The following is a 57,671-nucleotide window of genomic DNA, read 5'->3' as shown; positions in this document are numbered from 1 at the left end:
ACGCAGTTTGCCTTTCTTGATTTTAAAATCGCCTGGTAATACTGCACCGATGGTAGCTACTGGTGCTTTCATACCGGCACGTACGTTCGGTGCACCACACACGATTTGCAAAGGCTCACCTGAACCAATGTTCACAGTCGTTACACGTAAGCGATCTGCATCAGGATGCTGTTCGACAGTCAGGACTTCACCCACAACCACACCTGTGAAGGGTTTTGCGGCTGGAGACAAATCATCTACTTCCAAGCCCAGCATAGTCAGTTGGTCAGACAGTTTTTCGCTATCGATGGCTGGGTTAACCCATGTGCGCAGCCAATTTTCGCTAATTTTCATACATTCATTTCCTTAATCTCCCCTAGCCCCTCTTTTTCAAAGAGGGGAAATCCCACACCCTATCTTGTTTCGTGTAAGTCCCCCTTTTACAAAGGGGGATTTAGGGGGATTTTTAAATCTAAAAATTAATATGTTTTAGCCACTCAACTTTATAAGAAGAGGCTATCAAATCTCTTAAGCAAACTGGCGTAAGAAACGCACATCGTTTTGATAGAACATACGCAGGTCATTAATGCCATAACGCAACATTGCAAAACGTTCTACACCTAAACCAAATGCAAAGCCTTTGTATTTGTCTGGATCAATGCCCGCAGCGCAAAGTACATTTGGATGTACCATACCGCAACCCAAAACTTCTAACCATTTGCCACGCTCATCCATAATGTCCACTTCAGCACTTGGCTCAGTGAACGGGAAATAAGACGGACGGAAACGCACTTTCAAATCTTTTTCGAAGAATTCGTTTAGCAGGTTTACCAATAAACCTTTTAATTCAGCAAAGCTGGTATTTTCAGCAACGTATAGGCCTTCGATCTGATGGAACATTGGGGAATGCGTCTGGTCAGAGTCACAACGGTATACACGGCCTGGGCACACGATACGAATTGGTGGCTGCTGGGTTTCCATGGTACGAATCTGCACACCTGAAGTATGCGTACGCAATAGATGGTTTACATCAAAGTAGAAAGTGTCATGCATGGCACGTGCAGGGTGATGGCCCGGAATATTCAATGCTTCGAAGTTGTGATAGTCATCTTCAACTTCTGGACCAGTCGCTACTGTAAAACCTGCTTTGGTAAAGAATTGACAGATACGTTCTTGTACTTGGGTCACTGGGTGGATGCTGCCCACCTGTTGGCCACGACCGGGCAAGGTAATATCAATTGTTTCACTAGCAAGCTTCTGCTCTAGTGCAGCTTTTTGCAGTTCAGCCTGACGTTGTGTCAAAGCACTTGTGATGGCTTCACGAACTGCGTGAATTTGTGCCCCGAACGCTTTACGTTGTTCAGGATCCATTTTCCCCAGCGACTTAGATTGTTCCGCGAGCTGGCTTTTTTTCCCCGTAAATTGCACTCGTACTTGATCAAGTGCAGCAAGGTCTTGAGCTGCTGCAATCGCAGCGAGCGCTTCAGTGGTCAGGGCTTCCAGTGACATAGTAACTCTCAAAGCAACAGGTTAGAAATATTTTTAAAAACCCCATATTCTAACAGTTTTTAGGCGAGTTGATGAAGTGCGCTTTTAATGAAAATTAGAATAGCATCATGAATTATAAAAAGTATAAGATAAACATAATATCAATCAGATCAAATCACTATGGCACTCGATCAAATTTGGAAACAGCAACTGACCCTCGTCACTTATGGCAATGAGTTTTTAACTCAGGATCTCAGTTTCAGCCGCTGGCTGAATCACTCCATTTTTAATCAGCACCATTTAACTTTTCGTGATCTGATTTCTCAACATTTACTGGCACAGCACTTTCAAATCTGGCTAGAAGGTCTGAAAAAACAAGGTGTTCGTCGTATTAGTCTGCATTCTTCACATTTGCTGGAAGATGAAAATAATCCTAATGCCAATGTCGAGCTGGTTCCTTTGGCTCATGTGATTATCAGTCATCATGCTCAAGGTAAAACCGCCTGGATGATCGGTAAGGAGCTGGCTGAATGGTATACCGCTGATAATGATTATGAAGCACCAGAAGCCCAGCAGTCGCCTTTACGTCATGAAGTATTCTGGCGTTATAAACTGAATAATAAACTGGCCAAAAGAATTGATGCTGATCTAGTGCAGCCAAATTGGGATGATATTCATACCTATACTGAACAGGAATTATTTGAACACCATTTAGCTCAAGGATTCACTGAGCCTGCTTATACTGGTTTGCCTTATTACGGTACTACCCCAACGATTCAGTCTCATGCAGAAAATCCGAGTCACCTAGCTTTGATTCCAACGGATTATTCATCTGATTATGCTCATCAGACCTTGTACCGTCTGGATGCATTAAGTGATTTTATTCAGACGAAGATTCAACACCCTTATAACGATGATGGTCAGGTACTGAATCCAGAGCAGCAATTAAATCTGCGCCACTTTGCACAAAAAATCGATGAAATCAGTGCCAAGTTCATTGTGAAAGTGGCCAATCATTATAAAACCGCACAACTCACTCCTAAAGTGACGCCTGATCCTTTTGTAGGGATGAATACTGAGGATCGCGCGGTCAAAGTTTCTAAAGCACATAAGCCCCATGACGCAGCTAAATCCAATTCAGGCAATGTGATTACCCTGATTATTATTACGGTGATTATCTGTTTGATTGGATATTATTTTGGGCTTTAAAGACTGATTTGAACGTCAAAAAATAAAAAAGACAGAGATAAAAAAAGACCGCTAAAAGCGGTCTTTTTTCTAAGTCATAAAGACTTATGCAGCCAACGCATCTTTAGCTTTAGAAGCTAGAGCTGCAAACGCAACTGCGTCATGCATAGCGATGTCAGCAAGTACGCGACGGTCGATAATCACTTGAGCTTTTTTCAAGCCAGCGATCATACGGCTGTACGATAAACCGTTTTGACGTGCACCAGCGTTGATACGCGCAATCCATAGAGCACGGAATTGACGTTTCTTCTGACGACGGTCACGGTAAGCGTATTGACCAGCTTTGATTACCGCTTGGAACGCTACGCGGTAAACGCGTGAACGAGCACCATAGTAACCTTTAGCGCGAGCAAGAATTTTTTTGTGACGGCGATGAGCCTGTACACCACGTTTTACACGAGCCATTTATAATCTCCTTAGATGTACGGGCACATACGACGAACTGAAGCAACGTCACTTACGTGAACCATTACACAGCCGCGCAATTGACGAATACGCTTAGCAGATTTTTTGGTCAAAATGTGGCGTTTGAACGCTTGTTTACGCTTAAAACCGTTAGCAGTCGCTTTGAAGCGTTTAGCTGCACCACGGCGAGTTTTCATCTTAGGCATAACAACCTCTTTTGAACACCTGTTCGGCACGTCTGCACCATTGCAAGAACGCCCTGCAGGTAAGGGAGCCGATATTCTAATGCATCTTTGCTTAAAACAAAAGCACTAGTCTTTTTTTCTTGATGAATCTGCAAACTTAGCATTTTTTACGATAAGAATTGAATGATGAATTTATATACTGCTTGCGATATCACTTTATAATTTGTCAATTTTTTCAGTTACAGCTCTTTATGCACATTCAGCCCGATGCATTTGCCGCACTCCGTTATCGAGACTTTTCTATTGTTACCTTAAATCAGTTTTGCCTGACTTTAGCCATTCTGATTCAGGAAATTATTGTTGCCTATTCACTGTATCAGATTACCAAAGACCCGCTGACCTTAGGACTGATTGGTCTGGCAGAAGCGATTCCATTTATTTCCCTTTCCTTATGGGGTGGATATGTCGCGGATCGTTTTAATAAACAGACTATTATGAAAATCTGTTTATTTTTTGCCATTCCGATGCCTCTCATTCTCTGGTCACTGTTTCATTATCACGGCTTGGGAAACCTCAGCACCAGTCAATTATCTTGGGGAATTTATGCCGTCATTTTCTGTCTGGGTACCATTCGTGGCTTTTATAATCCTTCAGCAACTTCACTGAAACCCTTTCTGATTCCACGTGCACTCTATGCCAATGGTGCAACTTGGACCACAATTGGCTGGCAAAGTGGTGTAATTATCGGGCCGATGCTCGGTGGTTTTATGCTGGCGTTTTTAGGTCGGGAAACCAGTCTTCTAACTGTCGCAGTACTGGTCAGCATCTGTTTTGTTCTGATTAACTTATTGCAAAAGCGCGATTTTCCTAAAATTGAAACTGAAAATGTCCTGCATAGTCTGGGCGATGGTTTCCGTTTTATCTGGAACAGCAAAATTGTACTGTGGTCGATTTCCCTAGATCTGGTTTCGGTACTGTTTGGTGGGGTGATTGCCCTCTTACCGATTTTTGCAGAGGATATTTTAAAGGTTGGCCCGGAAGGTTTGGGGTATTTACGGGCTGCCCCTTCCATTGGCGCACTGATAACCATGATTGCCCTAACCCGCTTTCCGCCTACGCAACATGCTTGGCGTAATATGTTGCTTGCAGTCGCAGGTTTCGGTGTCTTTACCTTGCTATTCGCTTTTTCCAACTCGATGTGGCTATCTCTGTTTGCTCTTGCCATGACCGGGGCTTGTGACAGTATTTCAGTGGTGATTCGCCAGACCATTTTACAGATTTATCCACCCGATAATATGCGTGGCCGGGTTGCTGCAGTAAACGGCATGTTTGTATCGTCTAGTAATGAACTGGGTGCTTTTGAGTCTGGTCTGGCTGCGAGATATATGGGTACGATTATGGCTACAGTGTTTGGTGGCAGCATGACCCTACTGGTGGTTGCCATCAGCTGGGCGAGAACCAAAGATCTGTTTGGAGTTGATATTACCAAAGGGACTGAAAAATAATTTTTAGTTCTAATATGCAAAGGATTTTCACTCAAGAAAATCCTGCGCGCTAATGATGAATACAAATAAAAAGAGGCTTTATGCCTCTTTTTTAAAACATCGCATACGCCCAATAGACAAACAGATAACGTCCAATTTTGGCAATACTGACTATCAAGATAAAACGGGTAAAATTTTCCTTAAGCAAGCCGGCAATTAACGTAATAGGATCACCAATAATCGGCACCCAACTCAGCAATAATGACCAATAGCCGTATTTCTGATAGGTACTTTGAGTTTTAAGCATCTGCTGCTCAGAGACTGGAAACCATTTTTTATGCTTATATTGCTCAATCTTGAATCCCAGATACCAGTTCACACAGGAACCCAGAATATTTCCAGCACTTGCGATCATGATGAGTAAGGCCGCCGAATAGCTCCCTTGCCATATTAAACCCAGCAAAACCGCTTCTGACTGCAGCGGTAATAAAGTCGCTGCACCAAAAGCGGCAAGAAAGAGCAGAAACAGGGACATCCCGAGACTAGCGGCTTAAACCCAGTTTTTTCTTGGCTTTAAGATATTCCCAATTAGACCAGACTATAGCCATAACCATGACCAAAATACGTGACCATTGATATTTTTGGGTGATCGGTTCAAGCGCTGCATTTAAAATCTGGCGATCTTTGGTATTCAAGGCGCTGATCACCTGATCCACATGCACAATTTCAGCAATAAACAGCAGCAGACAAGCTGCGATACCGAAAATAATACTCCAGTAAATTCGAGGACTCGTTTCCACGATTTTAGTAAAGTTCAGGAAAAAATCTTTCATATACTCACCCAATAAAAAACCACCCAAAGGTGGTTTAATCTACTTTTATCTAGTTTAGCACAAAGGCCAGACTTATCTGACCTGTATTGCTAACGCTCTTTGCACCGCTGGACGCGCAGTCAGGCGTGTCACATATTCCTGTACTTCCGGATAATCAGCCAGATCAATCTGCTGCCATTCATGACGTAGCACCCATGGCAAAATAGCCATATCCGCAATCGAATACTCACCAGCTACATATTTCTGACCAATCAGCTGTTTGTTCAGAACCCCGTATAGACGCTTGGTTTCATTGACATAGCGATCAGTGGCATACGGGATACGCTCAGGAGCAAAACGGCTAAAGTGATGATTCTGCCCCAGCATTGGACCCAAGCCACCCATTTGCCACATTAGCCATTGCTCAACTTCAACACGTTGCTGCTCATCATCCGGATAAAACAGGCCGGTTTTACGACCCAAATATTGCAGAATCGCGCCAGATTCAAAGACTGCAATCGGTTCACCACGCGGGCCATCCTGATCCACAATCGCAGGAATTTTGTTATTTGGAGAGATACGTAAAAAATCAGGTTGAAACTGGTCATTTTCCAGAATATTGATCGGGAAAATTTTATACTCCAAGCCCATTTCTTCTAATGCGATGGTAATTTTATGGCCATTGGGCGTTCCCCAATAATAGAGATCAATCATGTTATTACCTGTTACCTTTTCGTTTTTACATGACATTATTGAAATTTGATCTAGTTATAGCATGATTTAAAGCCTTACTTCCGCATATTTTGTTATAGATTCAGCAGTAAAATCGCTAAATTCAAAGCATTATTTTTAGCTCAAGATGGGTTCAAATATTTTTAATATCTTGAGGCTTGAAAAACTTCGCCTCAATCCTATATTAGAAATAGAGCAATGATCTATTCAGGAGATTGTTTCTAATCACTGAGTTCATATTGAAGAATTGCATGTTGTTTAAAAAACTTTTCTGAGATCAGGAGGTAAGATCAATGAGCAATTTCAGTCTTAGCCCACTATTCCGTCGTAGTATCGGTTTTGACCGCTTTAATGACCTTTTTGATTATGCAATGCAAAGTGAGGCACCGAACTATCCACATTACAACATTGAAAAAACCGGCGACAACAATTACCGCATTGTGGTTTCTGCTGCCGGATTCAATGAAGACCAGCTAGAGATCAATCTGGAAAATCAGGTTCTGACCATTAGCGGTAAAGCGGTGGAAGAAAATTCAGATACGACTGTGGAATTCCTGCATAAAGGCATCGCCCACCGTTCATTCAAATTGTCTTTAAGACTGGATGAACATGTAGAGGTACAACAAGCTGAATTTGAAAATGGTTTATTGAAAATCGAATTGCAGCGCAATGTGCCAGAAGAAAAATTGCCTCGTCAGATTCCGATTGGCAAAAAACTGTTAGCTGAAAAAAATGAATCTAACGAGCAGCAAAGCTAATCACCTGCCAAAAGAAAGACCCGAATGGGTCTTTCTTTTTTAGGACAGAATCCTTAAGCTTGAAAGTGTTCAATTTTCACTCATTATAAAAATAATAATATGAGCACATCAGATATTATTCTGTTTCATCAAAGTGCCCAGACGATGAAACATATGGGACTTCTCCTTCTTTGCTATCCCATTGGGATTTTGATGACCTTATACCTTCATACTCCAGATCCTCCTTCCAGTTTTATTCGAGGATTGGTATTTTTATGGCAGGAGTCTCCAAGCTTTTATGGCTATATGCTGGGTTTCCTGATGCTATCGCTCTTGGTATATAGCATTAAACTAAAAATCACCTCGCGGACAATTTATTACACTTTGGCAGGTTACCGGATCAGCCTGTGTTTATATCGTGAAGCCGTCCATTATAGCTTTATCAATCCTCAATATGATTCAATTAAAGCCCGTACCAAACGTTGGCTAACCAGACTTCCCGCTCATCAAATTAATCAGCGGGATGGCACTCTCGATTTTATTCTTTGTCAGCCCAGTTGGCGCGACCGACTCTGTTTAAGATTATTCCGGATTCATTTATCGATGTTTTCCCGCCAGCAAGCCAAGGAAATTATTCAAGCCATGTACAGTGCTTGGAATTTAAGATCATAAAGGCTGATTCAAAAGCAATTTTAATCATGAAGTTTAAGCTGAAAGAAATTTATCTCATCAGATTTCAAAGGACAAAAAGCAGTTATTAAAAAATGGTGTTCTGGTTGGGACTTTCCCCTATCACCACATATAGTTGATTTACATAAAATTTCGGCTATGCTTTTCTGAAACAGAATAAAACATTCAATAAATACCATAGATAAAAAAATCTGCCGTAGGTGCACTATGAATTATGTCCGTCGCAACGCCCTAAGTCCATTCATGCTATTGGGCTTGCTCTTCTTTTTATTGATTGTCATTTTACTGCTATTGTTTGGCTGGCCACATTATAAAGTTTGGAAACAAGGGATGGATGGTCAGGCAGCATTGGCTGAAGCAGAACAATCTAAAATGATTCAAGTGCAAGTTGCAAAAGCGGAACTGGAAAGTGCCAAACTGCGTGCAGAAGCTATTAAACTCGTTGGTCAGGCAGCTAAAGATTATCCTGAATATCGCAAGCAGGAATTTATTGGTGCATTTGGTGAAGCCCTACGTGAAGGTCGTATTCAACAAATAATTTATGTACCCACTGAGGCCAATATTCCGATTGTAGAAGCAGGAAAATCCTACCCTACTCAATAAAAAATTAAGTTACCTCATAAAAAAGCCCTGCAAATGCAGGGCTTTTTTCATCAAGAGATGCTTACTTTTTCTTTTTAGGACCAAGCAGCATACCCATTTGACGACCTTCCATTTTTGGTGCTTGTTCAACAACACCATATTCAACGACGTCTGCTTCAACTTTTTGCAGTTGAGCCAGACCCAGTTGCTGGTGAGCCATTTCACGACCACGGAAACGCAGGGTAATTTTAACCTTGTTTCCTTCTTCAAGGAATTTGATGATTGCACGTAATTTTACGTTGTAATCACCTACATCTGTCGCAGGACGTAGCTTGATTTCTTTCACCTGGACTTGATGTTGTTTTTTCTTCGCTTCTTTCTGCTTTTGTTTCAGATCAAACAAATGCTTATTGAAGTCCATGATTTTGCAAACAGGTGGCTCAGCATTGGCTACGATCTCAACAAGATCAAGCTCAACATTTTCTGCTGCGCGCAATGCTTCCGCAAGGCTTACAATACCTTTTTGCTCACCATTTTCGTCTACAAGACGAACTTCTTTAGCACGAATTTCATCATTCAAGGCAGGACGGTTTGATTTATTACCGCCCTGTTGATTACGGTCAGGCTGTTTAATCGCTGTTACTCCACAATGTACCGGCCGCGTTCGGCAACGGCTGCTTTTACTAAGTCAACGAAAGCATCGATTGACATAGTACCCAAATTTTTTCCTGAGCGGGTACGGACATTTACAGTACCTTCCTCTACCTCACGGTCCCCAAGTACCAATAAGTAAGGAATACGCTCTAAAGTACGTTCACGAATCTTAAAGCCGATTTTCTCATTTCTCAAGTCAGAAATTGCACGAATTCCGTTTTCTTTAAGTTTCGCGACGACTGACTCACAAGCCTCGGCTTGAGCATCAGTAATATTCATGACACACGCTTGCACTGGTGATAACCAAGGTGGCATAAAGCCCGCGTAGTGTTCAATCAGTATACCAATAAAACGTTCGAAACTGCCAAGAATTGCACGGTGCAACATCACAGGCTGATCACGATCGTTGTCTTCAGTAACATAAGAGGCATCCAGACGTTCTGGAAGGTTGAAGTCACATTGAATGGTACCACACTGCCAGATTCGGCCTAAGCAGTCTTTCAATGAGAATTCGATCTTCGGACCGTAGAATGCACCTTCACCTGGTTGTAAATCCCAATCTAGGCCAGCAGCATCTAAAGCATCTGCCAAAGATTTTTCTGCCATATCCCAAAGTGCATCATCACCCACACGTTTTTCAGGACGTGTAGATAACTTCATTTGTACTTCTTCAAAGCCAAAATCTTTGTATACGTCTAGTGTCAATTTGATAAAGTCTGCAACTTCAGTACCGATTTGTTCTTTAGTACAGAAAATATGCGCATCATCTTGGGTAAAACCACGTACACGCATGATGCCGTGTAAAGAACCCGATGGCTCGTTACGGTGACATGAACCAAACTCCGCTAAACGGATTGGAAGATCACGATATGATTTTAAGCCCTGGTTGAACACTTGCACGTGACAAGGACAGTTCATCGGTTTTACAGCGTAGTTACGGTTCTCTGAATGAGTCGTAAACATGTTTTCAGCATAGTTCGCTGCGTGACCTGATTTTTCCCAAAGCGTGAAATCCACCACTTGTGGTGTACGGATTTCAAGGTAACCATTTTCTTGCTGAACTTTACGCATGTATTGTTCAAGCACTTGGTAAATGGTCCAGCCGTTTGGATGCCAGAACACCATACCTGGTGCTTCTTCCTGCATATGGAACAAGTCTAAGGCTTTACCAATTTTACGGTGATCGCGTTTTTCAGCTTCTTCAATACGCTTGATATAAGCTGCGAGCTGTTTCTTATCCGCCCAAGCTGTACCATAGATCCGTTGTAGCTGTTCATTCTTCGCATCACCGCGCCAGTAAGCACCAGAGATTTTAGTCAGCTTGAATGATTTTAAGAATTTGGTATTTGGTACGTGCGGACCACGGCACATATCCAGATAGTCCTGATGGTAGTACAGGCCCATTTGAGTTTCTTCAGGCATGTCTGCGATCAGGCGCAATTTGTATTCTTCACCACGTGCTGTGAATTCTGCAATCACTTCATCACGCGGGGTCATTTTTTTCACGACATCATAGTCCTGATCGATGAGCTTTTTCATACGCTCTTCAATCGCAGCCATGTCATCTAAAGTAAATGGACGTGGCATCCAGATGTCATAGTAGAAACCTTCTTCAATGACTGGACCAATGACCATCTTTGCTTCTGGGAACAATTGCTTAACGGCATGACCCACCAAGTGTGCGCAAGAGTGACGAATAATTTCGACACCTTCTTCATCTTTAGGCGTGATGATTTGTAAGGTTGCGTCTTCAGTAATCAGATCGCACGCGTCCACTAGACGATCGTTTACACGACCTGCAACAGTATTTTTTGCAAGACCAGGACCGATGCTTTGAGCAACTTCCATCACAGATACGGCGTGATCAAACTGTTTTTGATCGCCATTTGGCAAAGTGATAATTGGCATATGAAATCCTTAAGGAGTGATGCCCCGTACCATGGAGCATGTCACCGCGAGATTATGATCGAGGGAGAACCTCAAAAGATAAAAACGGTGGATAAATAAAAAATCGCCTAGAATTTTACACGGCTTGAGCCAATGATTAAACCTTTTCCCTAATAAAAATAGGATTTATCATCAAAAAGTTCTTTTGAGCTGCAATGAGTTAAGATCATTATTAGTTCAAAAATTATTTATTCTCTAAAGGTTTGCCACGCTTTAAATTGCCTTTCAGCATAGACATACAAGTGAGAAAACTGGGGAATGATGGCTTCACTTTGGGTCGGCCTTAAAAACACATAATCATCAACTTTCAGTTCGCAAGATTTCGGTACCAGAACCATTTCCTGATTGCTACTGCGTCCATATAAAACATGCAGCTGGCTTTTTTCTGGAAAATAATAGTCAGCCTGCCAGTAGCCACCATAAACAAAAAGCGCTTTATGTTGATGCGGTAGATGATTCAGCATTTCCAGTCCGGGAATCTGGCTATAAGGCAGCACTTTTAAAATTGGTGTGGCGATCCACAAGGCACATTTTAAAGCTGAGAGATTGTCTAGATCAAAATCGCTGGGTTTAAGTAGCATGGAACCAAAAGCCAGATCATTACAAATACTCTGCTGGCAATGCTGCATAAAGGTCGGACTGCCGCCACCGTTAAAACAAAGATTTTCATGCCATAAATCAGGAAATTGCTGTTGCAGCGTCATCTTGAATTTTTGATAAATCTGCTGTGATTGTTGATAACTTTTTTCAGGACTTTTAAGAATTTTTGGCAGTTTAGCTACATGCGCATCGTAGCCCATTAATCCGGAGAATTTTAGAGACAAAGGATGCTGCTGAATCAGCTTGAGTAGGGCTACGAACTGTTCCTGACTGTTCACCCCTCCGCGATGCAGCCCCACATCAACTTCAATATTCACATTCAGGCAAAGATTCAGGCTTTGGGCGAGTTGCAGATACTGCTCCAGACGTGCCTGACTATCGATCAGCCATTGAATATTTACTTGAGTATTTAAGTCCATTTGACCAAACCAGCTTTGATAAAAGCGCTGCGCTGCATGAACCGGCATTGGCTTACCGAGTAGAATGTCCGCTTGCTCAAATGCTCCGATAATTTCCCGAAGATGTGGCAGATGAAATACCATAAAACGCTGGGTATTCAGCTTTTCACTGGCTAATTGAAGCAACTCAGTACTGGACAGAGATTTCACCACCAGACGAGGCTTTAACTGCGGAGGTAGTTTTGCCTGCACAACATCCAGATTATGCTGATACTGAACCAAATCCAGAATCAGTTGTGGTGTACCTGTACCCTGCTGTTTTAGGTCTTGAGTCAGTTGCTGAAAATAAGTTGATCGCATCTTCTACTCCTGCTACTTAGCCAGAAACAGTTGTTTCAAGTAGGGATTCAGCCATTCTTGCCGCGGATCCAGCTGCTGACGTAGCGCTATAAATTCAGGCCATTTTGGATATAAATCGCGCAGTGATGCAGCATGCATGCTATGTAATTTGCCCCAATGCGGTCGCCCCTGATATTTCTGAAAAATCGGTTCAATTAGATTAAAAATGACATGATAATCCTGCTTATAAAACTGATGGATAGAAATTGAAACTGAATCCCGCTGATAGAACGGACTAAGCCAGATATCATCCGCTTTGACATAACGAAACTCGATCGGAAAGAACATCGGCACACGATGCTGCCTTAAACAATGCAGCACTTCTTCCAGACACTGCAAGCCTAGTTCGACCGGAATCTGGTATTCCATTTCATTAAATCGGGTATTACGCGGTGTGGGGAAAATCTGACTGGACCAATCCACAAAACAGGTGGGTTTGACAAAAACACCGAGCAGCTTTTGCAGATAAGGATTGGTAGACGGCAATAACCGTGTCAATTCTGAGCATAACGTCAATAAACTATCTTCTGATGGCCAGCTTTCTTTTCTCGGCTGAATGCGGTCATCAGTTTCATCTAGTGTTTTCAACATGACCTGATCAGCATGCAGAAAAGCCCAAAACTCAATATGCCGATACTGATGTTTCCATTGATCGATATTGGAAAATATGTCTTTTAACGGACACAACCGGATCTGTTCTTTTAATTTATAACGCGGCCGATTTTGCAGGGTGATTTTGGTGAGTATTCCGAGACTGCCCAGTGCTACCCGCCCTGCCTGAAAAATTTCTGTATTTTGTCGTACATCACATTGCAATAATTCGCCATCTGCAGTCAGTAATTCAAAGCCTTGAACGAAAGCAGATAAACACGGTAAATCAATTCCCGTGCCATGCGTACCGGTCGAGATTGCACCCGCCAGACTTTGCTGATCAATATCGCCTTGGTTGATCAAAGCCTGATTAAGAGGAACTAGATATTTACCCAACTCATATAAACGCGTACCTGCCTGTACAGTACATTGAGCTGTCGCTTCATTTGCATCTATCACGCCTTTGAAATGATCCAGACGAATCAAGACCTCATCGGTTTTAGCTAGTGCACTGAATGAATGTCCTGCACCCACCACACGAATCTGCGCATGTGACTTCACCAGATTTTGCAATTCATTAATTTCTTTAGGCTCAAAAATTTGAGGAGAACTGTACTGGCTTCCTGACCAGTTGCGCCATGTTGCATCCGCCTGTTGTATTTTCATTATTATTCCTTGGCTGAGGCTATTTTTAACACCCATTTAGAGTAAAATACCTAAAAAGGCAAATATGGGAACCCATAGGTTCAAAAAAATCGGTGCTTAAAAATAATTTTATTAATATTCAATTATTTAAATTTTTAAAATTATACATTCGCACTCGACTAAAGCATAACTGCAAGACTTCCAAGAATTGCATATCTTTTTTAACAGGATATGAAAAATAAATATAGAACGGAGTTTTACAATGGTTAAGGCATACGATGAATTACCGCGCACCCCTGCCAATTTTGTAGCGCTGTCACCTTTACGCTATCTCGATCGCGCGGCTTATATCTACCCGAATCAAAACGCGATCATTCATGGTAAGCGTCGTATTACTTGGCGTGAAAAATACAATCGTTGCCGTCAGTTTGCCCACCAGCTCCAGAATTTAGGCATCGGTAAAAATGATACTGTTTCAGTTTTACTGCCAAACGTACCTGCGATGATCGAAGCACATTTTGCTGTGCCAATGGCAGGTGCGGTCCTGAATACCTTAAATACCCGTCTGGATGCCAAGACATTGGCGTTCATGCTGGAACATGCTGAAACCAAAGTACTGCTGGTCGATCCAGAATTTTCTGCAGTTGCAACAGAAGCGTTGGCATTGGTTCCACAGCAGAACATTTATGTGATTGACGTGGCTGATGAGGAGTTTGAGGGTGAAGACACCCGTATCGGCCAAATTGAATATGAAGACTGGCTGGCTCAAGGCGATGCCAATTTTGAATGGCATTTACCGGATGATGAATGGAATGCGATTAGCCTGAACTACACTTCTGGAACCACAGGCAACCCGAAAGGCGTAGTTTACCATCACCGTGGCGCCTATATTAATGCAGCCAGTAATATCATTGCCTGTGGCATGATGCCGCGTGCCACTTACTTATGGACCTTACCGCTGTTCCACTGTAATGGCTGGTGTTTTGCCTGGACCATGGCAGCCAATGGCGGTACTAATGTCTGCTTACGCAAGGTTGATCCGGAACTGATCTTTAAACTCATTGCTGAGCATAAAGTGGATTATTTCTGCGGTGCACCAATTGTACTATCGATGCTGATCAATACCCCTGAAGAGAAAAAGACCAAGTTTGATCATCGTGTCGAAGTAATGGTGGCCGGTGCTGCGCCTCCTGCTGCAATCATTGAGGGCATGCGTAATATCGGCATCAATGTGACTCACGTCTATGGCTTGACCGAGACCTATGGCCCCTCTGCGCTCTGTGCATCTCAGGCAGGCTGGTCAGACCTGTCGATTCAGGAACAGGCACAACTGCATTCTCGTCAAGGTGTACCATATCCACTGCAAGATGGCATGAAAGTGCTTGATCCTGACACCATGCAGGAAGTGCCACATGATGGTCAGACCATGGGTGAAATCATGTTCCGTGGCAATATCGTCATGAAAGGTTATTTAAAGAATCCGGAAGCAACTGCAGAAGCCTTTGCCGGTGGCTGGTTCCATACTGGCGATCTGGCAGTATGCCAACCTGATGGTTATGCGAAAATTACCGACCGCTCTAAAGACGTGATTATTTCAGGGGGTGAAAACATTTCATCGCTGGAAGTGGAAGAAGTGCTCTATCAGCATCCTGCTATTCTTACGGCAGCCGTGGTGGCAAAACCAGATCCACGCTGGCAGGAAGTGCCATGTGCCTTTGTCGAACTGAAAGCAGGACAAACTGCCACAGCCGAAGAGATTATCGAATTCTGCAAGCAACATCTGGCGCGTTTTAAAGTACCTAAAGATGTAGTGATTACCGAGATTCCAAAAACTTCAACCGGGAAATTGCAGAAATTTATCCTGCGTGACTGGGCCAAAGAACGCTCAACGGGTGAATTTTCTTAATTTATTAAGACTGTAATATCTAGCTCTACTCCTGAATTTTATTTTTGATAGTGAAAAAGAAAAATTTGATGAATGGGGCTTTTTTATATCCAGAATAAAGACAATTAGTTTATTTAAGTGCTGATTAAGGTTCTTATCCTGAAAGATGCCTTACTAAATTAAAGCTACAGAATGCGATCAATCAATGAGATTCACATCTACGTGCTTATTTTTAGGCAATAAAAAACCCCAAGACTTAATATGCTTGGGGTTCTTCAGAATCTTGGTCCCGAGGGTCGGACTCGAACCGACACGTCATCTCTGACAGCGGATTTTGAGTCCGCCGCGTCTACCAATTTCACCACCTCGGGAGTGGATGACGGCTATATTACTCTGTTTCAAAAACTTGTCAACGCAGAAAAAACACATTTGCCTAATTTTAAAACAATTCTTATTTTTTTGTTTTATAATCGAGCAATTCCCGCCATAAAAAAGAAAAAAGTTTATACTAGCCGCAGTTTTTTTATCGTAAATTGTCATGCAACTTTCTGATTTTAGTTTCGATCTCCCTGATGAGCTGATTGCTCGCTATCCTCTTGAACAACGTAGTGCTTCCCGCCTGTTACACCTTGATGCACATGGCCAATATCACGATCACCAGTTCACCGATATTCTGGATTTATTGAATGAAGGCGATTTGCTGGTTCTGAACGATACCAAAGTGATGAAAGCGCGCCTGAAAGGTAAACGTGCCTCTGGTGGTGCAGTTGAAGTACTGGTTGAGCGTATGATGGATCAGTTCATTGCGCATTGTCATATCAAGGCCAGCAATACACCTAAAGCTGGTGCAGAATTATTTATTGGTCCAGATGAAGTCAAAGTCACCGTTCAAGGCCGTCATGAAAATCTGTTTATTGTCGAGTTTTCTCAGCCGATTCTGGATGTTTTAGACAAATACGGCGCGCTACCAATTCCACCCTATTTCAACCGTGAAGCGGAAGAGATTGATACGGTTCGTTATCAAACCGTTTTCAATGATCCGACAAAACTGGCCAGTGTGGCTGCTCCTACCGCTTCCCTGCACTTCGATGAAGAATTGCTGAAGAAACTGGAAGAAAAAGGCATTCAGAAAACCTTTGTGACCTTGCATGTCGGTGCAGGTACTTTCCTGCCAGTTCGTACCAATGATATCGAAAACCATATCATGCACAGCGAATGGTGTCAGGTGTCGGATGAATCCATGGAGCTGATCAAGGCCACCAAAGCACGCGGTAATAAAGTCATTGCTGTGGGTACGACCGCAACCCGTGCGACCGAAAGTGCGGCTCAGGCCAATAGTGGTGAACTAAAAGGCTGGACCGGTGATACTCAAATCTTCATCTATCCGGGTTATGAGTTCAAAGTGGTGGATCGATTGATCACCAACTTCCATTTACCAGAATCTACTCTGCTCATGCTGGTTTCAGCTCTATCTAATCGCGAAAACATCCTGAATGCTTACAAACATGCGGTTGAAAGCAAATACCGCTTCTTCAGTTATGGCGATGCCATGCTAATTGATCAAGCGCAATAATCAGCAGGAACCCTCCCGATGCCGATCGAGTCTGTGCAGCACTCCATTCATATTCGACGCAAGAAAAATGCAGTGGTGTTTCGCAACATCGCCCGGCTCTGGGATCTGGGTCGTCAGGCCAAAAGCCATCAGGAATTATTGGATGGCTTGCATCCATGGAACGGCCCAATTAGCTTAAAATTTGAAAATAATTTACCGCTTGCTCTGGCCGGAATCGGACTCTTTCTGATTGGCTGCATTTTTGTAGCACCTGCCAATATCTGGATGCAAAGCGGTGTCTTCTTCGGCTGTCTAGTATTGTTCTGGGCTTATATCAGCTATGAACATCGAAAGCCACTGGATGAAGTTATCCGCTATCTGGAAGATGAGGCGCTCGCCAAAAAATACCAGCTGGCTTTTCAGAAGCAGCCACAACATATTTCAATTCTGCTCAATCCCCTACATTTTATTAGCCATTTAAAACGTCTGTTCCCGGTATTTAATCAAGGCTCTCTGAGTAATGAAATTTCACGCTATGCCAGCACTGTCTGGGAAGATGAAGATGGTCAACAACATCAGGTTCTAGTCTTTCAATATCATTATGTGCATGAAGTTCAGGTACGCAATAAGGAAGGTCAACCGGTCAAACTGACCCAGGTACATAAAGACCTTTGGGGGGTATTTGTTTTTGATGTTCAGATTCAGGGGCTAGCCGTGACTACCTCCAGAAAGAAATTTCATTATCCTTATGCTTATCCTTGGCACAGCAGCGACATTCGCACCAACCAGAAATTAAATTTCTTTGGCAGCGATCCGATGCAAATGGCGAAACTGCTCACGCCTGGTTTTGTACTTCGACTGGCGGACTTTTTTGAGCAGCGTCAGGGCGATTTACTGTTTCATCCAGAAAGCCATATGCTCTGCTATCTGGGACCACATGATTTATTTCAGGTATCCAGTAAACACCATAAAATTACCGATATTTCCACATTGCGTGGCCATCTCAGAACGTTTAAATTAATAGAGTTGGAAAAGTTACATACTGATCTGACACAATTTTTAAAATAATTATTTTTTTCTGGGGATTACTTTTATGGGATTTTTCGTTTTTGTCATTATCCCGCTTCTGGTCATTATTGCCATTATCATGATTCGTAACAGCATTGTGCGCCATCATAACTCCACTATTCGTGCATGGTCCGATGTCGCCAGTTATGAACGGCAAAAACTAAAAATCCTGGATGGTCTGCAACCTCTGGTTGAGCAATATTCCAGTTTTGAAAAAGGAACTTTAGAGAAAGTCACTGAACTGCGCCAGAACATTATGAGCCTGAATATTCAGGATGCCGATATTGCCCAGTTACAACGGGTTGAAAACCTGAATAAAGAACTGATGCGCAGCCTGAATGCGGTGATTGAAAACTACCCTGAACTGAAAGCTAATGACATTTATCTGAAAATGATGAATGAAATTGAAGAACAGAATGAAAATGTCGGCGCTGCAATTACCATCTACAACCGCAATGTCGAACTCTTCAATAACCAGATTCAGATTTTCCCGCACAATATTATCAATAACATGTTTCTCAGAAAGAAAGCAGTACGCCCTTTCCGTGACCAGACCGTGACTCAAAACTTTGACTATCGTCCGAACTTTCACTGAGAAAAATCATTACATTTTATAGTTTTTGATTTGCAATACATTGGCTTATGATGCAATAGCGAGAGATAAAGCAATACACTTATAAAAACCCAATAAAAAGAATAAAAAATCATGCTGGATTATTTAGAACACTTGCAACAGACGCTGGTCAAGGAATTCTATCAGCTGTATGACCGCTATCAGGATGATGAAATCTATGCCTGTAGTCTGGTCTTTGATGAATTTTTGCTGCTGGATGATCTGGCGATTTCCACAGAGCGTAGCATTTTTCAAGACCCTGAAGATCCACAGCAATATCTGGCCGAACAGGATCGCTGGAATGTACGAAAATGGCGCTATAAAAGCCAAAGCTCCTCACAATCTGAACTCATGCCTTTTAAAACTTTGCTGGCAGAGTATTTTAAAACCCAGCATAGTTTTGGCCATCCTGTCTTAGCTCAACAAAAACAGCTTCCTGCTACTCACTTGGATTTATTGCTAGAAACTTTTAAACAAGCCAAACGCAAATTATCTGAAGCTTATGGTCTGGATCTAGATTCGATTATTTTTTTCCTCAGCGTTCCGATCCAACCCGAATGTGAATGCCAATCTGCACTTGAACTCAATTCCGACAGTCGCTTATTGCAGGACTTTTTAGCTTTCAGACAGACCCTGTCTCAACCGAGAGTCAATAAACGTTTAAAACTCTCACAAAGTGATAAGGATATTCTGATTGATCTGGAACAAATGCTGGCTATGGAACCTTATGACTATTTGCAAGTGGCGCAGGATGCCTATTTACTAACGCTGGAATCTTATTTTGTCGACAGCAATATCTATATCCAGAAACTGATCCAGCATATTGCTGCTATGGCTGAACCTGACGGCAGCTGTGCCTTGAGCCGGGAAGAAATCATGCAGCGTTTACAGCAGTTTTCTGCAAACTCACCTCTTTCACTTGATCTTTCCTTTATTCATCGATAAATAAAATTACAGAGTGAATTCTCTACAATGCTGGCGTTTAAGGTCAGAATCAAGGAAAATAGCGCCCTTTAATTCGCATTAGTAATCAGCGAACTGTTTTTTCGCCTTGATTTGGAACTCTTATGAAGTTTGAAAAATTAGGTCAGTCGGGTCGTGCCCGTCGTGGTCGTTTAACGCTTGAACATGGCGTAGTAGAGACACCCGTCTTTATGCCAGTTGGTACTTATGGCACGGTTAAAGGCATGTTGCCACGTGATGTTGAAGGTATTAAAGCACAGATTATCCTCGGTAATACTTTCCACTTATACCTGCGTCCGGGCCTTGAAGTCATCAAGCAGCATGGTGGCCTGCACGGTTTCATGAAATGGGATAAACCGATTCTGACTGACTCAGGCGGCTTCCAAGTCTTCAGTCTGGGTGCAATGCGCAAGATTGAAGAAAAAGGCGTGACCTTCCGCTCCCCGATCGATGGTTCAAAAGTTTTCCTTTCACCTGAAATTTCGATGGAAATTCAGCATACGCTGAACTCCGATATCGTGATGATTTTTGATGAATGTACGCCTTATCCTGCAACACATGAAGAAGCGCAGAAATCTTTGCAGCTGTCTTTACGCTGGGCTGAGCGCTGCAAGAAACATCATCATGATGAACTCAACAATAAAAATGCCCTGTTCGGGATTATTCAGGGCGGGATGTATGAAGACCTGCGCGATGAATCCTTAAAAGGCCTGCTTGAGATTGACTTCGACGGCTATGCGATTGGCGGTCTGTCTGTCGGTGAACCGAAAGAAGAAATGATCAAGGTACTGGATTATCTTCCGAACAAAATGCCGGAAAATAAACCGCGTTACCTGATGGGTGTCGGCAAACCGGAAGATATTGTTGAAGGTATCCGCCGTGGTGTAGACATGTTCGACTGCGTCATGCCAACCCGAAATGCACGTAATGGTCATTATTTCGTGACCGATGGTCTAGTGCGTATCCGTAATAGCCAATACCGTCATGATCAAAGCCCACTTGATCCACATTGCGATTGTTATACCTGTCAGAACTTTACCCGCGCTTATCTGTTCCATTTAGAGAAATGTGGAGAAATGCTGGGTTCTATGCTCGGCACCATCCATAACCTGCGTTATTACCAGCGTTTTACCGAAGATATCCGCAATGCGCTGGATAACGGAACTTTTGATGAATTTGTTCAGGACTTTTACGCTCGTCGTGGCCTGGAAGTTCCACCTTGTCCACAAGATTAATCTTTCAGCATTTGCGCTGAGGAAAAAGACAGGGTAAATTGCAAGAATATGTCAATTTATTATCAAGTTGATCACTAGTTTTTTATTTTAGGAAAATGAAATGAGCCTATTTATTTCGACTGCTCACGCTGCAGGTGAAGCTGCACAACAACCAAGCTTGATGGCTAACCTTTTGATGATTGCGGTTTTTGTTGCAATCTTCTATTTCTTGATCTGGCGCCCTCAATCAAAACGTGCCAAAGAGCACCGTGCTCTGGTTGACAGCCTTGGCGTAGGCAGCGAAGTCGTTTTTGCAGGCGGCTTAATGGGCAAAATCACTAAAATTGAAGGTGATTTCGCAGTCGTTGAGTTGAGCCGCGGTGTAGAAGTCAAAGTTCAACGCGCGAGTGTGATCTCAGTTCTGCCTGAAGGCACTTTAAATAACATTTAATCAAAATTAGTCGTGCTCCCCGCACGACTTTTTCATTTTAAGAAGAAAACGAATGCGTTACCCAGCATGGAAATATGTGCTGATCCTGGTTGTCCTGGTGGTCAGTACTTTATATGCCCTGCCAAGTTTGTATCCAGATGAACCTGCTGTACAGATTTCGGGTGCCAAAGCCGGTACTCAGATTGACGCAGGCATCGTACAAAAAGCAGAGCAGATTTTAACAACTGAAAATATTGCAACTCACGACAATAGCTTTAGTAATAACGCTGCTTTATTACGTGTAAATTCAAGTGAAGCACAGCTGAAAGCCAAAGAAGCTTTACGCCGTGGTTTAGGTGATGAATACGTCGTAGCACTTAACCTTGCTCCAACCACCCCAGAATGGCTACAGAAAATTGGCGCCAAACCAATGAAACTGGGTCTGGACTTACGTGGTGGTGTTCACTTCCTATTAGAAGTGGATATGGACAAGGCGATTGCACAGCGTATGGACACCTCTGCAACTGACCTGCGTCGTCAGCTGCGTGATAACAACCTGAAATTCAATAGCCTGAATTTAAGCAATAACACCATTGTTGTGCAGTTTGCCAATAATGATGATCGTGCTGCTGTCATGGATTTCTTGCGCCGTAATGGCAATGAATTCAATCAGCAGGCAGTGGCGACTGAAACCGGTTCGACTTTACGCCTCAACTATACCGATACGCGTAAGCAGGAAATCGAATCTTATGCGGTGAACCAGAACTTAACTACTTTACGTAACCGTATTAACGAGTTAGGTGTGGCTGAAGCGCTGGTACAAACCCAAGGTAGCAACCGTATTGTGGTTGAACTTCCGGGTGTACAGGATACCGCAGAAGCAAAACGTGTCTTGGGTCGTACGGCGAACCTGGAATTCCGTCTGGTGTCTGATCTGAATGATCAATACATCGATCCTTATACTGGCCAATTAAGTGGTACAGCTCCAGCAGGAACTCAGGCATTTGCTTATGAATCTCTGGACAGTGGTCGTCAGTTATTGCTAAACCGTAACCGTATTTTGACCGGTGAACGTGTACAAAATGCATCTTCTGGCTTTAGTCAGGATACTGGTGGTGCTGAAGTTAATATTACTTTGGACAGCGCTGGCGGTAAATTGATGGCAGATGCCACACGTAATGCCGTAGGCAAACGTATGGCGGTACTGTTCATTGAGAACAAGCAAAAGATCAGCTACGTAGAAGACCCGGCAACAGGTGCACAAACTGAAGTGCGTACACCATATACCGAATCTGTGGTGATTAACGCTGCTACCATTCAGGCAGTATTGGGTTCTCAATTCCGTATTACCGGTCTGGACTCACCGCAAGAAGCTGCTGAACTTGCCTTGATGCTGCGTGCAGGTGCGTTGGCTGCGCCAATGTACTTCGTTGAAGAACGTGTGATTGGTCCAAGTCTGGGTCAGGAAAATATTGATAAAGGCGTACTCTCTACCCAAATCGGCTTCATTCTAGTAGCGATCTGGATGGTCGTATTCTTCCGTCTGTTTGGTGTAATTGCCAACTTTGCGCTGGTCGTTAACCTGGCGATGATTCTGACAGTGATGTCGTGGATTGGCGCTTCCCTCACCCTGCCGGGTATCGCGGGTATCGTGATTACCATCGGTATGGCGGTCGATGCCAACGTACTGATCTGTGAGCGGATACGGGAAGAAATGAAATGGGGCGCCTCGCCGAAACAGGCAATTGTGGCCGGTTATGATCGAGCCTATAACACCATTTTCGACTCGAACTTAACTACCTTCCTAGTCGCGTTCATTCTGTTCGCAATTGGTACTGGTCCAATCAAAGGCTTTGCTGTAACCCTGATGATTGGTATTGTCTGCTCGATGTTTACGGCGATTACCGTAACCCGTGCGATCGTACAGATCATCTATGGCAAAAAACGTAACTTGAAAAAGTTGAGCATTTAGGAGATCGATGATGACTGAAAATACTCAACTGAATCAAAAACAGTACGGTCGCCCTGAAGACGAACGTATCATTCCGTTTATGAAGATTGCATTGCCTGCGGCAGTGTTCTCTATCATCCTGACGGTTGCCAGCATCTTCTTTATTGCGACCAAAGGCTTGAACCTCGGTCTGGACTTTACTGGTGGTGTCTCAGCAGAGCTGAACTATACCAATCCGGTAAAACCTGATGATGTAACTCAGGCACTCAGCAAAGCTGGCTTTGATGATGCTGTCGTGCAAACGCTGGGCTCGGAACGTGACCTGATGGTACGTATGCCGGTTCAGGAAGATATTGAAGCAGAAGACCTTACCAAAGCCGTTACTGCAGCAGTTCAGCTGCCAGGCAATGCGGCTCAGGTACCTAAGGTCGATGTAGTCGGTGGACAGGTCGGTAATGAGCTGTATGTGCGTTCTGCGGGTGCAGTTGCTCTTGCCCTCTTGCTGATGCTGGTCTATGTCACTATCCGCTTTGAGTTCAAACTGGCGATGGGTGCGGTACTGTCATTGTTCCACGATATCGTGGTGACCATCGGTATCTTTGCCATGATGCAATGGCCATTTGACCTTACGGTTCTGGCTGCACTACTGGCGATCATCGGTTTCTCACTTAACGATAATATCGTGGTCTCTGACCGTATCCGTGAGAACTTCCGTAAGATCCGGGGTGCCGAACCTGTTGAAATTATCAATATTGCCTTGACTGAAACCTTACGCCGTACCATTCATACTTCTATGACTTTATTACTGGTTGTAGTGGCCATGATGATCATGGGCGGTGCTGGTCTGAAATGGTTCTCGATTGCGATGTTTGTGGGTGTCTTTGTCGGTACCTATTCTTCGATCTATATCGGTACAGCCTTTGCCCTGTGGCGCGGTCTGAATCGCCAGGACTTTATTGTTCAGGTGAAACCAGAATTTGAAGACGAAAATCAGCTTCCATAAGCTGCCCGTTTTCGATTTCACTATTCAGCCCATCTTATGATGGGCTGAATTTTTTCTGGTCTAAGAAAATTGAATGCTGAGGCACTATGGCAATCACAGGATGGATTTTAGCTACATCAGACTTTTGGAAACTGACCTTGCGGCTTTCATCCAGACTTTGGATCTGATAGCTGTCCTGGTTTTCCGACATCAGCTCCACAATGAGTTGCAGTCCATTAATTAAATAAAGACACGCCAAGCCAGATGACTGTAATACAGCTTGCGCATCACAGACCAACCACCAGCCTGCTTTTAGGCTCGGAAAATAATATTGTCCTGTGACCTGAATGGCATAATGCTGAAGCTCCAATTTAAGCCAAGATACAAGATTTTCTGCCGAATCTATAGTTTTCATTTTAAAGGCTTGCTGCTCAACAACCTGCATCTGGAACAAAGTTATTTTTACAGGACTAGATGCCACTTCAATGACAGGTGCTTCAGCACGATCCAATATTAAACATTCCAAACCCAGTTGCTGTTCAAGTTCTCGTGCAGCCTTCTCTCCAATCTGGCGCTTACTGTTCAATAGCTGGGTAATATAAGCTGCAGACAGACCAAAGTGCTCGCAAATCTCTTTGCCATTTTTAAACTGCTGGCTATCAATCAACTGATCAATCACTTTGGCTAGATTATTTCGTCTCAGTTCAAATATTTCCGTGGCACTCATGTTATTTGCTCTTCTCCCTCTTCAGCACACCTTATAACAAAAAAGCCCGCAATTGAATTGCGGGCTTTTCTAATCATGCCTAAAAAGAATTAGTTACCTTGTACCAGACGGCGTGCACTGATAATTCCCGGCTGCTGTTCAAGACGGGCCAATAGTTTGGAAAGTTGAGCCAGACCTTTAACTTCGATCAGCAGTTTCATATTGGCAATACCATCCGCTTCTGAAATGGTATTTACCTGACGGATATTGATCTGATCCGAGAAAATTACCTGAGTCAGGTCTTTGAGCAAACCACGACGGTCATAGGCTTCCACCACGATCTGCACGCTCTGACCGCGAGTTGGCTGCATTTCCCAGTCAGCTTCTACCGCACGTTCTGGTTCTTGCGAGATCATGCGTACATAATCCGGACAAGCCACCTTGTGGATGCTTACACCACGATTCAACGTGATATAACCCGCAATCGATTCACCATGTACCGGCTGACAGCATTGGGCAACATGCAGTTCGACGTTATCCAGACCATCAATCAGAATACCATGTGCAGACAAGGTATGGCTGGCACGCGGATTCAACGCCGGTTTCAGCACCAGTTCAGGCTCATCCTGATCCAGATGCATATGACGGTTCACCTGATTGATCAGGGCATGCAGGCTGATATCACCATTCACCAGACCAATCAGAATGTCTTCACCACTTTTCACATTGAAATGGTTGCAATAATCACCCAAGTCGATTGATTTCGGGTGAATTGCTAGACGTGCCAATTCTTTATTCAGAATTTCACGACCCACTTCCAGATTCTTACTGCGATCCTGCTGACGGAACCAGTGACGTAACTTGTCACGGGCACGTGCAGTCTTGATATAACCCAGTGAATTAACCAACCAGTCCCGATTTGGTTCACGGTCTTTCTTGGTCAGAATCTCAACCTGTTCACCAGTTTTCAAGGCATAGGTTAAAGGTACATAGCGCTGGTTGACCCGGGCTGCATAGCATTTGTTGCCGACTTCCGTATGTACATGATAGGCAAAGTCGAGTACGGTTGAACCTCGTGGTAACTCTTTAATATCACCATCACGGCTGAACACATAGATTTTTTCGAAGCCTTCAAAATCTTGAATATGCTCAAAATTTTCAACTTCCTCTTCTTCATCCTTATGTGCACTGGCTTCATTACGCTCTTGATAATGCTCAATCACTGCACGCAGGGAGTGCAGACGATGATTAAAGGAAGTATCGGTATTTTTCGAACCTTCCTTATAGTTGAAGTGTGAGCATACGCCAAGTTCAGCCTCTTCATGCATCGTATAAGTACGAATCTGCACTTCAAGTGACTTGTTTTCCGCAATCACAGCTGTGTGTAAAGAGCGATAACCATTGGCCTTCGGATTGGTAATATAGTCATCAAACTGATGCGGGATATGTCGCCACAATTGATGTACAATCCCGAGCGTGTGATAACACTCAGGCACACTTTTCACCAATACACGCAGCGCACGGATGTCATAGAGCTGGTCGAAGCTCAGGCTCTTGCTTTTCATTTTCCGATAGATCGAATAAATGTGCTTCACCCGGCCATTAATTTCAGCTTCAATGCCGTGTTCTGCCAGCTCTTCACGCAATGTATCAATCACGAACTGAATATATTGTTCACGTTCCAGACGCTTTTCATTCAGCAGAGAGGCGATTTCTTTATAGCGTTCCGGCGCCAGATAGCGGAAGGCCAGATCTTCGAGTTCCCATTTCAGCTGGGCAATCCCTAGACGATGCGCTAAAGGAGAATAAATGGTGAGGATTTCTCGTGCGACCCGTTCTTGCCGTTCACGTGAAGAATTGGCCAGCTCACGCAGTGCATAGGTACGTTCTGCCAGCTTGATTAACACGACGCGGACATCTTCTGTCACTGAAATCAGCATCTTGTAAATACCAGACAGATGTTCACGCTGGTTATTATTAAAATGGTCTTCCAGGCGTTTATTTTTTTCAATCAGTTCAGACAGCTTACCCATGGACAGCGTGCCTTTGACCAGGCTGTAGACCTGTTCACCGAATTTTTCCTGCACTTCTGCCAGTGGCATGACGCCTTCACGTACTGCGCGGTAAAGCATGGCAGCGGACAAGGTATCTTCATCGACATAGAGATGCGCGAGAATATCCGCCATTTCAATACCGGTATAGAAGGTATTAGAGCGATGCTGAATCGTACTTTGTAGCTCTTTTTCTAAGGTTAAACGGGCAACTTCTTCGAGCTGCTTCAGGGGAGCCCCGTCTAATATGCCACGAACCCGATCTAACCATTCAGTCAGATCCTGCTGTGCTTGTTCGGCATGTTCTACAGTCGCCTCCTGTGACAACTCAGTGAGCCGCCCAGGCAGTTGCTCACGTACTGTGACCATACCCTTCTCCTACTTTTAGATACATCATCTCTTTGATCGTTTATTTAATTTTCTTTTTCGAACAAGGCAATCGACTCGACATGTCCGGTATGCGTAAACATATCCATCACACCGGCTTTCGTTAGCTGATAACCCTGTTGTACCAGTAGCCCTGCATCTCTTGCAAGCGTAGCAGGATTACATGACACATAAACGATTCTTTTGGCACCAAACTGAGGAATATAATGCATGACTTCTTCTGCTCCAGCACGTGGCGGGTCGATTAATAATGCATCAAATCCTTGATTTGCCCAAGACTGGTGCGAAAAATCTTTGGTTAAATCTTGTGAATAGAACGAAACTTGTGCAATACCATTATTGTTAGCATTTTCCGCACCACGTTGCACCATTTCCTCACTTCCCTCAACTGCAACCACCTGACCAGACGCACCAACACAGCGCGCCAGTGGCAAAGAAAAGTTTCCTAATCCACAAAACAGATCCAGAACGCGTTCGCCCTGCTGTAATTGAAGCAAATCACATGCCAAGCGCACCATTTGCGGATTGATCGTTGAATTGACCTGAGTGAAGTCCAATGGATTAAAACCGAATTCCACATCAAAGTCATCAAGACCATAGTGTAAGCGTGCTGCCTGTTCAGGCTCATCAATCCGCTTCAAATAATCTTGGCCTGCAGGCTGCAAATAAAGCTGCCAACCTTTCTCTAACGTAAATTGGCGCAATCGGTTGACATCTGTTACCGATAATTCTGCGGTTTCACGAATGAGCAACGCAATGTCATGATCACCCATAGCCAATTCTATATGACCAATATCTGCCTGACCATCGAGACTTTGGAGCAATTGTTTAAGACGTGTAACCGATCCAAACTCGCGATCCAGAATCATGCAGCGGTCAATCGAGGTCAGCTTATTGGACTGGTTTTCACGAAAACCAACCACCAACTTTTCTTTTTGAGGCAGATAACGCACCCCAATCCGGGCTTTACGACGGTAATCTTCACGTTGTGAACGTAACGGTGGCAGCCATTCTACAGGCTGAATCCCGGCAAAATGCTGCAAATGTGATTTCAGAACATTCTGCTTAAGTTCAATTTGGGCATCTGGATGGATATGCTGCATATTGCAGCCGCCGCATACGCCAAAATGTGGACACACAGGTTTGACCCTGATCTCGGAAGCCTCACTGAGCAACTCAAGGCTATCCGCCTCTTCCAGTTTTTTGACTTCACGGGTAATGCGGGCACGTACGGTTTCACCCGGCAAGGCATAGCGGATAAAGACTTTCTTACCATGCTTTTCAAGTGGATGATCCGGATGTGAACCATAGTGAGCGATGCCACGTCCTTCATGTGAGAGTGATTCAACCTGAAAAATATACTCGGATTGCGGCGCTGGACGTGGTTGTACTCGACGTTTCATGAAAACCTAGGATGTGGAGATGGGAAAATCAAAACGGGTAAATTCAGTTCTTTGTGAGGTTTCACGCCAGACTGATAAAAAATCTGCATGTTGCGGCTGGGTATGCAGGTATTGAATCGTACTCTGCACCAGATGCTGATAATCAGGCAACATCAACTGGCCTTTTAGCAACAGCCAGCGAATATAGACCAACCAGGTATTGAGCACATCACCTTCGCAATAGCTGGTGAGTGCGTTCCATTGCTGGTTACGTACATATTCAGGTACATGATAGCCACCATCACCACGCTTGCCTGGATAACCCAGTAAATGAGCAACATCATCCAGTTTCTGAAAATGACGGGCATGAAACATGGCCATAACATCCATCAAATCAACATGACGCTGATGGTAACGATTCTGGTAGTTATTATAACGCTTTTGCGTATCGATTTCGCCCTGATCGAACAGACTTGGGGCAGATAAACCATGATACATGGCCCGATAAAGAATAACCGGCAGGTCAAATTGTGAGCCATTCCAACTGACTAGAGTTGGATGACGCTTTTCAAAAATGGATAAGAATTTTTTTAAAATCTCTGCTTCACTGTATTGTTCACGGCTGAAAGAAAACAGGCGCATACCCTGTTCATCCATCCATAAACCGGAAATACAGACAATCTCATGCAAAGGCAGACGCTGAAAGTCCGAGCCTGATTCCTGACGGCGTAACTTGGTCAGGGCCTGATCCAGATCAGCCTCGGGCAGATCCAGACCAAACAGATGCGCGCCTGATTTAAGATCGGTTTGGGTTTCAATATCGAAAGTTAAAACAGGCAGGCGCATAAAAGATTTCTCAAAAATTATTCAGGGTCTTGTACAGAGAATAAGCCTGTAGACAGGTAACGGTCACCACGGTCACAGATAATACATACAATTACTGCATCCGGATTTTCTTCTGCGAGCTTGATGGATGCCCAAACTGCACCGCCAGAAGATGTACCGGCACTGATACCTTCTTTTTGCGCCAGTTTACGCATGGTGCGTTCCGCTTCAATCTGTGGAATATCGATAATACGGTCGATACGGCTACGATCAAAAATCGTTGGCAAATATTCTTCTGGCCAGCGACGGATACCGGCAATGCTAGAACCGTCAGATGGCTGTAGGCCCACAATCTGAATATCCGGATTCATTTCTTTCAGATATTTAGATACGCCCATGATCGTACCTGTGGTACCCATTGAGCTGACAAAGTGCGTAATTTTTCCACCTGTTTGCTGCCAGATTTCAGGACCTGTGGTCAGGTAATGCGCTTCGACATTGTCCGGGTTACCAAACTGGTTTAACACCAGTCCTTTACCTTCTGCCTGCATTTGCAAGGCCAGATCACGTGCACCTTCCATGCCCTGCTCTTTGGTCACTTCAATCAGTTCAGCGCCATAAGCACGCATCGCGTCCTTACGTTCCTGACTCATGTTATTCGGCATAATCAGCTGCATCTTGTAACCGCGCATGGCCGCAACCATCGCCAATGCAATCCCTGTATTTCCGCTGGTCGCCTCAATCAAAGTATCACCCGGTTTGATCTGTCCGCGCTTTTCCGCCTGCATGATCATGTTATACGCTGGACGGTCCTTGACCGAGCCTGCCGGATTATTTCCTTCGAGTTTTGCGAGTACTGTGGCTTGAGTGTGACTAGCCAGACGCTGCAAACGCACCAGTGGCGTTTTGCCTACATAATGGTCCAGTAAAAATTCGTCTGCTTGAAAATCAGGGGTGGTATTACTCATTATTTGCACCTATATCGAGGTGCGGCTATTGTATGAAAAAATGCATTTCCCTGCACCCATTTATAGCAGTGCTTTTGCATAAAACTGTATAAATCACGATCGGCATGGCCAATTCGTCCTGTTTTAGCTTGATAAAACTCCTCAATCGTGACAGTGACTTAGCTCACCTCTCCCCCTGAAAAGGCTTGCTCAAACATCCATAATGACTGTTCAGCGCAATGGTTCTTATTTTCTGCCTTAATCTGGAGCTTTAGAAAAATAATGCTGAAATTTTAACAGTAGATTTAAAGCATGCTAATATGCAAAGCATAAGGAAAATACTGCTTGAATCATGTCAAATATCAACAAAAAGCTGTTTAAACGCCTACACTTAAATCATGCTTATGGACAGCTGATTGCACTGATTTTTGTACCCATTACTATTCTGGCCTGTGTTGGTGCTGCTCTGGTCATCTCGGAAACTTCCAATGCCGCCCGTGTCCAGCAAAAGCAGATGGCCATTGCGATTCTGACCCGTTTTCAGGCAACTTCAGAATATGCGCTGGACATTTTGAGCCTTTATCCATGGCAATATGAGCAAGCTCATGACGCCATGCAGAATATGCTGAATGAAAAACATCTGGTTCGTGCGGCTATTCTGGATGAAAATGGTAAAAGTAAACTCGGCATTGGTTTTCAGGAACAGGCACCTTGGCCTGACTTTAAAAAAGATGGCAATTTTGTTGGCCCGATATTAGATAAAAACAATCATATTTATGCAGTCAAAGTAAATGAAAATGGCATGAATGCAGGCTGGCTGGCGATCGAACTGGACAATCAGCCCTTAGAAATTGCCCGCTACCGGGTCCTGATCGTTTTGATTGCGACCGGCTTATTGACCTTATTGCTCTTGTTGTTATGTCTGAATTTCTATTCTCGTCGCTGGATTGCGCCAATGTATGAAATTCGCATGCAGCTACAACGCCTGAATGCCGACACTCTAGATCAGCATATGGTGATCAACAGTACCGGTGAACTGCGTCTGTTGCAGCGTGATATTGCCAATGTGGTGAAACGTCTGCATTTCAGTTTTCTGGAATTGCGTGAGCATACCGAACAGACTGAAGATGATTTGCGCCGTACTCTAGATACTTTAGAAGTTCAAAATATTACTTATCGTCAGGCACGTGACCAGGCGATTTCGGCTAACCAGGCCAAGTCGGTGTTTCTTGCCAATATTTCCCATGAATTACGTACACCACTGAATAGTATTGATGGTTTTATTCACCTGCTGCTGCGTCAAGGCAATCTTAGCAATGAGCAAAGCCTGTACTTGCAGACCATCCGCAAATCTTCTGCACATCTGCTGGCCCTGATCAATGATGTACTGGATTTCTCCAAGATTGATGCTGGCAAACTAGAATTGGAAACCGCACCTTTTGATCTGGAAGAAGCTATTTTCGATGTGATGGATATGCTCTCGCCACTGGCTGCACAGAAGCATATCGATATGGCATTCTATTTTGCAGACAATGTGCCAAAACATGTGATTGGTGATGTACTGCGCTTTAAACAGATTCTGACCAACCTGATTTCCAATGCGATCAAGTTTACTCCTGATGGCGAAATCATTGTCCGGGCACGCATGGAGCACGATGATATTGGGCAGTGTCTGCTGCATTTCAGTGTTCAGGACAGCGGCATTGGCCTGAGCGGAACTGACCGTAAAAAACTGTTTGAATCCTTCTCGCAAGGCGACACCTCGGTCACCCGCCAATTCGGTGGTACGGGTCTAGGGCTGGCCATTTCCAAGCAACTGGTTCACCTGATGCATGGTCAGATCGGCTTTGAAGACAATCAGGAACGCGCTCCAACAGAGAAAGGCTCAACCTTCTGGTTTACTGCTCAATTCCCGGTGGATGAAGATATTGTTCATGAGCACCCGGATTTCAGTGATCTGACCGTTGTGTCTTATCTTGCCCACCCAGCAACAGCGAATGTTTTGAGACATTATCTGGAAAATTATCGCGTCAAACATATTGAGTCGACGTCCATTCTGGATCTGTTCAGTCGTCTGAACCATTTACAAAATATCGAGAATACCTGGCTGATTGTCGACCATAGTGGCGATAGCCAGGCTCTACTGACAGAGATTCGCTCTCGCTATCAGGGACATCTGGCTGTGTATGGTTATCAGATGCAGCTTGATCCGAGCATGCTGAATGACCATCGTGCCCGTGCCCTGCATCAGCCCCTGAGTCGTAGTGCTCTGATTCAGCTACTCGGCAATCAACCCGTCTTCGATCAGGAACAGCATGAAGACTTTAATGGTCAGGGACTGCATATTCTGGCCGTTGATGACCATCTGCCGAACCTGATTGTTCTAGAAGCCTTACTGGCCGAACTGAATGTCACCACAACCAAAGCCATTAGCGGACAGGAAGCGATTGATATCATCCAGAGCCGTTATGAACAGGGCCTGCCATCTTTTGATCTGGTGTTTATGGATATCCAGATGCCAGTGATGTCCGGTATCGATACCACGCGTGCAATCCGTTCACTGGAATCAACTTTTGAAAATCATCAGCGTCTGCCGATTATTGCCCTGACAGCACATGCCCTTTCCGATGAGAAACAGAAACTGCTACAAAATGGTATGGATGATTATGTCACTAAGCCTATTCAGATTGATCAGATCGTGCAGATCCTGACGCATTGGACGACTGAGAGTTTTAAAAAGATTCCGGTGCTGGAACGTGCCAATGTCATTGATGCGCTAGATCCGAATATTCTGGACTGGCAGCAAAGCCTGCAACTGGCGGCCAATAAAGAAGATCTGGCCGTCGATCTGCTCAGCATGCTGGTCGACAGTTTTGAAAAAGAGTTGGATGAAATTGAGCAATTAATTGAGCTGGAAGATTTTCCGCAGCTGGAACATGTTTTGCACCGTCTCTATGGGGCTACTCGTTATGTCGGCACACCGACTCTGCAAAAAGTTACCGGAAGTTTTGAGCAGTTTGTCTCGACCTTGCGTAAGGAACGCCGTAAGGCCGATGACAGTTTTGTTCAGGAAGTATTGAAATATCTGGATGAACTGAAAGCCGTAATTGAGCAGGTAGAACAGGCAGCCCAGCAAATCTTAAACAAGCATAGTGGTTAAATCATTGTTGTTTTAATCACTCATATCTGTATGACTGCGCTGTCATGCAAGCACAGATTGCTCATGCTATGCTCGCTTACAGAAAAATTAAGGATGAATACCATGTCACTTGTGCGCTTTGAAAAAAATAATGGAATTGCCACGGTTACTCTCAGCCGTCCAGACAAACGTAATGCTATGAGCTTTGCCCTGCTGCGTGAACTGGTGCAGATTGCGAACCGGATTAAAAAAGACAAGTCAGTGCGTTGTGTCATTTTAACCGGTGAAGCGCAGGTCTTTAGTGCCGGCATTGACTTGGCCGATTTAAATAATCCTAAAAATCGGGCCTATGCGGCTTGGGAACTGATCCGTCCTGGACAGAGCTTATTCCAGAAAGCTTTTCTGGTCTGGCAGGAACTGCCTGTCCCCGTCATTGCAGCCATTGAAGGTTTCTGCTTTGGTGCAGGTATGCAACTTGCGCTGGCTGCGGATATCCGGATCGCTCACCCTGCGACCAAAATGTCAATTATGGAAACTCGTTGGGGCCTAGTACCAGACATGGGATTAACGCGCTCACTCAAAGGTCTGATCGGGATTGATCTGGCCAAAGAGCTGACCTTAACCGCACGTATTTTTGAAGGTGCCTATGCCAAAGAAATTGGCCTGATCACCCATGTTGATGAACAGCCATTAGCAAAAGCACAAGTTTTGGCTGAAGAAATGTTACAACGCTCTCCAGATGCCTTGATGGCCTCTAAATTTGTGCTGGATGCGATGGAGCACAAACCCAACAAGTCATTGCGTATGGAAAAAATCTGGCAGCTTAAACTGTTACTCGGTAAAAACAGCCAACTGGCACGCAAGAAGGATAAAAATCCGGACGTGCAGTTTGTACCACGTCAATATCGATAATTATGGCTGAAGCAAAATCAAGAGATGAGAGATAAGATGCAATTCGATCGTGATAGCAAAATTGCCTTTTTAGGTATGGGACTCATGGGCAGTCGTATGGCAACCCGCTTGCTAAAAGCAGGTTTTCAAGTTGCAGTCTGGAACCGTACGGCCAGTGCCCGCGATCCTTTGTTTGCTCTTGGAGCCACTCCGCTATCTCTAGATCAAATTGCAAATTATCCGGTTATTCTGACTTGTCTGGCAGATGATGCCGCAGTGCAATCGGTCTTTGAGCAGATTCAGCCCTATCTGGTGGCTGGACAGGTTATTGTCGATTTTTCCAGTCTTTCCGTACATCAAACTAAAACTCTGGCTGAAGAGGCTAAAGCCAAACAAGTAATCTGGATTGACTCTCCTGTGTCTGGCGGTACAGCCGGTGCAGAACAAGGCACGCTAGTCATCTTCGCGGGTGGTGATGCAAAAACTATTACCGCACTTGATCCCATCTATACCGTGCTTTCACAACGTGTCACTCGCATGGGTGATACGGGAACCGGTCAGGCGACTAAAATCTGTAACCAGCTGATTGTAGCGGCGAACAGTACCCTGATCGCTGAAGCAGTGGCCCTGGCCGATCGTGCCGGTGTAGATACTGCCCTGCTTGCACCAGCATTAGCCGGTGGTTTTGCTGACTCCAAGCCTTTTCAGATTCTGGCCCCACGTATGGCCAGCCAGACGTTTGAACCCGTGCAATGGAAAGTGCAGACACTGTCGAAAGACCTGAACAATGCGGTGCAACTGGCTGCTACTTTATCTTTGGATATCCCTGTGGCAAGCCAGGCCCTGTCTCAGCTCAAAGCCCATCAGCAAGACGGATTTGCTGAGGCCGATCTGGCTACTGTAATCAAGCACGTAGACCATTAAATATTTCATTTCAATATTCTGCCTTGAGCAAGGAAAAGTCCATGACCAAACTCGCCGTTAACCTCTCCATGATTTTTACGGAAGTACCTTTGTTAGAACGTTTTGCCTTGGCTCATGCGCACGGTTTTAAACATGTGGAAATCCAGTTTCCCTATGAACTGAGCATTGAGCAGATTCAGCAGCAGCTTCAGTTGCATGATCTGGACATCTGCCTGATTAATGTGCCTGCTGGTGATCTGATGCAAGGTGGACACGGTCTGGCCGGTATTCCTGGACAGGAAATCGAGTTTCGTCATGCTGTAGAGCAGGCCATTCAATATGCGACTGCTCTGAATGTGCCAAGTGTCAATATTCTGGCAGGCAAACAGCCACTGGATTGTGACCTGCTTCCTTGCCTGAACACCTTGGCGAGTAATCTGAAAATTGCCTGCTCCATGCTCTCTGATTATCAGATTCAGCCGGTCTTTGAAATGATCAACGGTCAGGACATGCCACGTTTCCTGATTCAGAATGTGGCCCAAGCTCAGGAGATGCTGGAAGCTGTCAATCATCCTGCCTTGAAAATGCAATATGACTGTTATCATATGGCCATGATGGGTGAAGATGTACTTGAAGCCTTAAAAGAAAATATTGTAGAGATTGGTCATATCCAGTTTGCAGACTGCCCGGGGCGTCATCAACCCAATACCGCTTCCATTCCATATTATGAGATTTTTCAATGGTTAGAGAATAGCCAATACAATGGTTATGTCGCAGCCGAATATAAACCTCTGGGGACTTCGGAAGAATCCTTTGGCTGGAAAGAACAGTTCTTCCCGGAGTATGACTAAAGCGGCGGAAGGTGCATTTGAAATTTTGGGCTAAAACCGCTATATTAGATCATGCATAATTGTTAGGAAATTATACTCCCTATGAATTTAGAACCATCGCCCAGCGCTTCTAATTCTCACGATCACACTATGAATTCTCATGCACAAGCAGTAAACGCATGCTTGAAAGTTGTACATGCAGCCCTCGAAGATGTAAAGGCTAAAGAAGTTGTTCAGCTTGATGTTGCTAGCATCAGTAACGTGGCAGATGCCATGGTGATTGCAAGCGGTACATCAACCCGTCATATCAAATCACTTGCAGATAATGTTGCTGAAGAAGCACGTAAAGCAGGTTTCCGTCCGCTTGGTATCGAAGGCGAACGTGATGCAGAATGGATCCTGATTGATCTAGGTTTTGTTGTAGTGCACTGCATGCTGCCTACAGCGCGTAAATTCTATGACCTAGAAAGCCTATGGCGCAATCCTGCAGATTCTGTAGCATAAACATCGAATATTCAAAAAAAGCGACCTATGTAGGTCGCTTTTTTATTGCCTACAATATAAGAACAAATTTAAGATTAATATAGCCTTTTTCGCAGCAAACAATATTAATCCTGATAGTAATCTTCCAATGGATATCGTTTTACATTTTCCACCCATTTGCCTTTGATCAGATGACGTTCAGTCACAGTTACACGTTTTTCTCCATCTGGATATTCTAAAGTTGCATCCTCAATAAATTCTTTAACTTTGACCAAGCCTTTCTTTGGAATGACCTGATACTCTTCGGCAATGTGATAACAGCAGCCACTTTTACTTAGTGTATGAATTCTTTTATTGTCATGATCAACATGAAACATGCCTAAATTTTCATGTGTTAATGCAGATAAGTCAGAACTAAATACAAAGTGTTTACGTGTCTTGTTATATACATAAACATCATAAGTAGGCCCACCATATGGACCTTCATTACCATTACGAATGGCAATGTCTTCAGTCCCATCGAAATTAAAATCATCAAAAATTAAAGGACTTTGTTCACCATATAATTCGATAATATTGGCACTTGGCTTTAAATCATCGGATAGATCGAAATCCAGGTCATCAGAGACAAATTTTTGCAATAAGGATTGATCAGATTTCTTATATAAAGAAACCGTGCCTTTGCCTGAACAAGACTGCTGATCACAATTCACCTGCATTTTTACGTTATATAGCTTGGATGCATCCCTAATCTGAAACACTTGAGCGGATGCCACTGAATGACAGCTCAAACCAATCAACAATCCTAATAACCATGTTTTCATTTTCTTGCCTTCTTATAAGTTTTAATTATTGAATTTTTATGAAATTTAAACATAAAAAAACCACCCGAAGGTGGTTTTTCTAGATTCTTTTAATCCTCCCCGGCCCTCCTTTGACAAAGGAGGGAGACTTACAGGGATTCTAATCAGTGACCTGTACCATTAATCGCTTTAGTCATATCTTCCACAACTTTCTTCGCATCACCGAAAATCATCATGGTCTTGTCGTTATAGAACAAGTCATTGTCCAGACCTGCATAACCGGTCGCCATAGAACGCTTGATGACCATGATGGTACGCGCCTTGTGAGCTTCCAGAATTGGCATGCCGTAGATCGGTGAGTTCGGATCGTCTTTTGCAGCCGGGTTTACGACATCGTTTGCACCAATGACCAGCACTACGTCAGTTGCCGGGAAGTCCGAGTTGATCTCGTCCATTTCCAGAATGTCTTCATAAGGAACATCAGCTTCTGCAAGCAATACGTTCATATGACCTGGCATACGACCAGCTACCGGGTGAATCGCAAAACGTACAGTCACGCCCTGCTCTTTCAGCAAGTTTGCCAGTTCTTTGACTGCGTTTTGTGCACGGCCTTGCGCCATACCATAACCCGGTACAATGACAACGCTGTCTGCATTTGACATCAGGAAGCCAGCATCATCTGCAGAACCTGAACGGTAGTTACGTTGCACTTGTGCACCCGCAGCAGCTGTCGGCGCAGCTGCACCACCCATCGCACCACCAAACAATACATTGATGATTGAACGGTTCATCGCTTTACACATGATGTAAGACAGAATCGCACCTGAAGAACCAACCAGCGAACCCGCAACGATCAGCATGTTGTTTTCCAGTGTGAAACCAATCCCCGCTGCTGCCCAGCCTGAGAATGAGTTCAACAGCGAAACCACAACCGGCATATCACCGCCGCCAACTGGCGCAATCCATACCCAGCCAAATGCCAGCGCAAGACCAGTCATTGCCCAGAAAGATGTCATGCTACCTGTCAGGAAGAAGTGAATCCCTGCTGCCAGCATTGCAATAAAGATCAGAGCCTGAACCGGTTTTACCCAGCCACCTGAAATGGTTTTTGCCCATTTCTTTGCAGCCAGCTTACCGTATGCAAATACAGAAGCAGTAAAGGTAATCGCACCAACAAAACAGCCCACAAACAGTTCAAACAGGTGAACCTTGCTCATTTCATGGAAAGTCACACCATTTGCAGCTAACAGGTCCGGGCCCAATTCAACCAGCTTGTTGTTATGGATAATTGCCGCAACTGCAATCAGTACCGCAGCCAGACCCACCAGTGAGTGCATGAGTGCTACTGTTTCTGGCATCTGGGTCATTGGTACAGTACGTGCACGCGCAATACCCACCACTGCACCCGCCGCCATTGCTGCAAGAATCATCCAGACTACTGGATTTTCAGCAACAAAGAATGTGGTCACTACAGCAATCGCCATGGCGATCATACCGTAGCGGTTACCTGCAATTGCAGTTTTAGGACCAGATAAACCACGTAGCGTTAAGATAAAAAGAACGGCGCCAATCAGGTAGAACCAATCCGCATACTCTCGAATAAATTCCATGGTTTAACCCTCTTTTTTCTTTTGCTTAGGTTTGAACATTTCCAGCATACGTGCAGTCACGGCAAAGCCACCGAAAATATTAATGCTCGCCAGAAATACTGCGATTGCCCCCAGTACACTCACCACGTTAATGGTCTGGAAATCCACGCTGCCTTCAACGCCCACCATTGGCAGGCCAACAGTTTGAATCATTGCGCCCACGATAATGATCGAAGACAAGGCATTGGTCACCGCCATCAATGGCGTATGTAGTGCTGGTGTTACCCCCCAAACCACGTAGTAACCCACGAAGATGGCCAGGACGAAAATCGTAATTGTTTCAACCATGAGTCTGCTCCTTAACCACGTTTTAACAGCACTTGGCCGCCGTGAGTGACAAGTAGGGCTTTTTGAATTTCATCTTCCTGATTCAGGACAAAGTTCTTATCTGCATCAAAAAGTGTTTCAACAAAGTTATACACGTTACGTGCATATAGCGCTGAAGCTTCAGTCGACACCGTTGATGGAATATTTGGAACACCCAGAATCTTCACACCATTTTCAGTCACAACAGTTTCACCGCACTTAGAACCTTCCACGTTACCGCCTGATTCCACTGCCATATCCAGAATCACTGAGCCTGGTTTCATCTTGGCTACAGTTTCAGCACGGATTAAGCGTGGTGCATCACGACCTGGTAACAATGCAGTGGTAATCACGATATCGGCATTCGATACCGCTTTATCGACAATCGCTGCCTGATCCTTGATGTACTGTTCACCTGGCATCCAGCCATAACCGTTTTTAGCTGCTTCATCAGCACGTGCCTGCTCTTCAGGAGACATTGGCACGTCTAGCCATTTACCACCCAAAGACTCAACCTGATCTTTGGCAGTCGGACGAAGGTCAGTTGCTTCTACGACTGCACCCAGGCGTTTCGCTGTTGCAATTGCTTGAAGGCCTGCTACCCCGACACCCATGATCACGACACGAGCCGGTTTTACCGTACCTGCCGCTGTCATCAGCATAGGGAACATGCGCTGATATTCAGCAGCAGCTAAAAGCACTGATTTATAACCTGCAAGGTTCGCTTGCGAAGACAATACGTCCATGTTTTGCGCACGTGATAGAGTACGTGGCAAAAGCTCAAGAGCAAATGCAGACACATTCTGTGCCGCGAACTGGTCAAGCTCGGTATTGCGGTATGGGTCAAACATCGCTACAACCGTGGTGTTGGCTGACAGCTTTTGAATTTCCTCACCCTTCGGTGCACGAACTTTCAAAACTATCTGGCTACCGGTGTAGGCATCATCCGTAATTTTGGCACCAACTTGCTCATAGGCACTGTCGATGTAAGCAGCTTTAACACCTGCTCCACGTTCGATCACCACACTATGACCAGCGCTGATCAATTTCTTTACTGTCTCAGGCGTCGCAGCGACGCGATTTTCACCGACGACAGTTTCGGCTGGAATTCCAATCTGCATGAGCGTCCCTCAAGCTAATTTTTTCTTAAGTAAACACCGTGATTTACGGTGCTTCCCCTCAGGATGTGTTTTTGTTGAATTTTTGGATTCTAATTAAACTTCTAGAAATTACTACCTATTATTTATTTAATAAATACCCATATTTTGAACTGACGATTCATAAAAATGATGCTGTCATATAGCATTTATTAGTTGAGCCTGATTATTTTGATTTGCTGAATTTATAAACGATATTCATTCTCTTGAACGATGACTGTTTTCTTGGTTATTTTTTATTAGATTACTTTTTGTTTTATTTTGTTACATTGATCATTCTGACAGATATTTCATTTTTTCTGCTCAGCAAATCTTTATTTCAAATGAACTGATAAAGCCTAAATTAAGGCACTTTTCTAGGGCAGTTTTCTGTTTTTGACCTTTTTGACAAATTTAATCTACTTTGGAATATTCATTTTTAAGATCAAAAAATACTGTTTTCCTATAACTTTTTCATTTTTCACTCATAAAAAATATGAATTGATGATGAACAAATTGATTTGGGATTCACTTACTTGACTTATTCAGCTCAAGTCTTAAGACTTGCCTGAAATAGGTGAAAAAAATATTCTGCAACATTTATTATATTAATACTCAGTCCACTGTTAGATTTACGAACTCTTCATTTTGCACCAATTTTGGGCAATCACTGATTCAGATTGATCTCTGTCACTTGGTCTTAAATGAGATGACTTAATACAAAGCGCTTCCACGTACATTTTCTTAAGTGAAAAAGTTAAATTTCTAGCGAATTTTCATCTCTTATCAATCCAGAAAAGTACTTTTTTGTGGCATTTCTCTTCTATGAGTGCGAGTACTTTGCACTATTTTTCTACTTTTATCCTGACGGGTTTTCGCCTATAGTGCCTGCAACTTCTGGATCATCTTTGATGTTCTTTATAAAAATTCTCCCTGAGCTTAAGGTACTTGCCATGTCTCCTCCTCTCGATATCAGTCAAAATAAATCTCTGTTATGGCTGATGGCGATCGCATGTGGTTTATGTGCAGGTGCAAACTATTATTGCCAACCGCTTATCTCCTCAATTCAGCAATATTATCAGGTACCAGAATCCCAAGTGGCGCTGACCGTGACCTTTGCGCAGGTGTCTTATGCCTTGGGCCTGCTGTTTATTGTGCCTTTGGGAGACATGCTGAATAAGTCCAGACTCATTCCTTTCTTGATGTTTGGTGCCGCATTAGGCTTGCTGATCTGTGCCACAGCAGTCAACCTGCCGATGCTCTGGGTGGGGACTATTATTGCTGGGCTATTTTCTGTTGCTGCCCAGATTCTGATTCCTTTAGCTACGATGGCTGTCCGACCTGAAAAAACCGGAGAAGTGGTCGGTTTTCTCATGAGTGGCTTATTAGTCGGTATCTTATTGTCGACCAGTATTGCCGGATTGCTTTCAGATCTGTTTCACTGGAAAACGATTTATACGCTCAGTAGTATGGCACTGCTGGTTTTGGGCTTTTATTTAAAAGGACAATTACCCAGCATGCCGCGTATGCGTATCAGCTATGCAGCAATTTTTAAATCCATGGGTATGCTAATGCGTGAGGAACCGCGACTGGGCTTACGCTCCCTGATTGGTGCATGTGCCTTTGCAGCCATGAGCATGCTCTTTTCAACCATTGCCCTGCTGCTGACCCAAAAACCTTTTCATCTTTCTGATGTGATGGTGGGCCTAGTAACCCTAGTTGGTGTTTTCGGTGCGCTATCGACTCAAGTTATAGGTAAATGGGCAGATCGTGGTTATATCAAGATCCTGACCTGGATTGGCTGTTCAATTCTGGCAGGAAGCTGGCTATTCTTATATTTTGGTGGCGTGTCCCTGCTCAGTTATATTCTGGGTTATGCCCTGATTAACTTAGGTCTGGCGATTACTCATAGCTGTAATCAGAACGTGATTTTCCGCTTGCGCCCGGATGCCAAATCACGCCTGAACTCTATTTACATGACGCTGTATTTTATTGGTGGTGCCTGTGGTTCAGCTCTGGGGGTATATGCCTGGCATCATGGTGGCTGGAGCATGACCTGTCTGTTTGGACTTGGCTTGGCATTATGTGCCACCCTGTTTGCGCTGATGGATCAATGGCAACAATATCGAGCAAAAGCTTAAACCGATTTAGCTGACTTGTACCACGGGATAGTAAGGTTTACCCGAATCCCAAGTCGCTGCATTTTCCAAAAGAATGCAGATAAAAGTGGGCAGTAACCCGGCCAGAACCCGACAGCTGTCTTGGAGCTGCTTTATATTAAATGAGCTCTGATAAGTCGCACCGCCCTGCATAAGCTGATAATGCAAGGTTGAAAGACGGTTAAAAATCACCAATAAAATTTCACTTAAATTCCGTTCCTGTACAGCCTTTTGTATTTTCTGTTTTTGCTGATCTAATGCTTCACGACAGCTTTCCAGACTGACTTTATGATGGCGATAATCCCAGAAACCTTGATCGGTATAAGGGCTATCCAGCAGTGTAGAAATTGGCTGGCTGTATTTTTCCCAGACAATATGCTGAAGTTTTTGCTCCACATCTTTTTGACAGAGGGTTTCCAGAAATTGATGCAGGCTTTGTTGATCCTGACGAACCTCTGTTTCTTGTGCATAGATCGAATTAAAACTGATCCACAGGCTAATAAACTTAAACTCTAATTCCTGATCCAGCTCTAATGCTTTTTTAAACCAGCTAAGTCCCCGTTGAATCCGTAAATTAAAATAGTCTGAATGCTGAGGTTTTTTGCTTTTATAAATCTCCTCCAACATGAGCATCGTTATTCTCCTTATTTATCTCGTTTTCTTTATCTTAATCTTAAATATCTCAAAATATAGCATTGCAGAATGACTGGGAGTTTATTTTTTCAATTCCCACAATTTCTCTTGTTAAATATCTTTATTGGAATGACAGTTATCGTTCCTCATGCAGTTCAGCCTTTGGTCATGCAAATTTTATGCTAGTATTACGCCCTCTTTTTGCAGTACTGCTTTTTTGAGCAGATTTCCAGCAATTCCTGCTCATTCTTGTACTGCTATTACTCTTCCATTTCATTTAAGGCGTGATTTTGAATGACTGATCTCAGCACCATTGAAAACAAACTTCAACCTCGCATCAGTGTTGCGCCGATGATGGACTGGACGACAAAAGATTATCGTTTCTTTGCGCGCCTGTTTAATCCAAATGTCATTTTATATACCGAAATGGTGACTACGGGCGCCATCATTCATGGCGATGCCAAACGCCATCTGGACTTCAATCAAGAAGAACATCCGATTGTGTTACAGCTCGGCGGTTCCAACCCTCAAGATCTGGCAACTTGTACTAAAATGGCTCAGGACTGGGGTTACAATGAAGTTAACCTGAATGTCGGCTGTCCGAGTGATCGGGTACAGAATAATAAAATTGGTGCCTGCCTGATGGCTGAACCTGATCTGGTCGCAGAATGTATTGATGCAATGCGTAATGCCGTGGATATTCCGGTCAGTGTGAAACACCGCATTGGTATTGATGACATGCATTCTTATGAAGAAATGCTGCATTTTGTGGATACGGTCGCCAAAACCGGTTGCGATAACTTTATTGTGCATGCCCGAATTGCTTTACTCCAAGGTCTTTCACCTAAAGAAAACCGTGAAATCCCGCCACTACGCTATGAAGATGTTTACCGTCTGAAGCAGGACCGTCCGAAACTGACCATTGAAATTAATGGCGGAATTAAAACTTATGCAGAAACGCTTGAACATCTCAAGCATGTCGATGGCGTGATGATTGGCCGCGAAGCCTATCACAACCCGTACCTGTTAGCTGAGCTGGGTCAACTATGGAATCTCGAAGCACCGGACCGTTTTGAGATCATGCAACAAATGCTGCCTTATATTGCCCAACGTATGGCTGAAGGTGCACCATTGTCAATTATTACCCGTCATATTTTAGGTTTATTTCAGAACTTACCAGGTGCACGTAAATGGCGTCAGGCTTTAAGTGGTGGCAATGCCAAAACGCTAAAAGATGTAGAAACAGCATTATTGAATATTCAGGAAGCCATGCAGCGCACTGAAGATTATCTGCGTGAACATCAAGTTCAGCCTTAAAATCAAAAAGCACCGAGACCCGGTGCTTTTTTATGACCTAAAATAAAAATTAGTGGGTATAGGCCGTAATATTTCCGACCGGAATCGGTTCTTCATCATAGGAAGCCGCTTGCAGAACAGGCTCTGTAACTGGACGGACATCTGGCCCTAACTCAATATTGGTAGGTTCATGCACAGGTTCCAGATCATCAAGTGATGAGGCCAACTGTTCCAGTTCACGATCCAGTTGCTGACGATATTTTTCAATCTCGATTTCATCGATAAAGGCAAAAGCATCATCTTCAATGGCCCAGCTATAACCACCATTCACCTTTGAAATTTTAACGTTAATGGGATATTCATTACCCTGATAATTCAGATGTGAAACTGCTTCAAACTCATTGCCTTTGCGATGGCGGATTTTTACATTTACTACAGTCAGACGATAATGCTGATAATTCGGATTGGCATTAAATTCTTGCTGCATTTGTCCTTGAATATTTCTGGCCAGTTCATCAATCGATACAAAATAGCTGCATCCAGCCAGACAGGCGATCATCAATATCATTATGATTTTTTTCATCCCGCCCCCTTGTGTTCTCTCACTGCTTTACAGATGTGTAAAACTTTTCATCTTTGGATTATTCTGTGATCCATTTTATACTTTTTTTAAATAAATGAATAAATAAATCCTTAGTCTATAAAGTCGTTTTTATTTTTATGTTGTACTGGCTTTTTAACTTCATGGTAAAAAAACCTATAAAAAAGCCCTGAACCAGTCAGGGCTTTAATCGTCATTTAAAACTTAAAAATCATCTTCTGCAGCAGGATCATGGTGCAAGGCATTATGGATCGCTTCAACCAGTTGCTGGGCAATTTCCTGTTTAGAGGCTTTGTCCAGATCACGCTTATCCAGATGATAGTGTTCGGCAAAGAATACCGTCATGGCATTTTCATCGGATGCAAAGCCAATATCCGCACGCGAAACATCATTGCAGGCAATCATATCCAGTTTTTTCGCCACCAGTTTACCCGCTGCATATTCTTCAATATTTCGGGTTTCTGCAGCAAAGCCTACCATAAATGGACGTTTTTCCTGCTGTGCGATGGTCGCCACAATATCCGGATTCTTTATTAAAGCGACATTCAGCTCATCGCCTGCTTTCTTGATTTTATGCTCGGCTACCTGTGCGACACGATAATCAGCTACTGCAGCGGTCGCAATGAAGATGTCACAACCCTGCTCCAGCATTTGCATGCTTTCATTCAGCATTTGCACTGCCGAAGAAACATTTTTACGTTTGACGCCATTTGGGGTATCTAGGCTCACCGGACCAGCAATCAGGGTGACATTCGCTCCAGCTGCATAACAGGCTGCTGCCAATGCAAAACCCATTTTCCCGGTACTATGGTTGGAAATATAACGTACCGGGTCAATCGCTTCACGGGTCGGACCAGCTGTAATCGTGACTTGCTTGCCCGCAAGCATGCCAAATTTTTCTGCAATCGCGCGCTGAGCTTTATGGAAATATTCTGTGACCTGACGTGCCAGCTCTTCCGGCTCCGGCATACGGCCCAAGCCTACATCACCACAAGCTTGTGAACCGGCATCCGGCATAATCACATGTACGCCATCTTCAATCAAAGTCGCAAGATTACGCTGGGTTGCTTTGGCAGCCCACATCTGCTGGTTCATGGCTGGTGCGACCCAGACCGGTGCATTGGTTGCCAGATACAAAGTGCTCAGCAAATCATCTGCAAGGCCTGCTGCAAATTTTGCCAGCGTGTCGCAGCTGGCTGGCGCAACCAATAACAGATCAGCCCAACGTGCCAGCTCGATATGCCCCATGCCCGCTTCAGCTTCAGGATCCAGCAACTCGGTATGTACCGGATTGCCTGACAAGGCTTGAAAGGTCAAAGGGGTAATGAAAGCCTGTGCGCCTTGAGTCATGACAACCCGCACATTAAACCCGGCATCTTTCAGACGGCGAACCAGAATGGCACTTTTATAGGCAGCAATACCGCCAGTGACTGCTAAAATGATATTTTTATGAGGAATTACACTTAGATCAAAGCTCACGAACAGCTTACCTTTCTGTTGCAGTGGGGCTCACAATAGCATTAAATAATTGCATTCCCAAGAGATCAGCTTCAGGGAAAACTCATAATTCATAATAAATAAGTCTAATAACTATGCAATTTTCAATCAAAAACTGGCCTGAACTGGAACGGCCGCGGGAACGTTTAATTCAATATGGGGCAGAAAGTTTATCTGATGCAGAACTGCTGGCCATTTTTCTCCGATCAGGATCACAACAGCATTCAGCCGTAGAATTAGCCCGGCTACTGATTCAACATTTTGGCCATTTAACTGCTTTACTTGATGCACCTTTAAAAGAAGTTAGCCAGTTTCATGGCATGGGCATTAGCAAATATACCCAACTGATGGCGGTTAAAGAATTAGGACGGCGTTATATTGCCGAGCATCTTAAACAGGATTCTTTAGAATTAAGTAATTCAAAAAGACTACGGGATTATTTACGTTTCGAATTATTGAGTGAAAATCAGGAAGTATTCGCGGTCCTGTGTCTGGACGCCAGTTTAAGGAAAATTGCATTTAAAAAGCTGTTTTATGGTTCTGTGAATGCATGTGATATTTCGATTAATCAGTTGCTCAGATATGCCATTACCCAACAGGCAACTTCAATTGTGATTGCGCATAATCATCCCTTAGGCCAAGCCACTCCTTCTAAGGCTGACCTGTATCTGACCCGCCAGATTCAACAGGCATGTCGACTGGTCGATATCCGTTTAATTGACCATTGCATCATTGCTCTGGAGGGCAGTTTTTCCTTTGCTGAGCAGCAACTCATCAAACCTGAAGTCTAAGGGGGAATAGCACTTGACAAAGCAGCTACAACTCAAGAAGATCATGAAAAAAATTGTGATGATTCCAATAAATGATCGTACGTGACCAGCAGAACGTTTTTAAATTATTATTTTCCTGGCGAGGAACGATTTTACCTAAGGTTTTACCTCCTTTAGGCGTGGTCATGCTGATTTCAGCCATTATTGGTGGTTTTTCACGTGTAGGTTATTTTCATTTTCCAGAACTCCCTCTCGTTGGCTTTACCCTCATTGGCGTAGTGCTGTCTATCTTTCTCGGATTTAAAAACACCGCCTGTTACGACCGCTGGTGGGAAGCACGTAAACTCTGGGGTATTCTGATTGCCAATGCACGTCATTTTGACCGCGACTGCCGAATGTTGTCTCAAGGCCGTCGTGAACGTGTGATTCAGCACGTTATCGTTTTCGCAAATGTCCTGCGGGACCGTTTACGTCATCAGACAGCCAATCCGACTGAGCTGGTGGAAACTAGTGGGATGAGCCAGCAGGCGATTACTCAGCTCTATCAACAGGCCAATGCACCGCAATATACCTTGAGTCTGATTCAGTGGGAGCTAATGCAAGCTCTCAAAGAAGGTGAAATCTCTGACATCATTTATATGCAGATGAATAATCATGTCGCGGAACTCAGTATTGTGCAGACAGGTTGTGACCGGATTGCGACGACTCCTTTACCTTTTGCTTATTCAGTTCTGCTGAATCGTACTGTTTATTTCTTCTGTTTTATTCTGCCATTTAGCCTTGGTGCAACCTTAGGTTTATTCACCCCTTTTCTGGTCGGCATTCTCGCTTATACCTTCCTAGGACTGGATGCTTTAAGTTCAGAAATTGAAGAGCCTTTTGGCACCCAAAGCAATGACTTACCCCTTGATTCTATGGTTCGTACTATTGAAATTGAACTCTTGGGAACTTTAGGTAAACCGACACCACCACCAATTCAGGCTCAAGATAATAATTTGCTTTAATAGGTTACCTCTCTTATCCAAAGAGAGAATTCCTTCACGTTGGGATGGGTAGCAGTGTTGCGACTACTGCTTAACTCATTAAATAAAACTCTCCCAGATCCCGATCTGTCCCGGTTTTAAACTTGGCACCTGACCGAGTTTAACCCACGGCATATTATCGCCATGAAAATCACTGCCAATTGAAACTTTAAGTCCTTGCTCTGCAATCATCCGGTCGACCATCTGACGGGTTGAACTTGGATCAATGGCGGGCGGCAACTCCACCGCATCTCCACCAAACTTGGCGAAGATCTCGATCAGATAACGAATATTAGTCGCGGATAAATCATAACGGGTTGGATGAGCTAGCACGGCAAAGCCACCGCTGTCATGTATGACCTGAATGGTTTCTTCCAAGCCCAGACCATCAAATTTGACATAGGCCTTTTTACCTTCCTTGATGTATTTATCAAAAGCCTGTTGTGGACGGGTCACAATGCCTTTTTCTACCAGCGTTTTGGCAATATGGGTTCGGGTAACCCGATCAGGAATATTGTCAACTTTGGCAATCACGTCAGCATAAATATCCTGGCCTATTAAAGGAACCAGAAGATCACAGATCTGTTTAGAGCGTTCGGCACGAATGATCTTCTGCTGATTGAGGGCTTTTTGTAACGGCTCAGGATTCTGAACATTGAGTGCCACAATATGCACGCCATAATTTTTCTTGGTCGCTGGACGTGACCACTGGCTGGAAATCTCGACTCCAGAAATTATCTTAATCTCATGATTTTTGGCAGCTTCTTCAGCCAGCACCAAACCGTCCATGGTGTCATGATCAGTCAGGGCCAAAGTATGGATGAATTTGTTCGCAGCCGCTTCGACCAATTGCTGAGGACTCAAAGTTCCATCAGAAATATTACTATGTGTATGTAAATCTACGCCGTGCATCTCTATACTATGACATTTATTTGATCAGATTTAGATACTCTAACATGAAAGCACTTTTAGACTTTGTGCCACTCATTATTTTCTTTTATTTATATAAAACTGTAGATCCAAAAGACACTGACCATCAACTTCTACAATTGATCGGTTCTGCGGGGGGTGTCGACAATAACAATATTCTCGTTGCAACTACGGGTCTGATCATTTCCATGCTGGTGGTCTATGGTGCGTTATTTGTCATGCAGAAATTTCGCCTGGACAAACAGCAATGGATTGTTCTGTTTATGACGGTGATCTTCGGTGGGATCACCCTGATGCTCAGCGACGATTTCTATATCCGTCTTAAAGCTGTATTACTGAATCTGGTCTTTGCAGGTGTCTTCCTGTTATCGCCATGGTTTAGCAAAGATAAGAAGCCACTCATCCAGCGTCTGTTTGGCCCAGTATTTAATTTGAGCGCCAAAGGCTGGCTTAAATTGAACTATGCCTGGGTGGGTATGTTTACCCTCATGTCATTTCTGCATACATTCTTTGCCTATTTATGGATGGATGGAAAATATTGGGGCGAATTTACTGCATTCGGTGACATGATCGTGATGTTTTCCTTTATCATTATTCAGTTTATTGTATTGCGCAAATACTTTAGAACAGCTGAATAAGTCCAACTACAAACGATAGAGAGTCATCATGCCATTATTCGTCGTTAGCTGTACCGACCGGGAAGGTACAGTTGAAAACCGCCTTGCGATTCGTCCACAACATCTTGCACGTCTAGAACAGTTAGATGCTGAAGGCCGTCTGATTGTTGCAGGTGCCATGCCTAAAGATCCAGCCAATCCTCAAGCCGGTTTCTATGGCAGCACCATCATCGTTGATTTTGACAGTCGTGAAGCACTGGATGCATGGTTACAGGATGAGCCATTCCTGAAAGAAGGCGTATACGCGCATATTGATGTGAAACCATTTAACAAAGCATTTCCTAAAGGATAAGGTTCATGCGCGCTGTTACCGCCAGTTTCATTGGCTTTTGTTTCATGATTCCTTCTGCCTGGGCTGTTGAAGTTTCTGCTCCAACTGCCTCGGCTACACAGCCAGCAGCTACTCCTGTTCAAGCTGTTACCACACAAGCACCTGCTCAGGGCGCTTCTGCACAGCAGGCTGGAATTATTCCAGCAGTTGCAACAACTGCTCAGACTGTTCAGCCGACTGAGAAAAAGCCGCTCACTGCAGAAGAAATCGCCAAGCAGAAAGCCCAGCAAGATGCCAAAGTCAAAGCTTTAGTCAAAGATCAGGCAACGCGTCTACAGCAACTGGAAAAAGCCAATCTGGAAGCCCTGTCACAAAATCAGGAATTGCAGCTCAAGAATGACAATCTCGGGGTTCAGGTACAGGTCTTGCAAAGTGAACGTAGTGCCCAGATGTTTCTCTACGGCGCTGCAACTTTGGCAGTCGGTGTATTACTTGGCTTTCTGATTGCGAGCTATGTTTATACCAAACGTCGCCGTCAGTGGTAATCTATAAGCCTTCCAAATATCTTTAAGGTTGTACCCGTTTTGTCGCATGCAATTCAAACTGCCGATCTGGATTGGCAATTGGTGGATGGCATTGATGTGCCTGTGTCCAAGCAATTTGGTGATGTGTATTTTTCCAAAGACAATGGATTGCTGGAAACCCGGCATGTCTTTTTAAATGGCAATGAACTTAGTACCCGTCTGGCCGATTTAAAACCTTTTGCATATTTCTGTGTCGGTGAAACGGGTTTTGGTACGGGTTTAAATATTCTGGCGTTATGGCAACTCTGGCAACAGGTTCGTCCGGATAATCAAAGCCATCTGCATGCGATTTCAGTAGAAAAATTTCCGCTTTCTAAAGCAGATTTAGTCCGTGCCTTAAATGCCTGGCCAGAATTGAAACCGCTAGCAGATCAACTCATCTCCCAATATCCAATGCCGATTGCCGGTTGTCATCGTCTCAGCTTTCCTGAAGAGCGTTTCAGTCTGGATCTGTGGCTGGGAGATGCACATGATGTCTTTCCTGTCATTGAAAAAACTGCACCTGTTAATGCCTGGTTTCTGGATGGCTTCGCACCATCATGTAATCCAGACATGTGGGAAGAAAATGTTTTAAATAACATTGTGCGTTTATCCGAGACCGGAACGACTTTTGCTTCTTTTAGCGTTGCAGGTGTCTTAAAACGTGGTTTAAAACAGCACGGCATCTCTATTTCCCGTCCACGTGGATTTGGGCATAAACGTGAAATGCTGAAAGCGATCTGGAATCCGGCTGAGGAAAGTAACCCATCTCCAGATCAGGAAAGTGCGCAAAAAAAAACTGAGTCAGCTTTAGAGATAAATGCTAGGCCTCGCCAGATCGCTGTGATTGGCGCAGGAATCGCAGGTTTAAGTACGGCATGGGCATTCACTCAGCGTGGTCATCAAGTCACGATTTACGACCAGTCAGCACCGCTTTCAGGCGGTTCCGGCAATCCCCTTGCCCTGATCAATCCTAAACTGTGTCCAGTTGAGCAAAGTGCTGAACATCTGATGACGGTGGCCTGGCAGCATGCCTTAATTCATTATCAGAAATTTAAAGCTTTTCGCTCAATTCAGGTCAATCAGCTTGCCTTAAAAAATCCTGAACAGCTTTTAGGATTGGCAGATGAATATCCCACAGAAATTCTTGCTGCTCAAAGTGCAGCAGACCAAGAGATTCAAACTGAATTTCCAGCTTTAAAACTATTAGCAGCGGGTGCAGTTTCACCTCATCAACTGCGTGATGAAATTTTGCAGCATCCTCTTATTCAGTATAAACAAGCCAAAATTAGTCATATTGAGGCTGCTGAACAACCTGAGTTATTTGCAGATCAGCAATCCTTAGGCAAGTTTGATCACATCGTTGTATGTACCGCACGTGATACCCAGCAATTCTTTGAACATTATCCAGTCCTGAAACCGATTCGTGGACAGGTCAGCTGGGTCAATAATCAAGATCAGCCATTGAATCAGGATACAGCCTATAGTTACGGCGGTTACTGTATGCAGCTCAATCCAGAACAACTGATTTTGGGTGCTTCATTCTATCCAGGCCGGGATGATGCAGAAGTCTTAGTAGAAGATCATGTGCATAATTATGAACTTATCCACAGTGTCTTTCCTGAATATGCACAGTTATTACCCTCTACCGAAACCTGGCAAGGTCGAGCAGCAGTACGCGCCCAGAGTCAGGATTATTTTCCCTTGCTCGGTAAGATGAATGTAGATCAAGAAGTTTACAGTTTTGCGGGTCTTGGCTCTAAAGGTTTTCTATTTGCACCACTGTGTAGTGAAATTCTGGCAGCCCAGATTTTGGGAGAAGCCTGCCCCGCACCTTCAAACTTGGTAAAAAAACTCGACGTAACACGTTTTCAAAAGAAGGTAAAAGCCAAGAAGCCTTATTTTAAGCCTCAAAATTAAAGAGCTCCTCCCTTTAATAAAGAGTGAGGAACACTGTTCCGCAAGGGGGGAAGTTTTAGAAAGAGTTTAATTCCCCTAAATCCTCCTTTAAAGAAGGGGGACTTTGAAGAAATCCAGACAACAAAAAAGCGCCCTTAGGCGCTTTTTTTCACAAGGTCAATTATGCACCTTGTTCCAGTGGCATACCTGCATCACGAGCAGCACGAGTACCACCCATCAGGATGACATATTCACGTGAGCTGTCAAAACCCTCTAACTTTTCAGCTGCACGTGGAGCTTTACTCCCGCCACCACATAAAATGTAAATCGGTTGATCCGCTGACACCTGAGTCAGGCTATTTGCTGAAAGATCGTTAATGGGCTGATTGACCGCCCCTTTCACGTGTGCTTCAGCATAAGCACTTGCATCTCGTACATCCCAGATTACAGCATTTTCTGGGAACTCAAATGTTGTAATTTCTTGTTTACGGATCATTGCGCACTCCTTTGATGTAAACAACACTTGGCAAATGAAGAAAACATCCCTAGCATCTCAGATATTCTTTCCCTTTGTAAAGGTCTAAACTATGCCTTCTTTCGATATTGTTTCTGAATTAGAAATTTTTGAAGTAAATCATGCGGTTCAAAATACCCAAAAAGAGATTGCAACCCGCTTCGATTTCCGTGGACAGGATGTTTCTATTGAACTAAATGAAAAAAACAAGGAAATCAAAATTAGCACAGAAAGTGATTTCCAATGTGAGCAAGTGTATACCATGCTGGAAAACCATTTCTTCAAGCGTAAAGTGGATATTCAGGCACTAGATCCACAAAAAATGACCGCTTCAGGCAAAAATGTAGTTCAGGTGATCAAGCTTAAAGATGGCCTTGACTCAGATACGGCGAAAAAAATTAATAAGGCCATTAAAGAAAGCGGCATTAAAGTGCAATCTTCAATTCAGGGTGACAAGATTCGTGTGACTGATAAAAAACGCGATACCTTGCAACAAGTCATGGCATTCCTGAAAGAACAACAATTCGGTCTGCCTTTACAGTTCAACAACTTTAAAGACTAAGATATTTCAACGTCTGAAGATGGAATTATGACAAAGAGCAACCGACTGACCAGACTGGTCAAAGCGACATCAAGATTACCGCAAGGTATACGTACTGCTTTATTAAGTAAGACCTTTGGCCGAGTGGTTCCGATGGTCGGTTCTGCCAAGATTCGCTATCAGGAAGTCAGTGCTTCCAAAGTCGTGGTAAGTATGGCCAATCATAAGGTCATGCAGAACCATATCGGTCAGATTCATGCATGTGCGATGGCACTGCTGGCAGAAACAGGGACCGGTTTTGTGACTGCGATGAATGTGCCTGACAGCGCAGTGGTTCTGATTAAAAGCCTAAAAGTGGACTTTAAGCGTCCAACCAAAGGTGCCATGACTGCGGTGGCTACGTTGACTCCTGAACAGCAGCAATTGATGCAAAGTTCAGAAAAAGGTGAAACACTGGTACAAGTAATCGTAAGCGATGAATCTGGTGAAGCACCGATTCAATGTGAAATGCTCTGGGCTTGGATTGCCAAGAACCAGTTGAAGCCAGGCTAATTTCAATACAGACAAAAAAATCCCAGATTATTGATCTGGGATTTTTTATTTAATGAATTATGAGTTCTGCTGAGATTCTGCAAATTTCTGTTTTGCTTCATCTGGAATTGGACGTTTATTGCCTTTGACATCCACTGCGACAAAGGTAAATACCCCTTCAGTCACGCGTACAGGTGCACGTGAGTTATCATGACTGTCCCATACTTCGATTTGCATCTGGATTGAAGTATTACCGACTTTTAGAATTTTGGTATAGCAGCTAATGACATCGCCGACTTTCACAGGAACCAGGAAGGTCATCTGGTTAATCGAAATCGTTGCACAGCGTCCTTTACTAAAGCGCTCTGCATGAATTGCTCCCGCCAAGTCCATTTGTGAAACAATCCAGCCACCAAATACATCTCCACTCCAGTTGGTATCCGCAGGCATTGCAATCGTCTGCAGGGAAAGTACTCCCTCTGGTTTAATATGAGAATCTGTCACTTGAACTCCAGGCTTTTTAAATTAGGATTGAGCATTATTTAACTGCTGATCAAGCCACTTTTGTAGTTCGCTTGAACGTAATGCACCGCTTATTCTAGCAATTTCATTGGTTTTATTCATCAAAACCAGCGTTGGAATACTACGCACATTAAATGCTGAGCTTAATCGCGGATTCGCTTCGGTATCAATTTTAGCAAATACCACCCGTGGATTTTCTTTTGCTACAGCAGCAAAATGCGGTGCCATCATTTTACATGGACCACACCAGTCTGCCCATAGATCAATCAGGATGGGAAGATCACTATGGGTGACAAACTGACTAAAGTTCTGTTCATTTAGCTCAATCGGCGCTAATGGAACTAAAGCTTGATGACACTGACCACATGCGGGATCGGCCGTTAATTTTTCTTCAGGCACACGATTTTTAGCCTGGCAATTCGGGCATACAATGATCATCTAGCGCACTCCAATATGTTGATGTAAGAATTCTAATTGGGTCGAGACTGCTTTTTCAAACCATTCACCATGATAAATATCAAAATGCCGCATATTCCACTCATGATATTGTACAAATGGTGCAATATTGGTTGCGGTTTCCCGACTGGCTTCAATGGGAATCAGGCTGTCTTGTTGTGCTGCGATAAACAGGACAGGAATAGTGATTTTGCGGACTTCCTGAATAGGACGATAACGCATCAATTTAAAGAATACCCGGGCTGGGATATGACCACTCCAGTAATAATCTGGATTCACAATGGATAGATATCCTTCATAACTGTCTTGTGTCGGCATAAAACAGAGTTCATGACGATCAACCACCGGCAAGGTCTTGGGCGCCATTCCTACCTTTGCCCCCATATAATCCTGACTGGAAATCTTCAGGGCTTTGGGCAATTGCTGCAAAGGATAAAGTTTGGCACTTTCTGCACCATCAACAAAGGGTACCTGTACCATTACCGCCTGAATATTTTTTAGTTCTGCGGCCAATGTCAGTACATGCCCGCCACTCAACGCTGTTCCCCATAATACAATCCGTTTAGCATCAATGGATTTACGTGCCTGCAAATGCTGAATCATTGTACGCCAGTCTTCAAGTTGAGCACTGATTGAAACCAATTCACGCGGACGCCCGGTACTACCTCCCCAATAGCGATAATCAAACAGAACCACCGCATAACCTGCACTGGCAAAACGTTGGGCATATTGTACCAGTTTAAAATGACGTAAAGCAGCCAGGCCATGAGCCATCAGGATCACAGCTGGTTTGTCAATCTGTTGAGGACGATAGAAATCCGCAGCAATCACTTCCTGACCGCTTTTGACATACAGTGGTTCGACTGTATAGGCGTACATACGCGCTCCATTGCGTTATTTTATAGTTGTAATCGTTTATAAATTTTTCAGAACTAGGCCATCATGTTTTCAGCTTAATGCTATCATAAAGCATATCAAGATAAATGACATAATGGAGTGACATCATGAGCGAAAATGTAGGCTTTGCTGGCCAAATTGGTCCTGAACATATCTCTCAAGTAGTTGAAAAAGGTTTTAAATCAATTATCAATAATCGTCCGGATATGGAAGGTGGCCCTGAACAGCCAACCAGCGTACAAATTGAGGAAGCTGCTCGTAGTGCAGGTCTGGATTATGTCTTCCAGCCAGTAGTTGCTGGCCAGATTACCGAGCTTGATGTGCGCACCTTTGCTAACCATTATAACGAATTACCAAAGCCGATCTTGATGTTCTGCCGTACAGGAAATCGCTCCAACAATTTATATCTGCTGGCGAAACAGATGGATCTGCTGGATGATTAAGATATTTGGGGGAGATGTACTTTTAGTCAACATCTCCTTTTAGTTTCAGAGCTCGACCTATGAATAAATTCTTACTGGTTATATGTTGCAGTCTTGCATTGATGGGTTGTAGTTCAATGCATTTTAAGCCTACTGTGGGTGTCAGTATGGGAACTTCTGTTTAACTTTTAAAAAGAAGTTCTCAAAAAAAACAGCGCCGAAGCGCTGTTTTTTTTATTAATTAAGAATATATTCTTTTTTACGTACTTTTCCATTTGGTGCAGTAATACTTAAAATCAGACTATCACGTTCATCACAGTCTTTAAGCTTATATTCATAATAAACTTGAGAACTTGTTTTAAAGCTATTAGGAGTTAAAAGATTAAATACATTTGGCACTGTAGCATTTCCGCTCCATAACTCTGCAGTACATGATTTTTCATTGTCTTTAGTATTATCTTCAGCAGTCACTGATACTACTGTTCCTGTTGGCATTGGTACTGATTGAGCATTATTACCAAAAACATTAAAACTGAATTTAGCTCTATCTGTAATTTTCTCATCTACTACAGTAGGGGTGTCGTAGCTGAAAGCAAATATCAACTGTTGACGTATTACTGCTTGCAAATTCTGATTACAAGTACCTTGTATATTAGGCTGTGTGATACTACTTGGTGTACAAGTATTACCGATGGCACCTCTCTTATATAAAAACTCACCAAGCGCATTTTCAAAGATATTATTTTCATTATCATCACGGAAAAAATCACCAATATTACTAGGGTGTGTTGACACTTT

At 43.8% G+C, this 57,671-nt stretch carries 58 protein-coding genes, 1 tRNA gene and 1 pseudogene (1 of these 60 running past the window's edge); 30 read left to right on the top strand and 30 right to left on the bottom strand.

The features are described from left to right. Positions 1-333 carry the 5' end (the start) of a phenylalanine--tRNA ligase subunit beta gene (pheT, locus tag G5T77_RS11700; protein WP_166135707.1) on the bottom strand. The gene continues 2,049 nt to the left of window position 1, outside the view, so 333 of the gene's 2,382 nt are visible here — the first part of the coding sequence; its start codon is at positions 331-333; its stop codon lies beyond the left edge, outside the window. A gap of 174 nt (positions 334-507) precedes the next feature. Next, positions 508-1,488, bottom strand: coding sequence for a phenylalanine--tRNA ligase subunit alpha (gene pheS / locus G5T77_RS11695; protein WP_004783570.1), 981 nt, complete (start codon positions 1,486-1,488; stop codon positions 508-510). Positions 1,489-1,647: 159 nt separating this feature from the next. On the opposite strand from pheS, the gene G5T77_RS11690 reads away from it, so the two are divergent. Further along, positions 1,648-2,676 carry a hypothetical protein gene (locus G5T77_RS11690; RefSeq protein ID WP_004783571.1) on the top strand — a complete coding sequence of 343 codons (1,029 nt, stop codon included), beginning with the start codon at positions 1,648-1,650 and terminating at the stop codon, positions 2,674-2,676. A gap of 84 nt (positions 2,677-2,760) precedes the next feature. Here the strand turns inward: G5T77_RS11690 and rplT are convergent, their stop codons facing one another. Both rplT and rpmI read right to left on the bottom strand, forming a co-directional pair. Next, the gene (rplT, locus tag G5T77_RS11685; RefSeq protein WP_004647525.1) at positions 2,761-3,120 is read right to left on the bottom strand and encodes a 50S ribosomal protein L20; all 360 of its coding nucleotides are present in this window, start codon (positions 3,118-3,120) and stop codon (positions 2,761-2,763) included. Positions 3,121-3,131: 11 nt separating this feature from the next. After that, on the bottom strand, positions 3,132-3,326 hold the full coding sequence (gene rpmI / locus G5T77_RS11680) for a 50S ribosomal protein L35 (protein ID WP_004278281.1): 195 nt from the start codon (positions 3,324-3,326) through the stop codon (positions 3,132-3,134). A 230-nt stretch (positions 3,327-3,556) separates the two neighbouring features. On the opposite strand from rpmI, the gene G5T77_RS11675 reads away from it, so the two are divergent. Next, a complete protein-coding gene (locus G5T77_RS11675) occupies positions 3,557-4,810 on the top strand; it encodes an MFS transporter (protein WP_166135704.1) in 1,254 nt (417 codons plus the stop codon). A gap of 91 nt (positions 4,811-4,901) precedes the next feature. On the opposite strand, the gene G5T77_RS11670 is transcribed toward G5T77_RS11675, so the two are convergent. The 3 genes from G5T77_RS11670 to G5T77_RS11660 form a co-directional block, all read right to left on the bottom strand. Then, the gene (locus tag G5T77_RS11670) at positions 4,902-5,324 is read right to left on the bottom strand and encodes a YqaA family protein (protein WP_004783577.1); all 423 of its coding nucleotides are present in this window, start codon (positions 5,322-5,324) and stop codon (positions 4,902-4,904) included. Positions 5,325-5,331: 7 nt separating this feature from the next. Then, complete coding sequence (locus tag G5T77_RS11665; protein WP_166135701.1) at positions 5,332-5,622, bottom strand: hypothetical protein; 291 nt, start codon at positions 5,620-5,622, stop codon at positions 5,332-5,334. Positions 5,623-5,694: 72 nt separating this feature from the next. Continuing rightward, a complete protein-coding gene (locus tag G5T77_RS11660) occupies positions 5,695-6,315 on the bottom strand; it encodes a glutathione S-transferase N-terminal domain-containing protein (RefSeq protein ID WP_166135698.1) in 621 nt (206 codons plus the stop codon). A gap of 311 nt (positions 6,316-6,626) precedes the next feature. On the opposite strand from G5T77_RS11660, the gene G5T77_RS11655 reads away from it, so the two are divergent. The 3 genes from G5T77_RS11655 to G5T77_RS11645 all read left to right on the top strand — a co-directional run bounded on the left by G5T77_RS11655 (position 6,627) and on the right by G5T77_RS11645 (position 8,363). Further along, positions 6,627-7,091 carry an Hsp20 family protein gene (locus tag G5T77_RS11655; RefSeq protein WP_004783582.1) on the top strand — a complete coding sequence of 155 codons (465 nt, stop codon included), beginning with the start codon at positions 6,627-6,629 and terminating at the stop codon, positions 7,089-7,091. 99 nt (positions 7,092-7,190) lie between these two features. Then, on the top strand, positions 7,191-7,742 hold the full coding sequence (locus G5T77_RS11650) for a hypothetical protein (protein ID WP_166135695.1): 552 nt from the start codon (positions 7,191-7,193) through the stop codon (positions 7,740-7,742). 225 nt (positions 7,743-7,967) lie between these two features. After that, the gene (locus G5T77_RS11645; protein WP_004783587.1) at positions 7,968-8,363 is read left to right on the top strand and encodes a hypothetical protein; all 396 of its coding nucleotides are present in this window, start codon (positions 7,968-7,970) and stop codon (positions 8,361-8,363) included. Positions 8,364-8,424: 61 nt separating this feature from the next. On the opposite strand, the gene infC is transcribed toward G5T77_RS11645, so the two are convergent. The 4 genes from infC to G5T77_RS11625 form a co-directional block, all read right to left on the bottom strand. After that, complete coding sequence (gene infC, locus G5T77_RS11640) at positions 8,425-8,976, bottom strand: translation initiation factor IF-3 (protein ID WP_081400954.1); 552 nt, start codon at positions 8,974-8,976, stop codon at positions 8,425-8,427. 5 nt (positions 8,977-8,981) lie between these two features. Continuing rightward, positions 8,982-10,904 carry a threonine--tRNA ligase gene (thrS, locus tag G5T77_RS11635; RefSeq protein ID WP_004783592.1) on the bottom strand — a complete coding sequence of 641 codons (1,923 nt, stop codon included), beginning with the start codon at positions 10,902-10,904 and terminating at the stop codon, positions 8,982-8,984. Between the two features lie 227 nt (positions 10,905-11,131). Next, positions 11,132-12,301: an alanine racemase gene (locus tag G5T77_RS11630; protein WP_166135692.1), complete on the bottom strand. Its 1,170-nt coding sequence runs from the start codon at positions 12,299-12,301 to the stop codon at positions 11,132-11,134. A 12-nt stretch (positions 12,302-12,313) separates the two neighbouring features. Further along, complete coding sequence (locus G5T77_RS11625) at positions 12,314-13,597, bottom strand: D-arabinono-1,4-lactone oxidase (RefSeq protein ID WP_166135689.1); 1,284 nt, start codon at positions 13,595-13,597, stop codon at positions 12,314-12,316. Between the two features lie 241 nt (positions 13,598-13,838). On the opposite strand from G5T77_RS11625, the gene G5T77_RS11620 reads away from it, so the two are divergent. Then, on the top strand, positions 13,839-15,482 hold the full coding sequence (locus tag G5T77_RS11620; RefSeq protein WP_166135686.1) for an acyl-CoA synthetase: 1,644 nt from the start codon (positions 13,839-13,841) through the stop codon (positions 15,480-15,482). Positions 15,483-15,745: 263 nt separating this feature from the next. Here the strand turns inward: G5T77_RS11620 and G5T77_RS11615 are convergent. Further along, a tRNA-Leu gene (locus tag G5T77_RS11615) sits at positions 15,746-15,832 on the bottom strand. A gap of 167 nt (positions 15,833-15,999) precedes the next feature. Here G5T77_RS11615 and queA point away from each other — a divergent pair. The 8 genes from queA (at position 16,000) to secF (ending at position 24,255) form a co-directional block, all read left to right on the top strand. Next, complete coding sequence (gene queA, locus G5T77_RS11610) at positions 16,000-17,034, top strand: tRNA preQ1(34) S-adenosylmethionine ribosyltransferase-isomerase QueA (protein WP_166135683.1); 1,035 nt, start codon at positions 16,000-16,002, stop codon at positions 17,032-17,034. An 18-nt stretch (positions 17,035-17,052) separates the two neighbouring features. Further along, positions 17,053-18,081 (top strand): hypothetical protein, encoded by a 1,029-nt coding sequence (locus G5T77_RS11605; RefSeq protein ID WP_166135680.1) that lies wholly within the window; start codon positions 17,053-17,055, stop codon positions 18,079-18,081. A gap of 25 nt (positions 18,082-18,106) precedes the next feature. Next, on the top strand, positions 18,107-18,676 hold the full coding sequence (locus G5T77_RS11600) for a LemA family protein (RefSeq protein ID WP_004783608.1): 570 nt from the start codon (positions 18,107-18,109) through the stop codon (positions 18,674-18,676). Between the two features lie 111 nt (positions 18,677-18,787). Next, positions 18,788-19,639, top strand: coding sequence for a DUF4303 domain-containing protein (locus tag G5T77_RS11595; RefSeq protein WP_004783609.1), 852 nt, complete (start codon positions 18,788-18,790; stop codon positions 19,637-19,639). Between the two features lie 122 nt (positions 19,640-19,761). Next, the gene (tgt, locus tag G5T77_RS11590) at positions 19,762-20,892 is read left to right on the top strand and encodes a tRNA guanosine(34) transglycosylase Tgt (RefSeq protein WP_004783611.1); all 1,131 of its coding nucleotides are present in this window, start codon (positions 19,762-19,764) and stop codon (positions 20,890-20,892) included. 100 nt (positions 20,893-20,992) lie between these two features. Then, positions 20,993-21,322: a preprotein translocase subunit YajC gene (gene yajC / locus G5T77_RS11585; protein WP_004783613.1), complete on the top strand. Its 330-nt coding sequence runs from the start codon at positions 20,993-20,995 to the stop codon at positions 21,320-21,322. Positions 21,323-21,374: 52 nt separating this feature from the next. Next, a complete protein-coding gene (gene secD / locus G5T77_RS11580) occupies positions 21,375-23,273 on the top strand; it encodes a protein translocase subunit SecD (RefSeq protein WP_166135677.1) in 1,899 nt (632 codons plus the stop codon). A 7-nt stretch (positions 23,274-23,280) separates the two neighbouring features. Next, positions 23,281-24,255 carry a protein translocase subunit SecF gene (gene secF / locus G5T77_RS11575; RefSeq protein WP_171064806.1) on the top strand — a complete coding sequence of 325 codons (975 nt, stop codon included), beginning with the start codon at positions 23,281-23,283 and terminating at the stop codon, positions 24,253-24,255. A 34-nt stretch (positions 24,256-24,289) separates the two neighbouring features. Here the strand turns inward: secF and G5T77_RS11570 are convergent, their stop codons facing one another. From G5T77_RS11570 to cysM, 5 genes are all read right to left on the bottom strand, one after another. Beyond that, positions 24,290-24,961, bottom strand: coding sequence for a hypothetical protein (locus G5T77_RS11570; RefSeq protein WP_004783619.1), 672 nt, complete (start codon positions 24,959-24,961; stop codon positions 24,290-24,292). Positions 24,962-25,050: 89 nt separating this feature from the next. Then, positions 25,051-27,360: a bifunctional (p)ppGpp synthetase/guanosine-3',5'-bis(diphosphate) 3'-pyrophosphohydrolase gene (locus G5T77_RS11565; protein WP_166135674.1), complete on the bottom strand. Its 2,310-nt coding sequence runs from the start codon at positions 27,358-27,360 to the stop codon at positions 25,051-25,053. 44 nt (positions 27,361-27,404) lie between these two features. Continuing rightward, positions 27,405-28,781 carry a 23S rRNA (uracil(1939)-C(5))-methyltransferase RlmD gene (gene rlmD, locus G5T77_RS11560; RefSeq protein WP_166135671.1) on the bottom strand — a complete coding sequence of 459 codons (1,377 nt, stop codon included), beginning with the start codon at positions 28,779-28,781 and terminating at the stop codon, positions 27,405-27,407. A 6-nt stretch (positions 28,782-28,787) separates the two neighbouring features. Continuing rightward, a complete protein-coding gene (locus G5T77_RS11555) occupies positions 28,788-29,606 on the bottom strand; it encodes a 3'-5' exonuclease (RefSeq protein WP_159123080.1) in 819 nt (272 codons plus the stop codon). Positions 29,607-29,623: 17 nt separating this feature from the next. Beyond that, a complete protein-coding gene (gene cysM, locus G5T77_RS11550; protein ID WP_034702431.1) occupies positions 29,624-30,553 on the bottom strand; it encodes a cysteine synthase CysM in 930 nt (309 codons plus the stop codon). 331 nt (positions 30,554-30,884) lie between these two features. Here cysM and G5T77_RS11545 point away from each other — a divergent pair, with 331 nt between their 5' ends. The 5 genes from G5T77_RS11545 (at position 30,885) to rsfS (ending at position 36,799) form a co-directional block, all read left to right on the top strand. Beyond that, entirely contained in the window at positions 30,885-33,692 is a 2,808-nt protein-coding gene (locus G5T77_RS11545; protein WP_166135668.1) for an ATP-binding protein, read from the top strand. A gap of 102 nt (positions 33,693-33,794) precedes the next feature. After that, positions 33,795-34,583, top strand: coding sequence for a crotonase/enoyl-CoA hydratase family protein (locus G5T77_RS11540; RefSeq protein WP_166135665.1), 789 nt, complete (start codon positions 33,795-33,797; stop codon positions 34,581-34,583). Between the two features lie 36 nt (positions 34,584-34,619). Further along, positions 34,620-35,486, top strand: a complete 867-nt coding sequence (locus tag G5T77_RS11535) for an NAD(P)-dependent oxidoreductase (protein ID WP_166135662.1) — start codon at positions 34,620-34,622, stop codon at positions 35,484-35,486. Positions 35,487-35,527: 41 nt separating this feature from the next. Beyond that, a complete protein-coding gene (locus G5T77_RS11530; RefSeq protein WP_166135659.1) occupies positions 35,528-36,316 on the top strand; it encodes a TIM barrel protein in 789 nt (262 codons plus the stop codon). An 81-nt stretch (positions 36,317-36,397) separates the two neighbouring features. After that, the gene (rsfS, locus tag G5T77_RS11525) at positions 36,398-36,799 is read left to right on the top strand and encodes a ribosome silencing factor (RefSeq protein ID WP_004783634.1); all 402 of its coding nucleotides are present in this window, start codon (positions 36,398-36,400) and stop codon (positions 36,797-36,799) included. A gap of 104 nt (positions 36,800-36,903) precedes the next feature. Here rsfS and G5T77_RS11520 read toward each other — a convergent pair whose 3' ends face one another. The 4 genes from G5T77_RS11520 to G5T77_RS11505 form a co-directional block, all read right to left on the bottom strand. Next, positions 36,904-37,602, bottom strand: coding sequence for a hypothetical protein (locus G5T77_RS11520; protein WP_166135657.1), 699 nt, complete (start codon positions 37,600-37,602; stop codon positions 36,904-36,906). Between the two features lie 143 nt (positions 37,603-37,745). Further along, positions 37,746-39,191, bottom strand: coding sequence for an NAD(P)(+) transhydrogenase (Re/Si-specific) subunit beta (locus G5T77_RS11515; protein ID WP_159123084.1), 1,446 nt, complete (start codon positions 39,189-39,191; stop codon positions 37,746-37,748). A gap of 3 nt (positions 39,192-39,194) precedes the next feature. Next, positions 39,195-39,518 (bottom strand): proton-translocating transhydrogenase family protein, encoded by a 324-nt coding sequence (locus G5T77_RS11510; RefSeq protein WP_004783638.1) that lies wholly within the window; start codon positions 39,516-39,518, stop codon positions 39,195-39,197. Positions 39,519-39,529: 11 nt separating this feature from the next. Beyond that, a complete protein-coding gene (locus G5T77_RS11505; RefSeq protein ID WP_034170850.1) occupies positions 39,530-40,657 on the bottom strand; it encodes a Re/Si-specific NAD(P)(+) transhydrogenase subunit alpha in 1,128 nt (375 codons plus the stop codon). Positions 40,658-41,625: 968 nt separating this feature from the next. Here G5T77_RS11505 and G5T77_RS11495 point away from each other — a divergent pair. Continuing rightward, positions 41,626-42,813 (top strand): MFS transporter, encoded by a 1,188-nt coding sequence (locus G5T77_RS11495; RefSeq protein ID WP_166135654.1) that lies wholly within the window; start codon positions 41,626-41,628, stop codon positions 42,811-42,813. Between the two features lie 6 nt (positions 42,814-42,819). Here the strand turns inward: G5T77_RS11495 and G5T77_RS11490 are convergent, their stop codons facing one another. Next, positions 42,820-43,464: a HEPN domain-containing protein gene (locus G5T77_RS11490; RefSeq protein WP_166135651.1), complete on the bottom strand. Its 645-nt coding sequence runs from the start codon at positions 43,462-43,464 to the stop codon at positions 42,820-42,822. 294 nt (positions 43,465-43,758) lie between these two features. On the opposite strand from G5T77_RS11490, the gene dusA reads away from it, so the two are divergent. Next, positions 43,759-44,781: a tRNA dihydrouridine(20/20a) synthase DusA gene (gene dusA, locus G5T77_RS11485; RefSeq protein ID WP_159123087.1), complete on the top strand. Its 1,023-nt coding sequence runs from the start codon at positions 43,759-43,761 to the stop codon at positions 44,779-44,781. Between the two features lie 49 nt (positions 44,782-44,830). On the opposite strand, the gene G5T77_RS11480 is transcribed toward dusA, so the two are convergent. Next, on the bottom strand, positions 44,831-45,343 hold the full coding sequence (locus tag G5T77_RS11480; protein ID WP_166135648.1) for a hypothetical protein: 513 nt from the start codon (positions 45,341-45,343) through the stop codon (positions 44,831-44,833). A 222-nt stretch (positions 45,344-45,565) separates the two neighbouring features. Then, positions 45,566-46,840: a bifunctional phosphopantothenoylcysteine decarboxylase/phosphopantothenate--cysteine ligase CoaBC gene (gene coaBC, locus G5T77_RS11475; RefSeq protein ID WP_166135645.1), complete on the bottom strand. Its 1,275-nt coding sequence runs from the start codon at positions 46,838-46,840 to the stop codon at positions 45,566-45,568. A 113-nt stretch (positions 46,841-46,953) separates the two neighbouring features. Between coaBC and radC the strand changes: the two genes are divergently transcribed. Together radC and G5T77_RS11465 are read left to right on the top strand one after the other, a co-directional pair. Beyond that, positions 46,954-47,649 (top strand): DNA repair protein RadC, encoded by a 696-nt coding sequence (radC, locus tag G5T77_RS11470; RefSeq protein ID WP_166135642.1) that lies wholly within the window; start codon positions 46,954-46,956, stop codon positions 47,647-47,649. A 71-nt stretch (positions 47,650-47,720) separates the two neighbouring features. Next, positions 47,721-48,632 carry a bestrophin family protein gene (locus tag G5T77_RS11465; RefSeq protein WP_004783652.1) on the top strand — a complete coding sequence of 304 codons (912 nt, stop codon included), beginning with the start codon at positions 47,721-47,723 and terminating at the stop codon, positions 48,630-48,632. A gap of 78 nt (positions 48,633-48,710) precedes the next feature. Here G5T77_RS11465 and G5T77_RS11460 read toward each other — a convergent pair whose 3' ends face one another. Further along, positions 48,711-49,562: a PHP domain-containing protein gene (locus G5T77_RS11460; RefSeq protein WP_166135639.1), complete on the bottom strand. Its 852-nt coding sequence runs from the start codon at positions 49,560-49,562 to the stop codon at positions 48,711-48,713. A 44-nt stretch (positions 49,563-49,606) separates the two neighbouring features. Between G5T77_RS11460 and G5T77_RS11455 the strand changes: the two genes are divergently transcribed. The 4 genes from G5T77_RS11455 to mnmC are packed head-to-tail and all read left to right on the top strand — an operon-like array spanning position 49,607 to position 53,011. Beyond that, the gene (locus G5T77_RS11455; protein WP_005233839.1) at positions 49,607-50,218 is read left to right on the top strand and encodes a septation protein IspZ; all 612 of its coding nucleotides are present in this window, start codon (positions 49,607-49,609) and stop codon (positions 50,216-50,218) included. A 28-nt stretch (positions 50,219-50,246) separates the two neighbouring features. Further along, positions 50,247-50,549: a YciI family protein gene (locus G5T77_RS11450; protein WP_166135636.1), complete on the top strand. Its 303-nt coding sequence runs from the start codon at positions 50,247-50,249 to the stop codon at positions 50,547-50,549. Between the two features lie 5 nt (positions 50,550-50,554). Further along, a complete protein-coding gene (locus tag G5T77_RS11445; protein ID WP_166135633.1) occupies positions 50,555-51,073 on the top strand; it encodes a hypothetical protein in 519 nt (172 codons plus the stop codon). 39 nt (positions 51,074-51,112) lie between these two features. Continuing rightward, positions 51,113-53,011 carry an FAD-dependent 5-carboxymethylaminomethyl-2-thiouridine(34) oxidoreductase MnmC gene (gene mnmC, locus G5T77_RS11440; RefSeq protein ID WP_166135630.1) on the top strand — a complete coding sequence of 633 codons (1,899 nt, stop codon included), beginning with the start codon at positions 51,113-51,115 and terminating at the stop codon, positions 53,009-53,011. A gap of 160 nt (positions 53,012-53,171) precedes the next feature. Here mnmC and G5T77_RS11435 read toward each other — a convergent pair whose 3' ends face one another. Beyond that, positions 53,172-53,486, bottom strand: coding sequence for a rhodanese-like domain-containing protein (locus G5T77_RS11435; protein WP_166135627.1), 315 nt, complete (start codon positions 53,484-53,486; stop codon positions 53,172-53,174). Positions 53,487-53,577: 91 nt separating this feature from the next. On the opposite strand from G5T77_RS11435, the gene G5T77_RS11430 reads away from it, so the two are divergent. Further along, positions 53,578-54,066, top strand: a complete 489-nt coding sequence (locus G5T77_RS11430) for a YajQ family cyclic di-GMP-binding protein (protein WP_004783667.1) — start codon at positions 53,578-53,580, stop codon at positions 54,064-54,066. Between the two features lie 27 nt (positions 54,067-54,093). Beyond that, a complete protein-coding gene (locus G5T77_RS11425; RefSeq protein WP_166135624.1) occupies positions 54,094-54,597 on the top strand; it encodes a DUF4442 domain-containing protein in 504 nt (167 codons plus the stop codon). A gap of 57 nt (positions 54,598-54,654) precedes the next feature. Here G5T77_RS11425 and G5T77_RS11420 read toward each other — a convergent pair whose 3' ends face one another. Genes G5T77_RS11420 through G5T77_RS11410 form a run of 3 tightly spaced genes read right to left on the bottom strand, consistent with a single transcriptional unit; the run spans position 54,655 to position 56,433 of the window. Next, positions 54,655-55,080, bottom strand: coding sequence for an acyl-CoA thioesterase (locus G5T77_RS11420; RefSeq protein ID WP_004783671.1), 426 nt, complete (start codon positions 55,078-55,080; stop codon positions 54,655-54,657). A gap of 21 nt (positions 55,081-55,101) precedes the next feature. Beyond that, positions 55,102-55,536 (bottom strand): thioredoxin TrxC, encoded by a 435-nt coding sequence (trxC, locus tag G5T77_RS11415; protein ID WP_034702471.1) that lies wholly within the window; start codon positions 55,534-55,536, stop codon positions 55,102-55,104. Beyond that, positions 55,537-56,433: an alpha/beta fold hydrolase gene (locus G5T77_RS11410; protein WP_166135621.1), complete on the bottom strand. Its 897-nt coding sequence runs from the start codon at positions 56,431-56,433 to the stop codon at positions 55,537-55,539. Positions 56,434-56,558: 125 nt separating this feature from the next. On the opposite strand from G5T77_RS11410, the gene G5T77_RS11405 reads away from it, so the two are divergent. Continuing rightward, entirely contained in the window at positions 56,559-56,894 is a 336-nt protein-coding gene (locus G5T77_RS11405; RefSeq protein ID WP_166135618.1) for a TIGR01244 family sulfur transferase, read from the top strand. A 216-nt stretch (positions 56,895-57,110) separates the two neighbouring features. Here the strand turns inward: G5T77_RS11405 and G5T77_RS11400 are convergent. Beyond that, positions 57,111-57,671: pseudogene (locus G5T77_RS11400) on the bottom strand (hypothetical protein); the annotation flags it as partial.

It is taken from the genome of Acinetobacter sp. GFQ9D191M (assembly GCF_011174875.1).
Taxonomy (GTDB): domain Bacteria; phylum Pseudomonadota; class Gammaproteobacteria; order Pseudomonadales; family Moraxellaceae; genus Acinetobacter.
Note: the sequence above shows the minus strand (reverse complement) of the source record. Positions and strands in the feature narration are given on the sequence as shown.

Coding starts and splice junctions, on each gene's coding strand:
- pheS (WP_004783570.1), bottom strand. CDS start 1,488: ATGTCACTGGAAGCCCTGACCACTGAAGCGCTCGCTGCGATTGCAGCA.
- G5T77_RS11690 (WP_004783571.1), top strand. CDS start 1,648: ATGGCACTCGATCAAATTTGGAAACAGCAACTGACCCTCGTCACTTAT.
- rplT (WP_004647525.1), bottom strand. CDS start 3,120: ATGGCTCGTGTAAAACGTGGTGTACAGGCTCATCGCCGTCACAAAAAA.
- rpmI (WP_004278281.1), bottom strand. CDS start 3,326: ATGCCTAAGATGAAAACTCGCCGTGGTGCAGCTAAACGCTTCAAAGCG.
- G5T77_RS11675 (WP_166135704.1), top strand. CDS start 3,557: ATGCACATTCAGCCCGATGCATTTGCCGCACTCCGTTATCGAGACTTT.
- G5T77_RS11670 (WP_004783577.1), bottom strand. CDS start 5,324: ATGTCCCTGTTTCTGCTCTTTCTTGCCGCTTTTGGTGCAGCGACTTTA.
- G5T77_RS11665 (WP_166135701.1), bottom strand. CDS start 5,622: ATGAAAGATTTTTTCCTGAACTTTACTAAAATCGTGGAAACGAGTCCT.
- G5T77_RS11660 (WP_166135698.1), bottom strand. CDS start 6,315: ATGATTGATCTCTATTATTGGGGAACGCCCAATGGCCATAAAATTACC.
- G5T77_RS11655 (WP_004783582.1), top strand. CDS start 6,627: ATGAGCAATTTCAGTCTTAGCCCACTATTCCGTCGTAGTATCGGTTTT.
- G5T77_RS11650 (WP_166135695.1), top strand. CDS start 7,191: ATGAGCACATCAGATATTATTCTGTTTCATCAAAGTGCCCAGACGATG.
- G5T77_RS11645 (WP_004783587.1), top strand. CDS start 7,968: ATGAATTATGTCCGTCGCAACGCCCTAAGTCCATTCATGCTATTGGGC.
- thrS (WP_004783592.1), bottom strand. CDS start 10,904: ATGCCAATTATCACTTTGCCAAATGGCGATCAAAAACAGTTTGATCAC.
- G5T77_RS11630 (WP_166135692.1), bottom strand. CDS start 12,301: ATGCGATCAACTTATTTTCAGCAACTGACTCAAGACCTAAAACAGCAG.
- G5T77_RS11625 (WP_166135689.1), bottom strand. CDS start 13,597: ATGAAAATACAACAGGCGGATGCAACATGGCGCAACTGGTCAGGAAGC.
- G5T77_RS11620 (WP_166135686.1), top strand. CDS start 13,839: ATGGTTAAGGCATACGATGAATTACCGCGCACCCCTGCCAATTTTGTA.
- queA (WP_166135683.1), top strand. CDS start 16,000: ATGCAACTTTCTGATTTTAGTTTCGATCTCCCTGATGAGCTGATTGCT.
- G5T77_RS11605 (WP_166135680.1), top strand. CDS start 17,053: ATGCCGATCGAGTCTGTGCAGCACTCCATTCATATTCGACGCAAGAAA.
- G5T77_RS11600 (WP_004783608.1), top strand. CDS start 18,107: ATGGGATTTTTCGTTTTTGTCATTATCCCGCTTCTGGTCATTATTGCC.
- G5T77_RS11595 (WP_004783609.1), top strand. CDS start 18,788: ATGCTGGATTATTTAGAACACTTGCAACAGACGCTGGTCAAGGAATTC.
- tgt (WP_004783611.1), top strand. CDS start 19,762: ATGAAGTTTGAAAAATTAGGTCAGTCGGGTCGTGCCCGTCGTGGTCGT.
- yajC (WP_004783613.1), top strand. CDS start 20,993: ATGAGCCTATTTATTTCGACTGCTCACGCTGCAGGTGAAGCTGCACAA.
- secD (WP_166135677.1), top strand. CDS start 21,375: ATGCGTTACCCAGCATGGAAATATGTGCTGATCCTGGTTGTCCTGGTG.
- secF (WP_171064806.1), top strand. CDS start 23,281: ATGATGACTGAAAATACTCAACTGAATCAAAAACAGTACGGTCGCCCT.
- G5T77_RS11570 (WP_004783619.1), bottom strand. CDS start 24,961: ATGAGTGCCACGGAAATATTTGAACTGAGACGAAATAATCTAGCCAAA.
- G5T77_RS11565 (WP_166135674.1), bottom strand. CDS start 27,360: ATGGTCACAGTACGTGAGCAACTGCCTGGGCGGCTCACTGAGTTGTCA.
- rlmD (WP_166135671.1), bottom strand. CDS start 28,781: ATGAAACGTCGAGTACAACCACGTCCAGCGCCGCAATCCGAGTATATT.
- G5T77_RS11555 (WP_159123080.1), bottom strand. CDS start 29,606: ATGCGCCTGCCTGTTTTAACTTTCGATATTGAAACCCAAACCGATCTT.
- cysM (WP_034702431.1), bottom strand. CDS start 30,553: ATGAGTAATACCACCCCTGATTTTCAAGCAGACGAATTTTTACTGGAC.
- G5T77_RS11545 (WP_166135668.1), top strand. CDS start 30,885: ATGTCAAATATCAACAAAAAGCTGTTTAAACGCCTACACTTAAATCAT.
- G5T77_RS11540 (WP_166135665.1), top strand. CDS start 33,795: ATGTCACTTGTGCGCTTTGAAAAAAATAATGGAATTGCCACGGTTACT.
- G5T77_RS11535 (WP_166135662.1), top strand. CDS start 34,620: ATGCAATTCGATCGTGATAGCAAAATTGCCTTTTTAGGTATGGGACTC.
- G5T77_RS11530 (WP_166135659.1), top strand. CDS start 35,528: ATGACCAAACTCGCCGTTAACCTCTCCATGATTTTTACGGAAGTACCT.
- rsfS (WP_004783634.1), top strand. CDS start 36,398: ATGAATTTAGAACCATCGCCCAGCGCTTCTAATTCTCACGATCACACT.
- G5T77_RS11520 (WP_166135657.1), bottom strand. CDS start 37,602: ATGAAAACATGGTTATTAGGATTGTTGATTGGTTTGAGCTGTCATTCA.
- G5T77_RS11515 (WP_159123084.1), bottom strand. CDS start 39,191: ATGGAATTTATTCGAGAGTATGCGGATTGGTTCTACCTGATTGGCGCC.
- G5T77_RS11510 (WP_004783638.1), bottom strand. CDS start 39,518: ATGGTTGAAACAATTACGATTTTCGTCCTGGCCATCTTCGTGGGTTAC.
- G5T77_RS11505 (WP_034170850.1), bottom strand. CDS start 40,657: ATGCAGATTGGAATTCCAGCCGAAACTGTCGTCGGTGAAAATCGCGTC.
- G5T77_RS11495 (WP_166135654.1), top strand. CDS start 41,626: ATGTCTCCTCCTCTCGATATCAGTCAAAATAAATCTCTGTTATGGCTG.
- G5T77_RS11490 (WP_166135651.1), bottom strand. CDS start 43,464: ATGCTCATGTTGGAGGAGATTTATAAAAGCAAAAAACCTCAGCATTCA.
- dusA (WP_159123087.1), top strand. CDS start 43,759: ATGACTGATCTCAGCACCATTGAAAACAAACTTCAACCTCGCATCAGT.
- G5T77_RS11480 (WP_166135648.1), bottom strand. CDS start 45,343: ATGAAAAAAATCATAATGATATTGATGATCGCCTGTCTGGCTGGATGC.
- radC (WP_166135642.1), top strand. CDS start 46,954: ATGCAATTTTCAATCAAAAACTGGCCTGAACTGGAACGGCCGCGGGAA.
- G5T77_RS11465 (WP_004783652.1), top strand. CDS start 47,721: ATGATCGTACGTGACCAGCAGAACGTTTTTAAATTATTATTTTCCTGG.
- G5T77_RS11460 (WP_166135639.1), bottom strand. CDS start 49,562: ATGCACGGCGTAGATTTACATACACATAGTAATATTTCTGATGGAACT.
- G5T77_RS11455 (WP_005233839.1), top strand. CDS start 49,607: ATGAAAGCACTTTTAGACTTTGTGCCACTCATTATTTTCTTTTATTTA.
- G5T77_RS11450 (WP_166135636.1), top strand. CDS start 50,247: ATGCCATTATTCGTCGTTAGCTGTACCGACCGGGAAGGTACAGTTGAA.
- G5T77_RS11445 (WP_166135633.1), top strand. CDS start 50,555: ATGCGCGCTGTTACCGCCAGTTTCATTGGCTTTTGTTTCATGATTCCT.
- G5T77_RS11435 (WP_166135627.1), bottom strand. CDS start 53,486: ATGATCCGTAAACAAGAAATTACAACATTTGAGTTCCCAGAAAATGCT.
- G5T77_RS11430 (WP_004783667.1), top strand. CDS start 53,578: ATGCCTTCTTTCGATATTGTTTCTGAATTAGAAATTTTTGAAGTAAAT.
- G5T77_RS11425 (WP_166135624.1), top strand. CDS start 54,094: ATGACAAAGAGCAACCGACTGACCAGACTGGTCAAAGCGACATCAAGA.
- trxC (WP_034702471.1), bottom strand. CDS start 55,536: ATGATCATTGTATGCCCGAATTGCCAGGCTAAAAATCGTGTGCCTGAA.
- G5T77_RS11410 (WP_166135621.1), bottom strand. CDS start 56,433: ATGTACGCCTATACAGTCGAACCACTGTATGTCAAAAGCGGTCAGGAA.
- G5T77_RS11405 (WP_166135618.1), top strand. CDS start 56,559: ATGAGCGAAAATGTAGGCTTTGCTGGCCAAATTGGTCCTGAACATATC.